This is a genomic window from Enterococcus sp. HMSC061C05 (assembly GCF_001814765.1).
Classification (GTDB): Bacteria; Bacillota; Bacilli; order Lactobacillales; family Enterococcaceae; genus Enterococcus_B; species Enterococcus_B lactis.
This window is the reverse complement of the sequence record NZ_KV817761.1, coordinates 125,290-182,960: the sequence shown is the minus strand read 5'-3', so window position 1 is coordinate 182,960 and position 57,671 is coordinate 125,290. Positions and strand designations below refer to the sequence as shown.

At 38.6% G+C, this 57,671-nt stretch carries 55 protein-coding genes and 1 pseudogene (1 of these 56 running past the window's edge); 9 read left to right on the top strand and 47 right to left on the bottom strand.

Going from position 1 to position 57,671, the window contains the following annotated elements; translation table 11 throughout:
* Positions 1–118 carry the 5' portion of an NCS2 family permease gene (locus tag HMPREF2988_RS12960; RefSeq protein WP_002310391.1) on the bottom strand. The gene continues 1,319 nt to the left of window position 1, outside the view, so the window shows 118 of its 1,437 coding nt (coding positions 1–118); it begins with the start codon at positions 116–118; its stop codon lies off the left edge, out of view.
* A gap of 292 nt (positions 119–410) precedes the next feature.
* On the opposite strand from HMPREF2988_RS12960, the gene HMPREF2988_RS12955 reads away from it, so the two are divergent.
* Positions 411–1,223 (top strand): Cof-type HAD-IIB family hydrolase, encoded by an 813-nt coding sequence (locus tag HMPREF2988_RS12955; protein ID WP_070770769.1) that lies wholly within the window; start codon positions 411–413, stop codon positions 1,221–1,223.
* A gap of 303 nt (positions 1,224–1,526) precedes the next feature.
* Here the strand turns inward: HMPREF2988_RS12955 and HMPREF2988_RS12950 are convergent, their stop codons facing one another.
* From HMPREF2988_RS12950 to HMPREF2988_RS12930, 5 genes are all read right to left on the bottom strand, one after another.
* Positions 1,527–3,680 (bottom strand): peptidoglycan D,D-transpeptidase FtsI family protein, encoded by a 2,154-nt coding sequence (locus tag HMPREF2988_RS12950; RefSeq protein ID WP_002341286.1) that lies wholly within the window; start codon positions 3,678–3,680, stop codon positions 1,527–1,529.
* A 305-nt stretch (positions 3,681–3,985) separates the two neighbouring features.
* Positions 3,986–4,834 carry a MurR/RpiR family transcriptional regulator gene (locus HMPREF2988_RS12945; RefSeq protein WP_002290869.1) on the bottom strand — a complete coding sequence of 283 codons (849 nt, stop codon included), beginning with the start codon at positions 4,832–4,834 and terminating at the stop codon, positions 3,986–3,988.
* A gap of 221 nt (positions 4,835–5,055) precedes the next feature.
* Positions 5,056–6,999 (bottom strand): threonine--tRNA ligase, encoded by a 1,944-nt coding sequence (gene thrS / locus HMPREF2988_RS12940; RefSeq protein ID WP_070770768.1) that lies wholly within the window; start codon positions 6,997–6,999, stop codon positions 5,056–5,058.
* A 336-nt stretch (positions 7,000–7,335) separates the two neighbouring features.
* Positions 7,336–7,515, bottom strand: a complete 180-nt coding sequence (locus HMPREF2988_RS12935; RefSeq protein WP_002287649.1) for a 2-hydroxymuconate tautomerase — start codon at positions 7,513–7,515, stop codon at positions 7,336–7,338.
* A gap of 46 nt (positions 7,516–7,561) precedes the next feature.
* A complete protein-coding gene (locus tag HMPREF2988_RS12930) occupies positions 7,562–9,385 on the bottom strand; it encodes a heavy metal translocating P-type ATPase (protein ID WP_070770767.1) in 1,824 nt (607 codons plus the stop codon).
* A 277-nt stretch (positions 9,386–9,662) separates the two neighbouring features.
* Here HMPREF2988_RS12930 and helD point away from each other — a divergent pair, with 277 nt between their 5' ends.
* Positions 9,663–11,942 (top strand): RNA polymerase recycling motor HelD, encoded by a 2,280-nt coding sequence (gene helD, locus HMPREF2988_RS12925; protein ID WP_002342240.1) that lies wholly within the window; start codon positions 9,663–9,665, stop codon positions 11,940–11,942.
* An 82-nt stretch (positions 11,943–12,024) separates the two neighbouring features.
* Here the strand turns inward: helD and HMPREF2988_RS12920 are convergent, their stop codons facing one another.
* The 21 genes from HMPREF2988_RS12920 to HMPREF2988_RS12820 form a co-directional block, all read right to left on the bottom strand.
* The gene (locus HMPREF2988_RS12920; protein ID WP_002290861.1) at positions 12,025–12,672 is read right to left on the bottom strand and encodes a hypothetical protein; all 648 of its coding nucleotides are present in this window, start codon (positions 12,670–12,672) and stop codon (positions 12,025–12,027) included.
* A gap of 180 nt (positions 12,673–12,852) precedes the next feature.
* Positions 12,853–13,572, bottom strand: a complete 720-nt coding sequence (locus HMPREF2988_RS12915; RefSeq protein WP_002290860.1) for a YebC/PmpR family DNA-binding transcriptional regulator — start codon at positions 13,570–13,572, stop codon at positions 12,853–12,855.
* A 130-nt stretch (positions 13,573–13,702) separates the two neighbouring features.
* On the bottom strand, positions 13,703–14,854 hold the full coding sequence (locus HMPREF2988_RS12910) for a nucleotidyltransferase (protein ID WP_002314174.1): 1,152 nt from the start codon (positions 14,852–14,854) through the stop codon (positions 13,703–13,705).
* Between the two features lie 219 nt (positions 14,855–15,073).
* Entirely contained in the window at positions 15,074–15,814 is a 741-nt protein-coding gene (locus HMPREF2988_RS12905) for a class I SAM-dependent DNA methyltransferase (RefSeq protein WP_047927211.1), read from the bottom strand.
* A gap of 1 nt (position 15,815) precedes the next feature.
* Positions 15,816–16,175, bottom strand: coding sequence for a ribosome silencing factor (rsfS, locus tag HMPREF2988_RS12900; RefSeq protein WP_079997869.1), 360 nt, complete (start codon positions 16,173–16,175; stop codon positions 15,816–15,818).
* Between the two features lie 21 nt (positions 16,176–16,196).
* Positions 16,197–16,790, bottom strand: a complete 594-nt coding sequence (yqeK, locus tag HMPREF2988_RS12895) for a bis(5'-nucleosyl)-tetraphosphatase (symmetrical) YqeK (protein WP_002314176.1) — start codon at positions 16,788–16,790, stop codon at positions 16,197–16,199.
* Positions 16,774–17,424 carry a nicotinate-nucleotide adenylyltransferase gene (locus tag HMPREF2988_RS12890; protein WP_002316969.1) on the bottom strand — a complete coding sequence of 217 codons (651 nt, stop codon included), beginning with the start codon at positions 17,422–17,424 and terminating at the stop codon, positions 16,774–16,776. Before HMPREF2988_RS12890 ends, yqeK begins: the two co-directional genes overlap by 17 nt.
* A 9-nt stretch (positions 17,425–17,433) precedes the next feature.
* A complete protein-coding gene (gene yhbY / locus HMPREF2988_RS12885) occupies positions 17,434–17,745 on the bottom strand; it encodes a ribosome assembly RNA-binding protein YhbY (RefSeq protein ID WP_070770766.1) in 312 nt (103 codons plus the stop codon).
* Between the two features lie 15 nt (positions 17,746–17,760).
* On the bottom strand, positions 17,761–18,870 hold the full coding sequence (yqeH, locus tag HMPREF2988_RS12880; RefSeq protein ID WP_070770765.1) for a ribosome biogenesis GTPase YqeH: 1,110 nt from the start codon (positions 18,868–18,870) through the stop codon (positions 17,761–17,763).
* Positions 18,867–19,394 (bottom strand): YqeG family HAD IIIA-type phosphatase, encoded by a 528-nt coding sequence (locus HMPREF2988_RS12875; protein ID WP_002310373.1) that lies wholly within the window; start codon positions 19,392–19,394, stop codon positions 18,867–18,869. The genes yqeH and HMPREF2988_RS12875 overlap by 4 nt, the downstream gene beginning before the upstream one ends.
* A gap of 227 nt (positions 19,395–19,621) precedes the next feature.
* Positions 19,622–20,407, bottom strand: a complete 786-nt coding sequence (locus HMPREF2988_RS12870; protein ID WP_002310372.1) for an acetyl-CoA carboxylase carboxyl transferase subunit alpha — start codon at positions 20,405–20,407, stop codon at positions 19,622–19,624.
* Positions 20,400–21,269, bottom strand: coding sequence for an acetyl-CoA carboxylase, carboxyltransferase subunit beta (accD, locus tag HMPREF2988_RS12865; RefSeq protein WP_002310370.1), 870 nt, complete (start codon positions 21,267–21,269; stop codon positions 20,400–20,402). Before accD ends, HMPREF2988_RS12870 begins: the two co-directional genes overlap by 8 nt.
* Positions 21,270–22,649 (bottom strand): acetyl-CoA carboxylase biotin carboxylase subunit, encoded by a 1,380-nt coding sequence (locus tag HMPREF2988_RS12860; RefSeq protein ID WP_070770764.1) that lies wholly within the window; start codon positions 22,647–22,649, stop codon positions 21,270–21,272.
* A gap of 7 nt (positions 22,650–22,656) precedes the next feature.
* Positions 22,657–23,076, bottom strand: a complete 420-nt coding sequence (gene fabZ / locus HMPREF2988_RS12855; RefSeq protein ID WP_070770763.1) for a 3-hydroxyacyl-ACP dehydratase FabZ — start codon at positions 23,074–23,076, stop codon at positions 22,657–22,659.
* Positions 23,077–23,100: 24 nt separating this feature from the next.
* Positions 23,101–23,577, bottom strand: a complete 477-nt coding sequence (gene accB / locus HMPREF2988_RS12850) for an acetyl-CoA carboxylase biotin carboxyl carrier protein (RefSeq protein WP_002341278.1) — start codon at positions 23,575–23,577, stop codon at positions 23,101–23,103.
* A 2-nt stretch (positions 23,578–23,579) separates the two neighbouring features.
* Positions 23,580–24,815, bottom strand: coding sequence for a beta-ketoacyl-ACP synthase II (fabF, locus tag HMPREF2988_RS12845; protein ID WP_002344091.1), 1,236 nt, complete (start codon positions 24,813–24,815; stop codon positions 23,580–23,582).
* Between the two features lie 18 nt (positions 24,816–24,833).
* Positions 24,834–25,571 (bottom strand): 3-oxoacyl-[acyl-carrier-protein] reductase, encoded by a 738-nt coding sequence (fabG, locus tag HMPREF2988_RS12840; protein WP_070770762.1) that lies wholly within the window; start codon positions 25,569–25,571, stop codon positions 24,834–24,836.
* Between the two features lie 11 nt (positions 25,572–25,582).
* A complete protein-coding gene (gene fabD, locus HMPREF2988_RS12835; protein WP_002341275.1) occupies positions 25,583–26,500 on the bottom strand; it encodes an ACP S-malonyltransferase in 918 nt (305 codons plus the stop codon).
* Positions 26,501–26,606: 106 nt separating this feature from the next.
* Complete coding sequence (locus tag HMPREF2988_RS12830) at positions 26,607–26,831, bottom strand: acyl carrier protein (protein WP_002287614.1); 225 nt, start codon at positions 26,829–26,831, stop codon at positions 26,607–26,609.
* A gap of 53 nt (positions 26,832–26,884) precedes the next feature.
* A complete protein-coding gene (locus HMPREF2988_RS12825; protein ID WP_024635879.1) occupies positions 26,885–27,847 on the bottom strand; it encodes a beta-ketoacyl-ACP synthase III in 963 nt (320 codons plus the stop codon).
* A gap of 9 nt (positions 27,848–27,856) precedes the next feature.
* Complete coding sequence (locus tag HMPREF2988_RS12820) at positions 27,857–28,297, bottom strand: fatty acid biosynthesis transcriptional regulator FabT (protein ID WP_002310362.1); 441 nt, start codon at positions 28,295–28,297, stop codon at positions 27,857–27,859.
* Positions 28,298–28,602: 305 nt separating this feature from the next.
* Here HMPREF2988_RS12820 and HMPREF2988_RS12815 point away from each other — a divergent pair, with 305 nt between their 5' ends.
* Entirely contained in the window at positions 28,603–29,568 is a 966-nt protein-coding gene (locus HMPREF2988_RS12815; protein WP_070770761.1) for a GIY-YIG nuclease family protein, read from the top strand.
* 56 nt (positions 29,569–29,624) lie between these two features.
* Here the strand turns inward: HMPREF2988_RS12815 and HMPREF2988_RS12810 are convergent, their stop codons facing one another.
* The 6 genes from HMPREF2988_RS12810 to HMPREF2988_RS12785 form a co-directional block, all read right to left on the bottom strand.
* Positions 29,625–29,855 carry a YkuJ family protein gene (locus tag HMPREF2988_RS12810; RefSeq protein WP_002287607.1) on the bottom strand — a complete coding sequence of 77 codons (231 nt, stop codon included), beginning with the start codon at positions 29,853–29,855 and terminating at the stop codon, positions 29,625–29,627.
* 85 nt (positions 29,856–29,940) lie between these two features.
* Positions 29,941–30,828, bottom strand: coding sequence for an NAD(P)-dependent oxidoreductase (locus HMPREF2988_RS12805; RefSeq protein ID WP_002341272.1), 888 nt, complete (start codon positions 30,826–30,828; stop codon positions 29,941–29,943).
* 88 nt (positions 30,829–30,916) lie between these two features.
* The gene (locus HMPREF2988_RS12800; RefSeq protein ID WP_002341271.1) at positions 30,917–32,140 is read right to left on the bottom strand and encodes a glycosyltransferase family 4 protein; all 1,224 of its coding nucleotides are present in this window, start codon (positions 32,138–32,140) and stop codon (positions 30,917–30,919) included.
* Between the two features lie 16 nt (positions 32,141–32,156).
* Positions 32,157–33,203 carry an LTA glycolipid anchor biosynthesis glycosyltransferase, IagA/BgsA family gene (locus HMPREF2988_RS12795; RefSeq protein ID WP_002315289.1) on the bottom strand — a complete coding sequence of 349 codons (1,047 nt, stop codon included), beginning with the start codon at positions 33,201–33,203 and terminating at the stop codon, positions 32,157–32,159.
* 170 nt (positions 33,204–33,373) lie between these two features.
* The gene (gene ptsP, locus HMPREF2988_RS12790) at positions 33,374–35,101 is read right to left on the bottom strand and encodes a phosphoenolpyruvate--protein phosphotransferase (RefSeq protein WP_002341270.1); all 1,728 of its coding nucleotides are present in this window, start codon (positions 35,099–35,101) and stop codon (positions 33,374–33,376) included.
* Positions 35,101–35,367, bottom strand: coding sequence for a phosphocarrier protein HPr (locus tag HMPREF2988_RS12785; RefSeq protein ID WP_002287602.1), 267 nt, complete (start codon positions 35,365–35,367; stop codon positions 35,101–35,103). The genes ptsP and HMPREF2988_RS12785 overlap by 1 nt, the downstream gene beginning before the upstream one ends.
* 476 nt (positions 35,368–35,843) lie before the next feature.
* On the opposite strand from HMPREF2988_RS12785, the gene HMPREF2988_RS12780 reads away from it, so the two are divergent.
* The gene (locus HMPREF2988_RS12780) at positions 35,844–38,078 is read left to right on the top strand and encodes an ATP-dependent Clp protease ATP-binding subunit (RefSeq protein WP_002315291.1); all 2,235 of its coding nucleotides are present in this window, start codon (positions 35,844–35,846) and stop codon (positions 38,076–38,078) included.
* Between the two features lie 283 nt (positions 38,079–38,361).
* Positions 38,362–38,682, top strand: a complete 321-nt coding sequence (locus HMPREF2988_RS12775) for a DUF1827 family protein (protein ID WP_002315292.1) — start codon at positions 38,362–38,364, stop codon at positions 38,680–38,682.
* Positions 38,683–38,722: 40 nt separating this feature from the next.
* On the opposite strand, the gene HMPREF2988_RS12770 is transcribed toward HMPREF2988_RS12775, so the two are convergent.
* The 4 genes from HMPREF2988_RS12770 to HMPREF2988_RS12755 form a co-directional block, all read right to left on the bottom strand.
* Positions 38,723–38,974 carry a hypothetical protein gene (locus HMPREF2988_RS12770; protein ID WP_002315293.1) on the bottom strand — a complete coding sequence of 84 codons (252 nt, stop codon included), beginning with the start codon at positions 38,972–38,974 and terminating at the stop codon, positions 38,723–38,725.
* A 290-nt stretch (positions 38,975–39,264) separates the two neighbouring features.
* On the bottom strand, positions 39,265–40,845 hold the full coding sequence (locus tag HMPREF2988_RS12765) for a peptide chain release factor 3 (RefSeq protein WP_070770760.1): 1,581 nt from the start codon (positions 40,843–40,845) through the stop codon (positions 39,265–39,267).
* 396 nt (positions 40,846–41,241) lie between these two features.
* Positions 41,242–42,618 carry a hemolysin family protein gene (locus HMPREF2988_RS12760; protein ID WP_070770759.1) on the bottom strand — a complete coding sequence of 459 codons (1,377 nt, stop codon included), beginning with the start codon at positions 42,616–42,618 and terminating at the stop codon, positions 41,242–41,244.
* Positions 42,619–42,745: 127 nt separating this feature from the next.
* A complete protein-coding gene (locus HMPREF2988_RS12755) occupies positions 42,746–43,864 on the bottom strand; it encodes an AI-2E family transporter (protein ID WP_002315297.1) in 1,119 nt (372 codons plus the stop codon).
* 141 nt (positions 43,865–44,005) lie between these two features.
* Here HMPREF2988_RS12755 and HMPREF2988_RS12750 point away from each other — a divergent pair, with 141 nt between their 5' ends.
* A complete protein-coding gene (locus HMPREF2988_RS12750; RefSeq protein WP_002315298.1) occupies positions 44,006–44,440 on the top strand; it encodes a GNAT family N-acetyltransferase in 435 nt (144 codons plus the stop codon).
* An 81-nt stretch (positions 44,441–44,521) separates the two neighbouring features.
* Here HMPREF2988_RS12750 and HMPREF2988_RS12745 read toward each other — a convergent pair whose 3' ends face one another.
* The 3 genes from HMPREF2988_RS12745 to recX all read right to left on the bottom strand — a co-directional run bounded on the left by HMPREF2988_RS12745 (position 44,522) and on the right by recX (position 47,117).
* The gene (locus tag HMPREF2988_RS12745; RefSeq protein ID WP_002310342.1) at positions 44,522–45,055 is read right to left on the bottom strand and encodes a nucleoside tri-diphosphate phosphatase; all 534 of its coding nucleotides are present in this window, start codon (positions 45,053–45,055) and stop codon (positions 44,522–44,524) included.
* Positions 45,056–45,148: 93 nt separating this feature from the next.
* On the bottom strand, positions 45,149–46,327 hold the full coding sequence (mutY, locus tag HMPREF2988_RS12740) for an A/G-specific adenine glycosylase (RefSeq protein WP_002315299.1): 1,179 nt from the start codon (positions 46,325–46,327) through the stop codon (positions 45,149–45,151).
* Positions 46,320–47,117: a recombination regulator RecX gene (gene recX, locus HMPREF2988_RS12735; RefSeq protein ID WP_070770758.1), complete on the bottom strand. Its 798-nt coding sequence runs from the start codon at positions 47,115–47,117 to the stop codon at positions 46,320–46,322. Before recX ends, mutY begins: the two co-directional genes overlap by 8 nt.
* A gap of 106 nt (positions 47,118–47,223) precedes the next feature.
* On the opposite strand from recX, the gene rlmD reads away from it, so the two are divergent.
* Positions 47,224–48,606: a 23S rRNA (uracil(1939)-C(5))-methyltransferase RlmD gene (rlmD, locus tag HMPREF2988_RS12730; RefSeq protein WP_002343015.1), complete on the top strand. Its 1,383-nt coding sequence runs from the start codon at positions 47,224–47,226 to the stop codon at positions 48,604–48,606.
* 170 nt (positions 48,607–48,776) lie between these two features.
* On the opposite strand, the gene HMPREF2988_RS12725 is transcribed toward rlmD, so the two are convergent.
* The gene (locus HMPREF2988_RS12725; RefSeq protein ID WP_002315302.1) at positions 48,777–49,355 is read right to left on the bottom strand and encodes a lytic polysaccharide monooxygenase auxiliary activity family 9 protein; all 579 of its coding nucleotides are present in this window, start codon (positions 49,353–49,355) and stop codon (positions 48,777–48,779) included.
* 157 nt (positions 49,356–49,512) lie between these two features.
* Complete coding sequence (locus tag HMPREF2988_RS12720) at positions 49,513–51,060, bottom strand: fibronectin type III domain-containing protein (protein ID WP_024634798.1); 1,548 nt, start codon at positions 51,058–51,060, stop codon at positions 49,513–49,515.
* Between the two features lie 276 nt (positions 51,061–51,336).
* Here HMPREF2988_RS12720 and HMPREF2988_RS12715 point away from each other — a divergent pair, with 276 nt between their 5' ends.
* Positions 51,337–51,807: a TspO/MBR family protein gene (locus tag HMPREF2988_RS12715; RefSeq protein WP_002310332.1), complete on the top strand. Its 471-nt coding sequence runs from the start codon at positions 51,337–51,339 to the stop codon at positions 51,805–51,807.
* A 117-nt stretch (positions 51,808–51,924) separates the two neighbouring features.
* On the opposite strand, the gene HMPREF2988_RS12710 is transcribed toward HMPREF2988_RS12715, so the two are convergent.
* From HMPREF2988_RS12710 to HMPREF2988_RS13990, 5 genes and pseudogenes are all read right to left on the bottom strand, one after another.
* Positions 51,925–53,151 carry an LCP family glycopolymer transferase gene (locus HMPREF2988_RS12710; protein ID WP_024635874.1) on the bottom strand — a complete coding sequence of 409 codons (1,227 nt, stop codon included), beginning with the start codon at positions 53,149–53,151 and terminating at the stop codon, positions 51,925–51,927.
* Between the two features lie 357 nt (positions 53,152–53,508).
* Positions 53,509–54,999 carry a Mur ligase family protein gene (locus HMPREF2988_RS12705; protein ID WP_070770757.1) on the bottom strand — a complete coding sequence of 497 codons (1,491 nt, stop codon included), beginning with the start codon at positions 54,997–54,999 and terminating at the stop codon, positions 53,509–53,511.
* Positions 55,000–55,036: 37 nt separating this feature from the next.
* Positions 55,037–55,276: a hypothetical protein gene (locus HMPREF2988_RS12700; protein WP_038398791.1), complete on the bottom strand. Its 240-nt coding sequence runs from the start codon at positions 55,274–55,276 to the stop codon at positions 55,037–55,039.
* A 5-nt stretch (positions 55,277–55,281) separates the two neighbouring features.
* A pseudogene (locus tag HMPREF2988_RS12695) lies at positions 55,282–56,962 on the bottom strand (hypothetical protein).
* 108 nt (positions 56,963–57,070) lie between these two features.
* Complete coding sequence (locus tag HMPREF2988_RS13990) at positions 57,071–57,262, bottom strand: LPXTG cell wall anchor domain-containing protein (protein ID WP_002315308.1); 192 nt, start codon at positions 57,260–57,262, stop codon at positions 57,071–57,073.
* Between HMPREF2988_RS13990 and HMPREF2988_RS13985 the strand changes: the two genes are divergently transcribed.
* A partial coding sequence (locus tag HMPREF2988_RS13985) for a hypothetical protein (RefSeq protein WP_373887768.1) occupies positions 57,242–57,671 on the top strand: 430 nt, incomplete at its 3' end. The two genes, HMPREF2988_RS13990 and HMPREF2988_RS13985, sit on opposite strands and share 21 nt — an antisense overlap.

Sequence of the window (57,671 nt, the reverse complement as noted above, 5' to 3'; positions counted from 1 at the left end):
ATAAAATCGTCGGATTTACGAATAAGATATAACTCATGGCAAAGAATGTCGTTACTCCCGCCATTATTTCAGTTGATACATTTGTATTGTTTTTCTTTAAACCGAAAAACTTTTCCATAAAAAGTTCCACTCCCTGAATTTTTTTCTGATGGAAAACTATAATAATAATAAATATGCAAAATATGGCAAATCCATCGAACAATTTCAAATTATATAGACGTTTCATTCGTTTTTCAACGTTTTTTTAACAAAAAAACCGAAAACAATACTTAATGTTCGTGTTTAGCTCGTATTCATTTATTTACATAGCCATAACTGTATTTTTTGTTAGGAATAACTGATTGCTCTTGTTAATTACCTAAAATATGCTAGACTAAAACAAATGCTAGTTGAGGAAGGAAGGACCTTTATTGAATAAAAAATTAATTGCCATCGATCTGGACGGAACCACCCTCAATCAAGATTCGATGATTACCTCTAAAACAAAAGAGACCCTGAAAAAAGCAATCAATGCTGGTCATCATGTCAGTATCGCTACTGGACGCCCATTTCGAATGAGCCATCAATTTTACCAACAATTAGAGTTAACAACACCGATGGTTAATTTTAACGGCGCACTGGTGCATATCCCTAATCAACATTGGGATGGCGAAAGAGAAACATTGATTAATCGTGAAATTGCTTTTGAAATCTTATCGCAAAAAAAACAATTGAATCTAGACTTTATCGCTGCTGAAAATCGGGATACTTTTTTTATCGACAGCTTTGACTTCTTTGATGAAAAAATTTTTGCTTCTTCACGTCCTGGAGAGAAAAACTTGCTTTCTCCTAAAAATCTGACGACAAATCCTACATCTTTGCTTGTCCGAACAGACAAGCGTTTTGCAGAAGCTGTATCTGCTGAATTAACACGTCAATTTGGCAGTTATGTGGATGTTCGTACATGGGGCGGTCCCACGGCGATCTTAGAGATTGTTTCAAAAGGAATCCAAAAAGCAAAAGGTGTGAAAGAGATTGCTAACTACCTATCGATTGATCAACAAGACGTGATTGCTTTTGGTGATGAGCATAACGATTTGGAACTGCTGGATTATGCAGGATGGGGAGTGGCTATGGCTAATGGTACTGATCAGCTCAAAGGCATCGCAAATGATGTCACTCCTTTGAGCAATCAAGAAGACGGTTTAGCTGTTTATCTGGAAAAATTACTTAAACTACAATAGAGAATTAGATTCCACTAAAAAAGGTTGTGACAATTTTTGTCACAACCTTTTTTGCCGAGTAAACGGTGCTCAATCAGCTGTCCTTCGGTATTAGCTCAAAAACGGCAAAATATGAGAAGCTATTTTGCCGTTTTGTTTCTCTAATACTCAGGTCAGGGCGCTAATTTCACAACCTCTTCCTTAAACGGTGTTCAAAAGCCAGTTTCTCGGTATGAAGTCAATTTTAAGCAAAAATGTGAGAAGCTATTTTCACAAAATTTTTCTTACTACTCGAAACTAAGCGGCTTTTTCACGACCTCTTTTTTATTTTGCCATGAACATATCATAATACGCGTCCATTATTTCTTTAGCAATCGTCAAGTTCATGTGGTCTTGTTCATCTAATAAGTTCGGCAAGACAACACTGATTGCGATTTCCGGATTGTCTGTTGGTCCGTATGCCACAATATTACTATTGACTGTCGTAATATCTGGGTGACCTTCCGCAACCGTTTCTGCAGTCCCTGTTTTTGCAGAAAGGTCCATTTTCGCACTGGCTAATGGTTTAGCTGTTGTGTAAGGGTCGGTACCATGAACAACCTGATGGAATCCTTCACGGAGGATTGCCATATTTTCTGCAGATATATTGACCGTATTTTCTACTGTCGTGCCAATTTCTTTTTTCACTTCACCCAAATTCCCATTTTCGTCATTGCCATAGATTGCTTTGACTAGGTGAGGCTGTACTCGTTTCCCGCCATTAGCGACTGTTGAAGCATATTGAGCTAATTGGATCGGTGTATATGTGTCAAACTGTCCAAATGCCAAATCGGTAAAGTTACCTGGAGTATACCATTCTTTGCCATTATCCGCATTGAACTTCTTCATATACTCAACAGAGCGTGAAATCCCAGGAGATTCATTCGGCAAATCGATCCCAGTCGTTGTACCAAGACCAAACTCTTTGAAAGAATCTCTCAATTGTTGATAAGCTTTAGCTTCTTCGTCTAAACTAGGTAGTCCCATTCCAGGAGTATAGTCTAGCCCTAGCATCTTTAATGCCACTTTGATCATATACGTATTAGAAGACAATTCCAATGCTTTGACTGCATCAAGAGCAACTTGTCCGTTTCGGTTAAAGACAGAGCTTTTTTCTGAAGCACCTTGTAGACGAATCGGTTCATCAATCAACACTTGATTTCCGCTGATCGCGTTACTTGCCCAACCTGCTGTCAAAGTACCGGCCTTGACTACAGACCCTGGAGCAAAAGCGCTAGTGATTGTGCCCAAAGCATTCTCGGTGATTTCCTTGGAACCTTGCTCATGACTGAAACCAGTCATGGCTAACACTTCTCCTGTCTGAGGATTCATGGCTACTGCATAAGCACCAGGCGAGTACTGTGCTTTACCGTTATTGATCAATGTTTGATAATTTCTTTTTAAGATTTCTTCTACTTTCGATTGGAATTCTGCATTCATCGATAACATTAAATTAGAACCTTTTTCCCCAGAGAAGATTTCTTTTTGATTCGAAACATTGCCTTCATTATCAAGAGAAACTTCATATTGGGTTTTGGTTCCTTGTAGGACATCTTCATATTGTTTTTCCAAATAACTTTGTCCCACACGATCATTTCGAGAATACCCTTTTGCTAAATACTTCTCTGCTTCATCTGCCGGAAGACCTTGTTTTTCAGTCGTCACACTACCTAAAATACTTTTCAGTGAATCTGCTGCGTTATATTCGCGTGTCCAGTCTGTGCCTGTCGAAACTCCTGGAAGCTCAGAAGCACGTTCCGCCACAACAGCTAATTCTTGGTCAGTAACACCAGAGTTCTTGATATAGACCGTGTTTAATTCATATGCACTGTTCATCCGTTTAAAGATGGTAGCGATCTTTAATTGTTCCTCGTTTAAGTTGATCTCATCATCTGTTACTTTATTGACCATCGCGCTGTATTGTTCGCTGTTTCCTAATTGCTTTTCTTTTGCCGAAAGTCTTTTTGTGGCTTCCTTCAAATGTTCCGGATCAGCCAGCCAAAAATCTTTTTTATCTCTATCTGTCAGATTTTCATCTGCCGGCACATCAATCAGCGAGTTCAGCTTCGTTGCGATTTCAAGTAGGTCTTTAGCCGTCACTTGTGTGCCCCTCGTATAGGTGATTGCCTGATTCGCTTTATTTGTGACTAACGCTTTTCCTGTGGAATCGTAGATCATTCCACGAGGGGTACTTTCTTGGACTGTAATCGTAGAAGTAGATTTCACTCGCGCTTCCATCTCTTCACCATTCACGATCTGCAAATAGCCCAATCGAGCAATCAACGCAACAAATAACGTAAATATAATGAAAAAAAGAAAATTTAAGCGAAAAGGAACATGCGACCGGCGAAACGTTTTGTTTTTAGGCTCTTGTGCCCCTTTTCTTATTTTTTCTATCCAAGAAGTATTTACTATTTTTTTCATAAAATCTTTCATCATTTCCTATCCTTCCGCCTATTTACATTCATGCTTCATTGTACCCAAAAACTTCTTAATAAAAAAGAAAAAATGAGCGGAGCAAGAAATTCTTTACCTAATTTCAAGATAAAATCAACTTTTTGTTTCACAGCAAACCTCTGAAGTTGCATATCCAACTATTTTTTTCATTAAAAACTAAACTTATTTTTGAAAATTATGCTTTCTAAAGTCGTGAAACACTTTAATAGAACATTTCTTTGTGGAAAACTATAAGTTGTTATTCTAAAAAAACTTATATCAAAAATAGTAAGGTAAATTTAGTTTTTTTATTTTGAATCCATAAAATAGTCTTGGATTGCTTCTCTTGTTTTTTTCACTTTTTCACTAAGTGATTCGTTTTTAGCCATATAAAAATAAAAAATGATATCAATCGTAGCGAATTGGGCCAAAAGTGAATTGGTTGCCGCACTTCGATTGGTGATTTCTTTTGGTCTTGATGTTTGTACGAGTACATCGGCTATCTTGCTAAGTGGGTTATTTCCAAATTGCGTCAACGCAATGATCTCGATATTCATATTTTTTGCTAGCTCAGCTAATGCAACTACATCTGCGCTTCTCCCTGAGTTCGAAACAAGCCAAAGTACTTTCTTCTTCTCATTGCTGACAAGTTGTGGGAGCAAGACATGGATATCTTTTTCAAAAATGATTGGCTTACCGACACGAGACCATTTTTGCAGAATGTCTTCTACCACTAAAGAAGAGGCACCAACACCATATAAAAAAACAGACTCAGCCGATTCCAAACATTCTACGACTTTTTGGATCGTTTCTTCTTCCAGAATATCTACTGTTTCTTTTATCGCTACTTGCGCATTGTTCCCAAGTTTGTTTTTGATAGAGTAAAAGGACTCATTTGCTTCGATATCGCTAAATCCTTCATCGATTCCAGTCTGTAATTCTGTTGAAATCGTGATTTTGAAGTCTGTCAAACTTTGAAACCCGATTTTTTTTGAAAAACGTACAACTGTCGGCGCACTCAAACCTGAAGCCTCCGCTAATTCATTAGCTGTCATTGTGGGGACCTTCTCAATATTTCCAATAATGTAGTTGGCCAACTTTTTTTCTGCTGAAGAATAATCTTCCATCATACTTTCAATACGACTAATTACGCTCATAAGTTCCTCCATCCTTTTAATAATCGTCTATGTAAGTATACCATATCAGTTCCTTGTTAACGGTCGTGTACTGGATAAAAAAACAAAAAAACAATCCGCACAATAGGATAGCTCATTCCATCAATCCCACAAATTCTATTGACCATCTGTGGGATTGTAGAATATCTGTTCTCTATTGTTTGGATTGTTTTTTATTTAGTGCTTTTTTATAGATGATTTATCTATTTGTTTTCTCTGCTGTAATTTTTGACTTCTGCTTCCATAGCATCAATAAAGATATTCAAATCTTCTACAGCCGTTTCTTTGCTTCCGTAACGACGTACATTCACTGTTGCATCTTCCAATTCTTTATCACCGACAACTAATTGGTAAGGAATTTTTTGTGTTTGAGAGGCACGAATCTTATAGCCCATTTTTTCATTGCGGTCATCGACTTCTACACGTAAACCTTTCATTTGCAAGCGTTCTTTGATTTCATAAGCATAATCGCCATGTGCATCAACAGAAACAGGGATGATTGTCGCTTGTATTGGTGCTAGCCATGTTGGAAAAGCGCCTTTGTATACTTCTGTCAAATAGGCGACAAAACGTTCCATCGTAGAAACGATTCCGCGGTGGATAACCACTGGACGATGCGTATTTTCCCCATCTTCTCCAACATATGTCAAATCAAAACGTTCCGGCAATAAGAAGTCTAATTGTATAGTTGACAATGTTTCTTCTGTCCCAAGAGCTGTTTTGACTTGGACATCTAATTTTGGTCCGTAAAAGGCTGCTTCACCTTCTGCTTCAAAGTAATCTAGCTCTAATTCATCCATAGCAGCTTTCAGCATTGCTTGGGCTTTTTCCCACATTGCATCATCATCAAAATATTTATCTGTATTGTTTGGATCGCGGTAGCTTAAGCGGAAACGATAATCTGTAATATTGAAGTCAGCATATACTGCGACCATCAATTCAAGCGTACGCTTAAATTCATCTTTGATTTGGTCAGGACGAACAAATGTATGACCATCGTTCAACGTCATTTCTCGTACACGTTGTAAACCTGACAAAGCACCTGATTTTTCATAGCGGTGCATCATTCCTAATTCAGCGATACGAATTGGTAATTCACGGTAAGAATGGATGGCGTTTTTGTAGACCATCATGTGATGAGGGCAGTTCATTGGACGAAGAACAAGCATTTCGCCATCTCCCATATCCATTGGCGGGAACATGTCTTCTTGATAATGATCCCAGTGTCCAGATGTTTTGTACAACTCAACATCTCCCATAATCGGTGTATACACATGTTGGTAACCTAGACTAACTTCTTTGTCTACGATATAACGTTCGATCGTACGTCGGATTGTTGCCCCTTTTGGAAGCCAGAATGGCAAACCAGAACCAACTTCTGGAGAAACCATAAACAAGTCAAGTTCTTTCCCTAGTTTACGATGATCTCTTTCTTTTGCTTCTTCACGCAGACGGATATATTCTTTCAAAGCTTTTTTATCAAAAAAGGCTGTTCCGTAAACTCGTTGCATCATTTGATTGTTTGAGTTTCCACGCCAGTAAGCACCTGCCACTGATAATAATTTGAATACTTGTATACGACCAGTAGACGGAACATGTGGTCCACGGCACAAATCGATGAATTCACCTTGTTGATAGGCAGTAATCACTTCTTCTTCTGGCAATTCACTAATCAGTTCTACTTTGTACGGGTCACTTGCAAAAATTTCTAATGCTTCTTGTTTCGAAAGAACACGGCGTTCGATTGGCAGATTTTCTTTGACGATTTTCATCATCTCTGCTTCGATTGCGGGAAGATCTTCTGCAGTTACTTGATTTTGTCCATTGTCTGTATCATAGTAAAACCCTGAATCAATAGCTGGCCCAACACCAAAGTGGATATTTGGATAGAGGCGGCGCATGGCTTGAGCCATCAAATGAGCTGCTGAATGTCGGACTAATCCAAGTGCATCTTCATGGTCTGGTGTGACGATCTCAATACTTGCATCTTCCTCGATTGGACGAGTCAAATCAATAAGTTTGCCGTTCACTTTACCAGCTAAAGCTTTTTTTGCTAAGCTTTTTGAAATACTTTCAGCGATTGCCAATGTTGTTGTTCCAGTCTCAAATTCTTTGACTGCACCATCTGGAAAAGTAATTTTTATCATAATAGTTTCCTCCTTGAAATGTTTTGATTGATCAGATCATCAAGCTGAAAAACAAAAAAATCCTAGCATCTCTTGAAAAGAGATACTAGGACGAAAAGTTCGTGGTTCCACCTAATGTTCAAACGCACATGCGTTCCTCAAACGTTGTAACGGTCCGACCGCCCTTGCTTCAACAAGGGTTTCGAAAGTGGTCATCCTTTGGTTTTCTCCTGGAAAAGTTTCAGCCTAGCTTTTCCTCTCTTATCGAAGACTCTCAAATTCAGTTGGCTTTCTCATCAATCAATTATGTGTTTATTTAACCACTAATAAATAGAAAAATCAAGTGTGAAACCAAACTTATTTTTTCCATTCCCCATTTACACCGTATGTTCCTTTTTTCATCTCGTTGATGATGACATGGATGTGTTCTTTTGGTGCTTGCGTGTTTTTATGAACAGCTTCCGTGATATCTTTCATCATATTTTCTAATTGTTCCGGACTGCGACCTTCTACTAATTCGACATGTACGAATGGCATAATGTTCTCTCCTCTTTCTGATCGTTCTTTTTTCATCTCGATTCTATCATACTATGTTTGTCTTGGGTACTGAATCCGGAAAAATGGCTGGGTCTTTTTTTGCTCTCAGCGCACTCAGGATAGAGACCGTATCCACGACTTCTTGCAAAACAGCTCCGAATAACGCAGGAATCAGACCCGTACTTGCTATTAACATCAAAAAAATACAAATAAAGATGCCAATCAGTACAGATTGTTTCGCTATTCTCATCGTATCTTTTGAGATCACTACTGCTTTTGCTACACGCAAAAGATCATCTTTCAAGATGACCGCATCTGCACTTTCACTAGCAGCTGTAGAACCATGAGCGCCCATTGCAATGCCGATATCTGCAGCAGCAAGTGCTGGTGCGTCATTCACACCGTCTCCTATCATCGCCACAGGTCGTTGATCTTTAGGGATACGTTCTAAAATAGTCAATTTGTCTTGAGGCAAGCAATGAGCATGTACAGAATCTAATTTGACTTCCTCTGCAATCGCTTGAGCAATGGCTGATCCATCTCCGGTAATCATCATCAAATTTTTCACACCAAGATTTCTTAGCTCTTTGATTGTCCTTGCTGCTTCTGAGCGAATCTGATCCGAAAATAGGATGGTTCCTGCAAAGGATTGATCAATGGCTACATAGATTGCTGTTTCAGAAGTCTCGATTTCTTCCACTGAAACAAAAGAAGCGCGTCCAATCTTTACGTCATGATTATTGACTACTGCTTGGATTCCTTGACCTGTCACTTCTTTCAGTTGACTAACAGGATACAGTTGGCTGTTTTTCACGTTGTTCACTAACGAACGAGCTAAGATATGGCTAGATTCCTGTTCTGCACTTGCTGCATACATAAGTAGCTCTTCTTTTTTCATTCCATTGACTGGTTGAATCGCCTCTACTTCTAATATTCCTTTGGTAAGCGTTCCTGTTTTATCAAAAGCAATCGTTTTTGTACGTGCGAGCTTTTCAATCGTTGTTCCAGTTTTAACAACAATCCCGTTTTTACTTGAACGGCTCATCCCAGCAACTAAAGCGATCGGCGCAGCTAAAATCAATGGACAAGGCGATGCTACGACCAATACTTCTGCAAAACGCAAAGGATCTTTTGAGAACCACCAAGAAATACCGCCAATCAAATATGCGATCAATGTAAAGGGAACCGCATAACGATCAGCTAAACGGACGAATCGGGCAGGTTTTTCTTTTGATTCTTCGACTAATTTAATGATCATTTGATATTGGCTATCTGCAGCACGTTTTTCAGCAATCATTTGGATTGATCCGTCTCCATTTAAAGACCCAGACATGATCTGATCTCCAGGTTTCTTTGTTTCTGGACGAGACTCTCCTGTCAAAGAAGATTCATCGACTGATGATTCTCCTTTGATCACTCGACCATCAACTGGTACAAGCTCGCCAGGCTTGACTAGCAGCTGATCATCCACATTTATTTCATCAATTACTATATCCTGCCATCTTCCTTCTTTGAATCGATGGGCGATTCTTGGGGTGTTGTCTAATAAAGATTGCAATTCTTTACCTGCTCGTTTATTCGCGTAATCTTCTAGACTATCTCCACCTGTAAGCATGATCAATATCATCAAACTAGCCCAATATTCTTTGACGGCTAATGTTGCAAGGATTGCGGTAATCGCTAATATATCTACACCATATTTTCCTGAACGCAATGTTTTGATCATTTCCAAAAACATCAAGAAGGCGAGAATCCCTCCAGTAAATGCAACAATCATAAAAGCAAGTCCCGGCTGATGGAAAACAAATTCACTTAACAAAGCTACTCCGCCAATAAATAAAGTAAGTAAAAATTTTTTAAAATGTGTCATAGTTTCTTCTCCTCTTTTTTGTGACTTAGAGGTTAGTCATCCATCTTCAATTGCCTCTCTTTCTCTTAAGCATAGTCCTTGCTTAACACTTTTTAAAACAATAGGCCTTAATTGAAAACAACTATCACTATCAGCGTTTCCAATAGTCGCCAGTCCGACAAACGAATCTATCGAGCAAAGAGGACTTTTTTCGATTCATCCGTTAAAAAGTACCTTTTTTCGAAAAACTGTGCTATACTTTTAATTCGTTATTTACGGCGGAAGGAGCAAACATGTGATGAATGAGAAACAACTAGAACAAACGCACGTGGATGAAACGATCGAACTAATCCAGATCGAACAAAATATGCTGGATACAAAACAACGAGAATTGACTCAAGAAATGAATCATTCGACAAAAGACACAGCTAATCACAAGATTCGAGCTGGTTCCAATGAAGCTTTTTATGAATCTGCTGTTGAATATCGCCAACATGAGCAAGAATTGCTTTTAAAATATCATACTCTTGAGGCGCAGCAAAAACGCCTACAAACGTTGTCTGTTATGAAAGACAGTCCTTACTTTGCCCGTATCGATTTTAAAGAAGACCGTGAAACAGAAACATTGTATCTAGGTATCGCTTCTTTAAGAGATCTAGCAGAAGAAACAATCGTTATTGACTGGCGCGCACCAATTGCCAACCTTTATTATGAAGGTGAGATTGGTCCCGCATTTTATGAAACTGAAACAGATAGAATAGATGTCGATCTGCAGTTGAAACGACAATTTAAAATCCAAGAAGGACGTATTTTATCTATGGTAGATACGTCGGAAGTAATCAACGATGACTTTTTGCTAGAGATATTGGACGAAGCATCAAGCAACCATATGAAAAATATCGTCTCTACGATACAAAAAGCACAAAATGCAATCATTCGGGACACAACAAGTAAAGTGATGCTGATTGAAGGAATCGCCGGAAGCGGAAAAACGTCTGCTCTGCTTCAACGTATTGCTTTTCTGTTGTATCATAATCGCAAATGGCTAGAGGCAGAAAACGTGCTTCTATTTTCACCAAACCATTTGTTTTCTGATTATATCTCGACTGTATTGCCTTCATTAGGTGAAAGCGGTGTGCCTACACAAACATTCAAAAATTATATTTCACAGCTGTTGCCAGAGTTTTCTTTATTAGACGAACAGCAACAGGAAAGTGGTTTTTTGCTAGGCGAAAAAGATCCGATACAAGTGATGAAAAGCGGATTGACCTTAGTGGATCAGATTGATCGCTATATCCAAAGCATCACAAGCTACGGTCCCTTGTTCCGTGATATGAAAATAAATGGCCGTACGATCCTATCAAAGGAATCGATTCGCCAATGGTATAAAGAAACAAATGAACAACTTCCCTTGCACCACAGACTCTCTCTATTACAAACGAAACTACTGAAAAAATTAGGCGGTCTGCAAAAAGATGAAACACGTCAGCAATGGGTCAAAGATCTCGCGGAAGAGCAGCTCCAAGAACTATATGCAACAGATCCTAATCTTGAATATACAGAACAAAAGGAGCGTTCCTTACGTAAAAAACTGGCTAACCAAATCGTACGTAAACGATTCCGTCGAATTCATCGAGGAATCATGAATTATCAATTTGTCAATATAACGAAACAATATCTCCACTTTTTACAAACTGTGCCACTTTCTCTTCTGACACGGCATAAAATCAGCGAGACCAGATGGCAAGAACATTTAGCAACTATTCGTACACATTTGCGTCAAAGAGAGTTGCCCCAAGAGGATGCTGTCCTATTCTTTTTACTGATGCGCCGAACGTATCCGGTGACGGTCACACACAAAGCTCGCTATATCTTTATTGATGAAATGCAGGATTTCGCACCATCACAAGTCGCATTGTTGCAAGCCTTGTTCCCAAAAGCAAATTTGACTTTCTGTGGAGATCTAAATCAAAATGTCTTTGGAAATGAAACGATTGTGGGATCATTGGAAGAACTTTTCGTGGACCGTGAAGTCACCCGTTTCCAATTAACGACAAGCTATCGTTCCACAAAAGAAATCACTGATTTTGCTAATCACTTTATTGCAAAAGAACATCAAGTAGAGACTACAGCAAGAAAAGGCGATTTGCCTTTGCTCATCCAAGGAACAACTGATGATGTCAAACTGAATTGGTTAGCAGATACCATTCGAACGACTCAGGGAAAAGCCCGGTATTGGCGTACAGCAATCATTGCTAAAACCCAAGAAGAATGCGAGACTCTTTATGCTCAACTGCCAGACGAGTTGAAACAACAAGTCCAGCTGATTTTAAATGAGAGTGATTTTATGAAGCGTTCCATTATTTTACTTCCGGCCTTTTTAGCAAAAGGTCTGGAGTTTGACCGAGTTTTCTTGTGGGATGTAGATGCAGATCATTTTTCTTCTCAACAAGACAAATTGATCCTTTACACCATGTGTACACGTGCGATGCATGAATTGACACTTTTTACATCCAATAATGAAAGTCCTTTGTTAAACAATATGGATATTTCATCTTATGAGAAAAAAGTATTGTAACTAAAAAGACAACTGCTATCGTTAATGTTAGCAGTTGTCTTTTTAGTTACAGCAATAATTGCAGAAAAAGTAATTCTATCATTTATTCTATATATAAATCCAAATCTGTTTCAGGATATTTTAATTTGACAAGCGAAATAATCATTTTCAGTTCTTCCATGTTTTCTGGATATTCTGGGTCAAATACCTTGCTATGACGTCCAATACCGCCATTGTCGATCAATCGGTAAATTCGGTTCCATTCAATGAACTGATCGATTGATTGGAAATTGCTGATTGGATAACCCCCACAATCCAAAATCTCTGATACACGAAATGCTAGGTATGCACTATCGACCACTTTATTTTTTTTCGTATCTATCTTCTCATTTCTTTCGATGAGAATTTTTTCAGGATGATGCTTTAAGCTCCACTCCAATAGTAGAAAGAAAGCCTCCATCCGATACTCTTCTTCAAATAACCGAAAGGCTGAATCAGAACGACGAAAAAGCAGCGGAATCAAATATTTTTGTCTATAAATCAGCATTGGTGCGCGGTCCACCATACACTCTAAATAACGGTTCAGATACCCTGTACCGACATAGTTTCCTAATCGATAGCCTTCAACGCCGAATCTTGCGTATTTTTGCGCTAATTTTGAACAATCAGTTACATTCACTGCTAACTCTTCTACTTTGCGGTAACCGCTTAAGATACGTTCAAAAGGTTCTAAAGTGATTTTTGCTTCCATATTCTTCCCCGTCCATCTTCCACATACTTCATATCATTTCATATGATACTTATGCTCTCATCATACCACAGGTTGAATTAGAATAGAAAATAAATCACACAAAAAAACAAGACAATCTGTTAGTGAGATTGTCCTGCTTTTTGAAAAAGACTGAATACTTTTCGTTAAAAAACTGATTGCTTAGTCTTCTAATGCCACATTATGGAACACATGCTGTACATCCTCTAGATCTTCTAGCGCATCAATCATTTTTTCAAATGTTTCTTGGTCTTCTGAAGATAATGTAACTTCGGTTTGAGGAATCATTTGGATCTCAGCAATTGAAAAATCAGTGATTCCTTTTTCTTTTAATGCTTCTTGGATACTATGGAAATCCGCTACTTCACCGTAAACGATGATTTGTCCATCTTCTTCCATCACATCACGAACGTCGATGTCTTTTTCCATTAGATATTCAAGGATCTCATCAGCGTCTTCTCCTGCAAATGCAAAGATCGCTGTATTGTCAAACATATAAGAAACTGCTCCAGAAACACCCATGTTCCCGCCATTTTTCCCAAATGCTGCTCGTACGTCTGCTGCTGTTCGATTCACATTGTTTGTCAATGTATCAACGATCACCATTGAGCCACTTGGTCCAAATCCTTCATAACGTAATTCAGAGTATGTTTCATCTCCTGCACCTTTTGCTTTTTCGATTGCTCGGTCAATAATATGTTTTGGTACATTATAAGTTTTAGCGCGATCAATGACGAAACGTAGTTTTTGGTTTGCATGCGGATCAGGATCACCTGATTTTGCTGCCGCGTAGATTTCAATCCCAAATTTTGCATAAATCCGGCTATTATTAGCATCTTTAGCAGTTTTCTTTGCTACGATATTTGCCCATTTACGTCCCATATTTTCACTTCGCTTTCTGATTTGATAGTTTCATAACGCAAAAACGTCCTGTTCCATTATACTTGTGAATCACGATTCTGTGAAGCTTTTTTTCTTTCTTCCTTCATTCTTCTCATTTTCAGTCAAAGGTCTATACTTGGATTGGGATTTGTCCGAAATTCTGTTCTGGAATATTGCCTCCCAATTGATAGATTTGATCACTTCTAACTAACAGTTCCGCTTCTTGTGCCTCTTTTTTTCCGATTCGGGAATAAATAGAAATCTCTTTTTTTTCTTTTAAGAATCTTCTTCCAGCATCGGTAAATCCAAGTAGTCGAAGATAGTTTTTATTTTGTTGGATAGGAATCTCTTGCTTTTTGATATTCAGCAAGACATAACAAGATAATCTTTGGATCCGCGTCCATGTATATCTCTTTGTTTTTACTTTTGACACAAAATCCGCAAAACCGTTAGCTGTTGCAGCTGCTGTCTTCATGCGAGTTTCTATTCCTTCGGTCATCTGATAGATATCTGTCAATTCCATCAAAGTAGAAGATAACAACCGATAACGCAAATACGGCCAATAGGATTCCCAAGTCTGTAACGAACAAGTGGAAAGATCTTCTTCTGTCTGAAATGGCACAAGTCCAGCGATCCTTTTTCCTTTTTCTAACGCATGGCGAATGGCTGTTGCACTGGCTATTGTTTGATCTTTGATTGTTTTTTCATGATAGCCTGCACTTTTACGCTGGATCGGATGTAACTCCATAGGGTGGATATACTTAGCATTTTCTTTTGCATAACTTAATCCTAAAATATGATTGGGTGAAGAAAAATCAAGCGCAATATCGGGATACAGACTGCGAAAAACTGCAGTCATTTTTTGCGGATAACTATACGTTTGATCAGACAGTTCGTGAAAAGACTCTTCTATCTTATCTTGATTCTGTTGAACAAATCGGCCGAAACTACCATAGTCAAACGAGGTCTCTTCTTCTGTTCCAAAACACAAACTGTCACAGTCCAATGCTTGCAAGATTTTCACTGCACCTTTGGCAAAATAATCAGCTGACTGAACCGCCCATTCGACAGGAAGCTCTACTACTAAATCCACACCATTTTGCAAAGCTTCATTCGCACGATGCCATTTATCGATGATAGCCGGTTCGCCTCGTTGCAAAAAATTCCCGCTCATTACAGCAATGACGACCTCTGCTCCTGTTGTTTTTCGTGCCATTTCAGCATGATAGCGATGTCCATTGTGAAATGGATTGTACTCTACGATAATCCCGCAGCTTTTCATGTCCGTCCTCCTTCATAGTTTATCGATAAAAAAACACTAGAAACAAGTAAGGAAAAGTCAAAAATCAGAAAAAATACCCGAACTATATAAACTATTCTCGCAAACACAATACTTCTGCGAAGAAAAGCTGCACCGCAAGAGCAATGCCTATATCGTTCGGATATATAATTTATGTTGAAGATTTATTCTTTTTCTTGTTAACTCGAGCAGGCAAAATTGCTAGTCTTTGTATGCTACGAAGAACCAGCGCTTTGATTTCTCTGATGCTGCTTCGTCTGTAAAATCAGAAAATGCTTCGACTTTCGAAAACCCACTGTTTTCCAACATTCTTAAATAGCTTTCCAATGGATAGGTACGCTCTTCATGTAGTTCATCTTCACGGATAAATCGCCCAGATCCTTCTGGTTCCTCAACGAAAAAAGTCAGAAAATGTTCGATGCTGTGTTTCTCACTTCCTGGATAGCTATCCCACAAAAAAGCAAAATTATCCCCTTGATAATGATAGCTATATTCTGGAAAAACCTCGTCTACTTGATAGGTGGAGTGCACGTCAAATAAAAATCGGCCATTTTCTTCTAACGCTTGATAGACTTCATCAAAAACTTGCTGTACCTCTTGTCTATTTTTCATGTAGCACAACGAATCAGAAAAACAAGTAATTGCTTGATATTGACCGATTTCTGATAAATCGAGCATATTGCCTTCCACAAGTTGGATCGATGCGTCTTCTTCATATGCTCGCTGGCTTGCGATCATCAACATCTCTTCTGAAAGGTCTAACCCTGTCACTTCATATCCATCTTTTGCAAAGGCAACCGCTAATGCTCCAGTACCGCACGCCAGTTCCAAAATATTTTTTGTGTCTTCTTGCAAATGACGTTTCGAAAAAGCTAACCACTGCTGGTAAAGCATTTCGTCCATCACTTCATCGTAAATGAAAGCAAATGTTTCATAAGCCATGTTAATCCAACCATTCATTAAGATCGACTAACGGCGCATCTGACCATAGTTTTTCCAAATTATAGAAGCTTCGTTCTGGCGCATGGAAAACATGTACGATCAAATCTCCAAGGTCGATCAATACCCATTTTCCGCCTTCTTTTCCTTCAATACGTTTTACTTCATATTTGTTTTCTTCTTCTTTATCAATGATTTCTTCTGTAATTGCGTTGATTTGACGTTCACTATTTGCTGAACAGATCATGAAATAATCTGCTAACAAGGAAACATTTCGAACGTCTAAAGCGATAATGTCTTCTGCCCGTTTTGAATCTGCTGCTTTAACCGCAATTTTTAATTGTTCTTTACTATCTATGATGATTTCCTCCTAATATTGAGTGGCTTATTTTTTTGCTACCCAGTAATTATATGTTTCGATTGTTTTTGGATAAATCTGTTGTTCTTGTGCAAGTAGATGGGATAGCGTATGTTTTGTTTCAAATGCTACTGCTTCATCTAGATCAACCCATGCAATTGTCCGTGCATCTTGCACCCCAGGAAAATCCCGACCTGGTTCAATATAATCTGCTACATAAATGATTTTGTCCAGGAGACTCATTTTAGCAGCGCCAGTCGTATGCACTCGTATCGCGTGAAGAATCTCTGAATCAGTGATTCCTAATTCCCGTTCTACAAATGAAGCACCAACAAGCCCATGCCAGATAGCATTATTATAATTCAATAATTCTGGATCAAAACCGTCTCTTACGATCACCATTTTGAACTCCTCATCTGGTCGTTCTTTCGCATAATCGTGTGTCAATGCAGCGATACTAGCTTTTTCAGGAGAAGCACCGTATTTTTTGGCAAGAGCAACAGCTGTTTCTTCTACTCCAAGCACATGCTTGAAACGTTGTTCGCTCATTCTCATCTGTATTTTTTGCATCAGGTTTTCTCTAGAATAAGCAGTATATTCATTACTATAGTCCATCTTCATACAACCCTTCATTTTGGATATAATCAATTACTTTATCTGGAACAAGATAGCGGATAGAACAGCCTTCTTTGATCTTTTGACGTATTTTTGTGGAACTGATGTCGATTTCAGGTACATCTACCCAAATCACAGGATATGGCGTATCTGTTGTGTAACCTGGTCGACGTATGCCCACAAAATTGACCATCGAAGTCAACTCATCGATTTTATACCATTTTGGCAAATATTCTACCATATCCCCGCCGATAATAAAGTAATAATCTGTATCCGGATTGTTTTGTGTCAATTCCTTCATCGTATCATAGGTGTAGCTTTTCCCACCACGAGCTAATTCAATCGTTTCAATCTGCAAAAAAGGGTTGTCTTCCACCGCTAATTCCAACATGTTGAGTCGGTGTTTTGCATCAATCGTCTCTTTCTCATCAACATGAGGCGGCTGATAAGAAGGCATTAAAAATACGCGGTCAAGACCTAAATTCCGGCCAGCTTGTTCAGCCATCACTAAATGAGCAAGGTGAACGGGATTGAACGTTCCACCTAGGATCCCTACTTGCTTTTTCTTCTCTAAGAATTGAGGCATTTCTTTAGGAAATAGTTGTGAATGAACAAATGTCTTAGCTTGCGTATTCATCATGGTCACTCCTTATATTGCTTTTACTTCATTTGATAACCTTTGATACTTTTCTTTTGTAGAAGGTTTGTATAATACGATCACTCGTCCAATGATTTGGACGATTTCACAGTCGATTTCTTTTTCTAATACTTGAGCTGCTTCTTCTGCAACCTCATCTGTATTTTGAAGTAGAGATACTTTGATCAGTTCTCTTTTTTCTAAAGCTTCTTCAATTTGGACGATCATTGCTAAATTAATTCCACCTTTACCGATTTGAAAAATCGGCTGAAGATGATGCGCTTTGCTACGTAAAAAACGCTTTTGTTTTCCTCTTAAACTCATAATTTTCCTTCTTCCTTAAATCAATGCTTTGCGTTTCAATACATCTACACCCTTTGGCGCCCAGCCCGCAATTACTGCTGGCGCTGTTACAGTGATCCAGCCTAGACCGGCAAAAACGATGTCTGTTTTTTCTTTCACAGAAAACTCAAAACGAACAAGCTCCGGAAATACCTCGACTTCATCAGGACGAGGAGGCTGTAATAATCCACCTACATGTTTTTGATAAAATTCGTCTGCTTTTTCCAGTTTCGTTCGATGAATATTTACATCATTTGACACATAAGCAATAAATGAAGCACGATTGCCGCTGATAAAATCAAATCTGGCAAGTCCACCCAAGAAAAGTGTTTGCCCTTCATTCAGCTGATAAACTTTAGGTTTGATTTCTTTTAACGGGGCAATGATCCGCAAATCTTTTTTACCTAAGTAGTGCGCCATTTGATGACGATGGATGATCCCCGGTGTATCAATCAAAAAATGTCCATCATCTAAAGGAATCTCGATTTTATCCAAGGTCGTTCCGGGAAACTGTGAGGTTGTGATCACATCTTGTACTCCCGCTGTATTTTTGATGATTTGATTGATAAGCGTTGATTTCCCTACGTTTGTTACTCCGACGATATAGACATCCCGTCCATCGCGGTATTCTTCAATTTTTTCTAATAGTTCCGTCATCTCATGAGATTTCTTAGCACTAGTTAGTAATACATCTACTGGACGAATCCCTGCTTCGTGAGCACGTTCCTTCATCCATTGTGTTAATTTAGGTTTTTTCAATGATTTCGGTAATATATCCACTTTGTTTCCCACTAAAAGTACTGGATTATCACCGACAAAACGGTGTAGTCCTGGAATCAGTGAACCATTGAAGTCAAAAATATCCACCACATTGACAATCAATGCATCTTTTTGCCCTAATTCATTCAGTAAGCGTAAAAAGTCGTCATCCGTCAATGAGACATCTTGGATCTCATTATAATGGCGTAATCTGAAACAACGCTGGCAATAGACTTCCCCGGAAGCTAACCCTTTTTCCAAAGCCGTTTGCGGCGTGTATCCTAATTCACCGGGTTTGCTTGTTTGTATAACGGCACCACAGCCGATACATTGTAATTCTTCTGTCATTCGATTCCACCTCGCCAGCCCATATCAGGGTATTTTGCTAATAGATAGGCCATAATTCTTTTTTCCCAAAAACGATTAAATTGTGTCTTCCAACTATCTGTTGCGATGATGGGTTTTACAAGGATGCTACGTATCCCTGCACGGTTGGCTCCACGTATATCAGTCATGATCTGATCGCCTACCATTACTATCTCATCATCTGCTAAATCCAATTGTTTCTTTGCTATGTTGATCCCTCTTGCTAAAGGTTTCATTGCTCGTGCAACATACAAAAGATCAAATTTTTCAATCGCTCGCGCGACACGTTTTGAATTATTGTTTGAAACAACAACAACAGGGATTCCTGCATTTTTCATTTCTAAAATCCAAGTAAGCAACTCTTCTGTTCCATCTGGATTATTCCATGCAATCAACGTATTGTCTAAATCTGTCAATACTGCTTTAATGCCTAGATTCTTTAATTGGGCAGGTGTAATCTGATAGATGGCTTCTACCATCCATGTTGGTTTGTAATTTGAAAACATGTTGTCTCCTCATCTGCAAAAAATGAAGGAGCACATAAAGTACTCCTCAACCCCGTATTATACTGCATATCAGCAAAAAAAACTACCTCTATACTCGTTCCTCTTTCAGAAAAAGCATTTCTTTACAAAATGACCAAAAATAAAGATTGATCACATAAAAATTTAGAAACAAAAAACAACTAAGCGAGCAAGAATCATTCTTTACTCTTTGCTTAGTTGTTAAACACCTAATATTGTCGGAACCTCTTGTATCGTTTTTCCAATAGTTCGTGCTGGTCGAATCGAACAAGTTCCGTTAATTTTTCAATCAACGCTTTTTTCATGATGTGAGCGACTTTTTGCCGTGGCAACTGCTCGCCGTTGAACGTTTCAGGAATCACTCGATCCACGATCCCTAGCTCACGTAGTTCTGGTGCAGTAATTTTCATCAACTCGGCTGCTTCTGCAGCGCGACTGCCGTCTTTCCATAAAATCGAAGCAAACCCTTCTGGGGAAAGCACAGCATAGATCGTTTCTTCTAACATCCAGACTTCATCCGCTAAACCTAGAGCAAGGGCACCGCCACTTCCACCTTCACCAATGATGACGGCGATGATTGGTACTTTTAAATCAGACATTTCGAGCAGATTTTTGGCAATTGCTTCTCCCTCGCCACGCTCTTCTGCTCCTATACCGCAATAGGCACCTGCTGTATTGATCAATGTAATCACCGGTCTATTGAACTTTTCCGCTTGCTTCATCAGTCGTAAAGCTTTGCGATAGCCTTCAGGATGAGGAGAACCAAAATTTCTGCGGATATTTTCCTGAAGATCCCTTCCTTTTTGAATACCTATCACTGTTACTGGTTTGCCATCTAATCGAGCGATGCCACCAACAATCGCTTCGTCATCTGCAAATAAACGGTCACCATGGCATTCCTCGAAAGAATCGAAGATCTCTTCAAAAAAGTCCAAGCTAGTCCATCGTTCTTTAGCTCTTGCTAACTGAACGACATCATGTGCTGTTTTATCCACGATCTATCCATCCTTTCTGTGTATGCAATTCAAGAAGCGTATGGATTTTCTGCTTCAATTCCATGCGGGGAACAATCTGATCGACGAAACCATGAGACAATAAGAATTCGGCCTTTTGGAAATCTTCTGGAAGTTCCTGCTTGATCGTCTGTTCGATGACACGTCTTCCAGCAAAACCAATCAAGCTTTGGGGTTCTGCTAAAATGATATCACCTTCCATTGCAAAACTGGCAGTTACTCCTCCGGTCGTCGGGTCTGTCAAAACAGTTAGATAAAAAAGGCCTTCATTACTGTGCCGTTTGACAGCAGCAGAGATTTTCGCCATCTGCATCAGAGAAAAGATGCCTTCTTGCATCCGAGCGCCTCCTGAAGCCGTGAACAAAACGACTGGAAGTTTTTCCTTTGTTGCTCGTTCGAATAACCTAGTGATTTTTTCTCCAACAATCGTGCCCATACTTCCCATGATAAAATTGGGGTCCATCACTCCAATAATGAAGGGAATTCCCTGAATGGTTGCTTTACCAGTGAGGACTGCTTCATGAAGCCCCGTTTTATCTTGCATTTTTTTTATTTTTTCCGTATATTCAGGAAATGCTAGCGGATCTTCGGTTACAAGATCCGTATCCCATTCTTCAAAACTTTTTTCATCAATGATCAAAGCTAGACGCTGCCATGCACCGATTCGAAAAGCGTATCCGCAATGGGGGCATACTTTTTCTTCACCGATGTCTTTCGTATAAAGAATATGTTTGCAATTTGGACACTTCGCCCACATGTTATCGGGAACAGATGGCGAGTTAGCAGGTTTGCTCTCTCTATTAGGATTGATCCGAATATATTTCTTTTTCTTAAACAGAGCCATCTATGCGCCTCCTATCTCCGTTTCTGGTGTCCAATTCGGTAAAAATTCTTCTTGTAAAAATGCTGTGCTGTAATCACCTGCTATTACTGCTGGATGACTAATCAAATCCATCTGAAATTCTGCGTTCGTAATGATCCCTTCTGTGATAAATTCACTTAAGGCTCGCTGCATCTTCATCAATGCTTCAAAACGTGTATTTCCATGGACAATAATTTTCGCAATCATTGAATCATAATATGGCGGAATCGTATAGCCTGGATAAACCGCACTGTCTACCCGCAACCCCATCCCACCTGCTGGAAGTAGCAAGTTTTGGATTTTCCCTGGTGAAGGAGCAAAATGAAAAGCGGGATTTTCTGCATTGATTCGGCACTCGATGGCGTGTCCTTGGAATACTACTTCTTCTTGACGCACATTCAAAGGCTCACCGGCTGCTATCTCTACCTGTTTTTTTACTAAATCGATCCCTGTGACCATTTCTGTTATGGGATGTTCCACTTGGATTCGAGTATTCATCTCCATGAAATAAAAATCGCCTGCTTCATCCATCAGAAACTCGATCGTTCCGGCATTTTCATAATTGACTGCTTTAGCTGCTCGAACAGCAGCGTCTCCTAGTGCTTCTCTTTTTGATTGTGAGATCACTACAGAAGGAGATTCTTCCAGTACTTTTTGATTGTTACGTTGCAAAGAACAATCTCGTTCACCTAAATGAATGACATTGCCAAAATGATCACCTAAAATCTGAACTTCTATATGGCGAGCAGGATAAATGATTTTTTCCAAATACATATCATCATTTCCAAATGCCGCTGCTGCTTCTTGCTGAGCTGAAGAAAAATGCTGTGGAAGTTCTTCTTTTGATTGAACTTTTCGAATGCCTTTCCCGCCACCGCCTGCAGCTGCTTTCAGCATCACTGGATAACCGATCCTGTCTGCTATTTCCAATGCTTCTTCTACAGTAGATAATACACCAGTACTTCCTGGGATGACCGGGACATTTGCTTCTTGCATCAATTGACGCGCATTGATTTTATTCCCCATTGCATCAATTGTTGCGCTTTTAGGACCAATAAATGTGATATTGCACTCTTCACACATGGAGGCAAACCGGCTATTTTCAGATAAAAATCCAAAACCTGGATGAATTGCTTCAGCTTTTGTTACGATTGCAGCGCTCAGTACTTCTTGAACATTCAGATATGAATCAACCGCTTTTGCCGGACCAATACAGATTGCTTCATCTGCTAGCTGTGTATGAAGTGCTTCGGCATCTGCCTCTGAATATATCGCTACGGTTTGGATCCCTAATTCGCGGCATGCACGAATGATACGCACAGCGATTTCGCCACGGTTAGCTATCAAGACTTTAGAAAACATATTTCACCTATCCAATCATAAAGGTTAATTCCGCTTCGGCTACTTTTTTACCGTCAACCTTAGCGATTCCTTTGCCTATTCCGGCTGAGACTTTCACTTTCAATATCTCAACTTCAAGATATAAGGTATCGCCCGGTGTAACTTTCTTACGGAATTTTGCTTTGTCTAATCCGCCGAAGTAAGCCGTTTTACCCTTGAACTGTTCAAGAGAAAGTAATGCGACTGCTCCTGCTTGCGCCATTGCTTCAACAATCAGTACCCCTGGCATAACAGGCTCTTCTGGAAAATGTCCTTGAAAAAAGGGCTCGTTGATCGTTACATTTTTCTTAGCAATGATCCGTTCTCCTTCAACCATCTCTTCCACTCGATCAATCAAAAGCATTGGATAACGATGCGGAATAATTTCTTTGATTTCTTGTATGTTCATTTATTTCCCTCTTTCCTGCTTTGCTTATTTTGGCTGGATCCTAAAGAGTGGCTGCCCATATTCAACAACTGACTCGTTTTCTACAAGGATTTCTGTGATTACTCCGTCGGCCTCACTAGTTATCTCATTCATTAGTTTCATCGCTTCAATAATGCAGATAACTTCTCCTTTGGCAACTTGATCACCTTCTTTTTTGAAAGCTGGTTTGTCTGGTGCCGGTTGCAGATAAACGATTCCCACGATTGGCGAAACAACCTCGATTCCATCAAAGACTACCGATTCTTTTTCCTTCGTTGGTTCTGGAACAGTTGTTGCTTGTTCAGGCATGGCGTTAACTGGCTCCGAAACTGGCAACGTTTCGTTTGTTTGAACCATATTCATGCCTCGACTTGTTTTATTTTTATTCATGTACAATTCAAATTGACCTTCACGCAAGTCAAATTCCGTTAGCGAAGATTGATCAAATTGACTAACTAATTCTCTAATTTCATTGATATCCAAAATTATTCCTCCCAGCGTTTCATACAAAGAACCGCATTATGTCCGCCAAACCCTAATGAATTGCTCATTGCATAAGTAAAGCTTGCAGGTTTGCTTTCGTTTTTGACAACTGTCAAATCAATCTCAGGATCTTGTTTTTCTACATTGATCGTAGGTGGGATAAATTGATGTTCCAATGCCATCAGAGTGGCTAATGCTTCGATCCCGCCGGCTGCTCCCAATAAATGTCCAGTCATTGATTTCGTACTGCTGACATAAGTATCTCTGAAATTTTCACCTAGTGCGAGTTGGATTGCTTTTGCTTCTGCCTGGTCATTAGCTGGCGTACTCGTTCCGTGCGCATTGATATATCCAACTTGCTCCGGCTGTATACCAGCTTCTTCCATCGCAAGCTTCATTGCTTTAGACGCACCAGAACCATCTGGAGTAGGGGCTGTCATATGGTAAGCATCACAATTTGAACCGTATCCAACGATTTCTCCATAGATTTTGGCACCGCGAGCTTGTGCATGCTCTAAAGATTCAAGAACTAGAACACCTGCTCCTTCCCCCATCACAAAACCATTTCGATTTTCATCAAACGGGATCGAACCACGATTAGGATCAGTTGATTCCGAAAGTGCAGTTAAAGCTGCAAATCCAGCAATCCCCATCTCACAAATCGTTGCTTCTGTTCCTCCAGCAAGAATGACATCTGAATAGCCATGTTTGATGTTACGGAATGCTTCACCGATTGAATTCGTTCCGCTAGCACAAGCTGTTACGATAGCTGTACAGATACCTTTTGCGCCTACTCGTAAAGCAATATTTCCAGCTGCCATGTTGGCAATCGCCATTGGCACGAACATTGGAGAAACTCGTTTTGCGCCTTTTTCATGCAGACGGATAACTTGATTTTCGATTGTCGGAAGACCACCGATTCCTGATCCGATGATGACACCAAACCGGTCTTGATTCATTTTTTCTTTATCTAAACCGCTTATCTCCATTGCTTCTAAAGCAGCGTAGATCCCATAGATCGAAAACATATCCATTCGTTTGCTATCTTTTTTAATAAAATATTTATCGTAAGGGAAATCTTTGACTTCACCCGCTAAGGTAATCCCTGTTTCTGAAGCATCAAATTTAGTGATTGGTGCGATGCCATTCGTACCCTCTTTTAAGCTATTCAAAAAGCTGTCTGCGTCATTTCCAATAGGTGAAGTGACTCCATAGCCAGTAATTACCACTCGATTCATTTATTTGCTCTCCTTTTCTTATCCGTGCATGACCAATCCGCCATCGACATTGATGACTTGGCCGGTGATATATGGATTTTGTGCTAAGAAAACTGCTGTTTGTGCAACATCTTCTACTTGTCCGAAACGTTGCATTGGAATTTGCTTTTCCGCTTGCTCCTTGACTTTATCTGCTAAAACTTCCGTCATATCAGTTGTGATGAATCCTGGTGCAATGGCGTTGCATGTGATACCTCTAGTCGCAGCTTCTCGTGCAACCGATTTTGTCAATCCTACGACACCAGCTTTGCTAGCTGCATAATTTGCTTGTCCGATATTTCCAATCAATCCAGATACACTAGAGAGATTGATGATGGCCCCTTCTCGCTGTTTCATCATTTTTTTCAAAACGTGCTGCGTCATATTGAAGGTACCGATCAAATTGATATCCAGACATTTTTTGAAATCTTCTGCATCCATCCGCATCACAAGTTTGTCATTTGTGATTCCGGCATTGTTTACTAAGATATGGATCGATCCAAGCTTTTCTTCTGTTTCTTTGATCATTTGTCCTGCTTTCTCATAATCAGAGATATCGCCGGAAACTCCTACGCATTTTACACCGAATGCTTCAATTTCTTCTATCTTTTCTTTTGGAATCTCTCCGCGCCCATTCAAAATAATATTTGCTCCAGCTTTTGCAAAAGCTAAGGCCATCGCTTTGCCAATTCCTCTTGTGCTACCTGTGATAAATACATTTTTCCCTTTTACATCCATAACCTTCCTCCTTATAATTTTGCTATTGTTTCATCAAATGTCTGCTTATTCTCAACACGCAGAACTGGTATCGTTTTATCAATTTTTTTCATAAATCCGCTTAATACTTTTCCGGGACCGACTTCAATGACTTGCTCGATACCGATTGTTTTTAATTTATGGATACTCTCGTAGAAACGAACAGGTTGCATGACTTGCTGTTCAAGTAGTCCCGCTATCGTCTCTTTCTTCATTATTTCCGTTGTTGTGTTGCTGATGACTGGAAAAGAAGGGTCAGAAAATTGAATATGACTTAGATCCTTCGCCAGTTTTTTTGATGCTGGTGCTAAAATAGCTGTATGGAAAGGTCCACTGACATTTAGTGGAATCATCCTTTTGATTCCTTTTTCTTTTAAGAGCAAAACAGCTTCATCTACGGCTTTTTCTTCGCCACCGATCACGATCTGCTGAGGTGTATTGTAATTAGCAGGAGACACGATGCCGTACTTGCTTGCTTCATGACAGCTTTCCTCAATCGTCTCAATCGGTGCATTCATTACTGCGACCATTTTTCCGCTTCCAGCTGGGGCAGCTTCCGTCATATAAGCGCCTCTCTTCGCTACTAGTGCAACGGCTTCAGTGAAGGATAACGCATCACTGGCTACTAATGCCGAATATTCTCCTAAACTCAGTCCTAAAGCTGCATCTGGGACGATTCCATGCTCCTTCAATAAGCGATAATACGCAATGCTGACTGTTAGAATAGCTGGCTGTGTATATTGTGTCTGATCCAAACGTTCATTTTCTGAAAAGCAGAGGTCGGCCATATCGTAGCCGAGAATCTCACTTGCTTCATCAAATGTCTGCTTTACAACGGCTTCTTCATATAAATCTTTTCCCATACCTTGATATTGTGCACCTTGGCCACTAAATAAGAATGCTGTTTTCATGTTTTTCTCCAATATATCCAGAATATATGTTTGATTCTTCTTATTCAAAAAGGCCGAGACATCCCTATTTCAGGAAATGTCCCAGCCCCCAACCTAATTTTAATGATTATGCAGTTTGTTTTTCTACGTAAGTCACTAAATCTTGAACCGTTTTGATTCCGTCTTCTGTTTCGATTTTTACATCAAATTCATCTTCAATTTCATTGATGATTTGGAATAAATCCAAGCTGTCAGCTTCTAAGTCTTCTTGGATGTCAGTAGTCAATTTGATTTCTTCAGTTTCTTTTCCTAATTCTTCTGCAATGATTTCTTGAATTTTTTCGAATACCATAATAATATATTCCTCCGATATTGTTTGCTTTTTTATTTTTATAATTTAACAGTTTACAGCTCCATGAGGATACTTCCCCACGTTAAACCTCCGCCATAGCCTGTAAATATTACTTTCTGTTGTTTTCCCAAGGTGATCTTTCCGCTAGAAACTGCTTCATCCAATAAAATAGGGATACTTGCAGCAGAGGTATTCCCGTACTTATCCATATTGGTCAGGAATTTTTCTTGCGGCATCTTTACTTTTCGGGCGATTTTCTCAATGATCCTGAGATTTGCCTGATGCAAAAGCAGATAATCAACTGGCGTGTCTTTCATGACTTCTTGGATATTGTTTGCAACATCTCGAACGGCGAAATCAAAAATATCTCTGCCGGTCATTCGCAAATAATACGAACCTTCTGAATCTTCTGAATAGAACGGGTTTTTATTTTGCTGGTAGCCAGCAGTCAGTGAGGTACTTCTGGTACCATCAGTTGCTAATTTTTCTTTCAGCAATTTTTTTTGTGGGTTTGCTTCTAAGAGAACCCCGCCTGCTCCATCACCAAATAATACAGCAGTCGTGCGATCAGACCAATCGATTAGCTTAGACAGTGTTTCACCACCAATTACCAATCCTTTAGTTGAGCCGCAGCGGATCATTTTTTCAGCCATGCTTAACGCATAAACAAATCCTGAGCATGCCGCGCTGATATCGAAAGCAATAGCATTAGCTGCTCCCAATTTTCCTTGTACTTGTGCTGCTACAGATGGTGTCGTGTAATCGGGCGACATTGTTGCTACTAAGATAAAATCCAAATCTTTAGGGTTCAGCTTTTTTTGTTGCATCAATTTTTCCGCCACTAAGATGCATAAATCAGATGTCTCCTGATTTGTTACACATCTTCGTTCACGAATACCCGTCCTTGATGAAATCCATTCATCCGAGGTATCCATCATCTTGGAAAGATCATTATTCGTAATGATCTTTTCAGGAAGGACGCTGGCTGTTGCAGTAATCATTCCAAATTGTTCCATTAAATATCCTCACTTATAGTCTTGCAAGAAGTCATGCAAGTTTTTCAGTGCATCCAGCAAGGCATGCTGTTCTTCCGTAGCCATTCCTTCTAAGATGTTCTTGACCATTTCACGATGAAAATGCTGATGGACCCGAAACAGTAACTTTCCTTTTTTCGTTAGTCCCAACTTTACAACACGACGGTCATCTTCACTGCGGATACGTTCGACATAGCCTTTTTTTACTAACTTGTTAATAGCAGTGGTCAAGGTCCCAACAGTAATTGATAGTTCTTTGGCTACTTCTGAAGTTGTTTTTTTCTTGTACATCCCGATTGCCTCGATCGTGTGCATCTCTGTGATTGACAGATCTTTGAATTGAGATTTTTTCAACTCAGACTCTTCGATTGTCAAAATATCATTGAAGACACTAACAAGATAATCATTTACTGTTTTTAAATCTGGTTCCATGTTCCACCGTCCACTAATTAGTTTGATTATCAAATCTTTTGATGTTCAAACTATATCTTAACTTTTTTCAAAATGCAACTGTAAAAGTTCATTTTTTTGCTATATGAGTTTATTTTAAGATTTTACTCATTTAAAAAAACTGATAAATCAGCATTTTTTATTTACTTTATTAGAAAAACTATTATACTGACATATTTTGATTATCAAAGTATTTCTTGTTGATAGAATGATCCAATTTCCTAAAACTTGTCCATTATTTCAAAATTTGTTATAGTCTTTTTATTCAAAGCGTGAAAGGAGACCCTATGTTAAAAGAAAAAATAAAAAATCTCCCCATGCTGCCGGGTGTCTATCTTATGAAAAACCAAGAAGGGATGGTCATCTATGTTGGTAAAGCAAAACGGCTCAAAAATAGAGTAAGCAGCTATTTTCATCAGAATAAACAGCATTCAAAAAAAGTATTACGTATGATTCATCATATAACAGATTTTGATTTCGTCTTAGTAGATACAGAATTAGATGCTTTGTTGCTTGAGTGTCAACTGATCCAACATTACCGTCCTTTTTATAACCGACAAATGAATTATTTCAGTAACTACAATTATGTACATATTTCCAATAAGGGATTTGTATTAACAGATACTCCTACGGCTCGAACATACGGGCCTTTTCGTCTCTATAAAAAAATGCCGTCTATTTTGCGTATAATGGAAGAAACGTATCAAATGCCTTGGTTGTCTGAAATCAGCTTATTAGCTTTGCGAGTCCAGCTTCCTGACTTACAGGAAATGACTTTTGAACAGAAAAAGAAGGAGATCCAAGGACTGTTTCAGGGTCGCAATAAAAAACTGCTGACTTACTTGAAAAAGAGACAACAACATTTCATCTATCAGCTGAATTTCGAAAAAGCTGGCATGCTTCAAAAAGATATCGAATTAGTTACTTATTTCATCAGACGGATCCAAGAACAAAAGCAGTTTTTAAGAACACCATCCCTCACATTCAGCATGCCACTGGCAGCGGATGAAAGTCAGAAAAAGCACTACCTTATTTGTTACGGACAGCTTGCAGAAACAATGATTGCTTCTGGGGACAATCCACCTGACTTTTATTATGAAAAAAAAGAAGCTCATTTATCTTTGAAACGCCAATTATCAAAAGAAGAAATCGATCCTGTACAAATTTTGATTAGTTACCGCAAAAAATTAGAAAAGGAACAGATCGAAATGGAACAATTAAACAAAAAAGAAGCTGAAAAGCAACTAAATTAGCTGCTTCTCGGCTTCTTTTAGGCATCTTCAACTTCAAATGTCAATTATCCTAAAATTTATTGGATTAAGTCATAGATTTCCATCGCTACGATATCGATATTATCGAATTCGTATTGCTGATGAGTATCTGTTTCAGTTAATTCAAACGTATCGGTCGCTTTATCATAAGTTACTGTACACTTTTCTACGCCTTCTTTTTCAAAACGGCGAACTTGCAGTTCATTATCTGCTGACTCGACCATAGCCTCCAGTCGTTTTATGATTGCGACTAATTGTGAATGTGTCATCGGAGGTCCTCCTTTTCTTATTTCTGTTATATTGTATCAAAAGCATAGCCTACTTGCATTGATTTTCTCTAAAAAAACTCGTTTTTTATGATTTTTTTTCTGGTATTTTCCCTTCAGGCCACCAAAGTTTGATCAACGCTTGTGTTCCGTCATTCTCAAAACCTTTATCTGCCAACTCTTCATATAGTTTCAATGCTTGGATGGTTGCTGGCAATACAAGGTTCATTTTTTCTGCTTCTTCTAATGCAATCTTTAAATCTTTGATAAAATGTTTGACAAAAAAACCAGGCGTGTAGTCTTCTTTCAAGATACGTGGGGAATAATTACTTAAAGACCAGTTAGCTGCACTTCCTCCCGAAAGTGTCTCAATCACTTTTTCTAAATCGAGACCGTTTTTTTGTGCATAGACAAGCATTTCCGTCATTCCTGTCATCGTGCCTGCGATCATGATTTGATTGGCCATTTTCGTATGCTGACCTTTCCCAGCAGAGCCATGCAATGTAAATGTCGTACCAAATTCCTTGAATAAAGGAAGTACTTGATCATAGACCGATTCTTCTCCACCTACCATGATTGTCAGTGTGCCATTCTTTGCTCCTAAGTCACCGCCTGACACCGGTGCATCTAACGCATCTGCACCTTTTTCTTTTGCTGTTTTTGCAATTTTTTCTGCCAGAGTTGGTGTACTTGTAGTCAAATCAACTAAAATACGTCCTGAGACATCTGCAGAAAAAATCCCCGATTCTCCATAGTAGATTTCTTCTACATCTTTAGGATAACCTACCATTGTGAACAGAATATTGCTTTGTTCTGCTACAGCCTTTGGTGTATCCGCCCAGACAGCTCCTTCTGTTACTAAAGGATCAGCTTTTGCTTTTGTCCGATTATAAACAGCGACTTCGTGACCTGCTTCTAGTAGATGGCGTACAACAGCACTTCCCATAACGCCTGTTCCGATAAAACCTAGTTTCATTCTTTCGACCTCCTAAAAATCAAAAATCCTTGCTTCTATGCTAGTATACGCTAGAAACAAGGATTTTTTTATAAAAAATGTTTGAATTTTATCTTTTAAATGAATTTAATTTGATTTTGATTCGTTCAATCGAATCTTCTTCTTCTTTTCTTCGCATCTCTTCTTCATGGTAAACAACCATATCTTGATAAAATTCGATCATGGCTTCGCCGAAATGAGTAGACGAAATGTCATAAAGTTTGGCTTCTAAAACCTTCGAATCTCTAGGGACTTCACTGGAAATATAATCAATAAGTGCGGGTGCAAAGTCTTCATCGGTTTCAAAAGTTTTCCCTAATGAAGGATGATCGAACAATCGGTTCAAATAAGCATTTCCTTCTACGACACAAGGCGTGCCGGCTGCCATCGCTTCGGTATAAGTAAGCCCTTGTGTCTCTGAAGTAGAAGCACTGACAAAATAATCTGCCGCTTTATAATAAAGGGCTACATCATTATTGTCCACTTCTCCTGTGAACTGCACAAATTCTTCTAACTGCAGTTCGGAAATTAATTCCTCTAACTCTTCTACATAAGGACCTTTTCCTACAATAACTAATCTGGCATTAGGGTAAGCCGAGATAACCTGAGGAAATCCGTTAACCAATGCTTGGATATTTTTCTCATAAGAAATCCTGCTTAAAGAAAGAATCATCAGATGATTTTCCTGAAGTCCTAACGACTCCCTTAACTTGTTGATGTCCTCCTGAGTGATATCAGAACGTTTGAACTTCTCAATGTCGATACCAGTAGGAATCACACGAAGCGGTGCTACTACACCATAGCTACGTAATGTATCAATAACACGTTCACTTGGACAGACTACACCTGTCGTATGATTGGCAAATAATCTGGATAAGTATTTTACATGGGATTGCCTGATCACTTTTCCTTTACCGATATAATGAAGGTAATCTTCATACATCGTATGGTAAGTATGGATCAGGGGTATTTTCAACTTCTTAGCTACCATCTTCCCGAGTATTCCTGCTCCGAATTCTGTATGGGTATGGATCAGATCTAATTCTAGTTCTTTGGCAACCAAATAAGCATACCACATGCCTCTAACAACAACTCTTCGATCCTTGAAAGAAATAAACGGTACACTTGGCATTCGAATCACATCTTTTTCCAACTTGTCCGCATTAGGATCGGTTGTCGTAAAGATATAGACTTCATGCCCATGTTTTTCTAATTCTTGTTTTAATGTTTTGATCGATGTAGCCACTCCGCTGACTTGCGGAAAGTAGGTATCGGTAAAAAAGCCGATTTTCATGTTTTTCGCCTCCAAACTAGTCCTTTGTCTGATGTACTTTTTTTAATTTGCTAGAGACTTTTTCATTCAGCACACTTTCATATACGTTTTTTAGTTCTTCACCGATTTTATTGATACTTCGTTCTTTTGCTGTTTGATAACCGGCTTGTGTCAAACTCGGTAGCTCTTCATTGGTAATCTGTTGAATCAGTTGGATAAACGCTTCGTTTGTCTTCCCCATATAGCAGTTCTTGCTATCTTCTAACCAGCCATTATACACTGGAATATCTCGAACAAGTACATTTTGCTTGCTTGCTAAAGCTTCTAAAACAACGATTCCTTCCGTCTCTTCATAAGAAGGAAAAAAGAATAGATCTGCACCTGAATATGCTCCTTCGATGATTTCCCCTCGTATATATCCAGGAAACAGAACATTCTCAGGATGGTCTTCTTTTACAATTTTCCGGATGTTTCGAGGAATCGAGTACATCGGAACATGACCAAACCAAATGAATGTATAGTCGGGCATCTTCTTAGCAATTTCTACGAAATCAATGATTCCTTTACGTTCGAAAAACAAACCGACACAAATGATTACTTTTTGATCCGGAGATAGTTTGAAATACTCTCTGAACTTTTGTTCTTTCATTGGATCAGGGCGATATTTCTCTAGGTCGATCCCATTGGAAATAGCTTGAATCGGTACACGGATACCATAGCTTTCCAACAACTGTTTTGAATAAGGTGTTGGCGTGATCAAATAGTCCGCTTTTTGGTACAATCCCACCAAATATTTTTTTACAATAGGAGAAAGCTGGTTCGATCCGATAAAGGAATTTCGGAAGTCTTCCTCTGTTGAATGCGCATGATAGACAACTTTTTTACCTTCTCTTCTGGCTTTATTGACCATATTATGACTATTGATTCCGTATGTATTGATGTGCAGGATGTCATAATCATCTTTGTCGTCTAGTGTATAAGAGATACCGACTTCCGTCAGAGCACGTTTTTGATGATCAAGCGCACGCCCGATGCCAGATTTTGCAAGCATCTTTTCACTTTCAAAATATAATAATACCTTCACCTTACGTCCCCCTTCATTTATATAGTATAACATAGCCTCCAAACTGTCACTCAAACTTAAGCCCTATTTTTGTCTAATCTTGCTGACAAAAACGTTTTCTTAAAAAAGAACAGAAAACAAAAAAGCTGGCGTAGCTCTTTTACAAGCTACACCAGTTTTTGATACGTTGTTTATTTTACATATTCATGAACAAGTTCAACGACTTCTTCCATCGTATCGCATTCTTTCAATGCACGATCAGCAAGTTCAGCCATTTTCGCTGTGTCCAAGCGTTTCATTAAACTACGTGTTTTAAGAATAGATGTCGCGCTCATTGAGAACTCATCTAGACCCATACCTACTAGCAACGGAACAGCGGTTTGATCTCCAGCCATTTCTCCACACATACCTGCCCATTTTCCTTCAGCGTGTGCTGCATCAATTACATTTTTGATTAAACGTAAGATTGATGGGTTATATGGTTGGTACAAGTAAGAAACGCGTTCATTCATACGGTCTGCTGCCATTGTGTATTGAATCAAATCGTTCGTACCTACGGAGAAGAAATCCACTTCTTTTGCAAACTTGTCTGCTAAGACTGCTGCTGCTGGAATCTCAATCATGATGCCGACTTGGATTGTATCAGATACTTCCTTGCCTTCACTGATCAATTTTTGTTTTTCTTCTTCAAAGATCGCTTTTGCTGCGCGGAATTCTTTGAGCGTAGCTACCATAGGGAACATGATACGTAAGTTACCATGAACAGATGCACGAAGTAATGCACGCATTTGTGTGCGGAACATTTCGTCACCTTGTTCAGATAAACTGATACGTAATGCACGATATCCTAAGAATGGATTCATTTCATGAGGTAATTGCAGATATGGTAGTTCTTTATCCCCGCCGATGTCCATTGTACGAACAACAACTGGTTTTCCTTCCATACCTTCTAATACAGCTTTGTAAGCTTCGTATTGGTCATCTTCTGTTGGGAAGTCCGGAGAATCCATATATAGAAATTCAGTACGGTACAGACCAACTGCTTCTCCACCATTGTTATGAACACCAACTAGATCTTTTGGTGTTCCGATGTTTGCAGCTAATTCAAAATGCTTGCCGTCAGCTGTGACAGTTTCTGCATTTTTTAGTTTTTCCCATTCTGCTTTTTGTGCTGCGTAATCCGCACCTGCTTTTTCAAATTCAGCTTTTTGTTCCTCTGTAGGATCGATGATCACATCGCCTTCGATCCCGTTAACAGCCAACATATCGCCTTCTTTGACTTTAGCAGTGATTTCTTTTGTCCCAACGATCGCTGGGATTTCTAAAGAACGTGCCATGATAGCAGAATGTGAAGTACGTCCACCAATATCTGTTACAAACGCTTTTACAAAATTGCGATCTAATTGTGCTGTATCACTTGGAGTCAAGTCATGTGCAACAACGACCACTTCTTCGTTGATCATTGATGGATTTGGTAAAGTAACGCCTAATAAGTGCGCTAAAATACGTTTAGCAACGTCACGAATATCTGCAGCACGCTCTTGCATGTAAGCATTGTCTTCCATTGCTTCGAACATACCGATATACATATCCGTTACTTCTTTTAGCGCTGATTCAGCATTTACGCTGTTGTCTTTAATGTTTTGCTTGATTTGACCTACCATTTCTGGATCTGAAAGAACCATCAAATGGGCATCAAATACTTGCGCTTCTGCTTCACCTAAGCTTTGCGCTGCTTTTTCACGAATTTGCTGCAATTCTTCAGTAGATTTAGCTAATGCAGCATCCAAACGAGCTTCTTCAGCCGCAGTATCTTCTACTGTTGCCTTACTGAATGTTAAATCCGGTTGAACTAGCAGGTAAGCTTTTGCAACGGCTACACCGTCACTAGCGGCAATCCCTTTTAGCATTTCAACCATTATTCAGATAAGCCTTCTTTCTTCATTGTTTCAACGATTGCTGCCATTGCGTCAGCTTCGTCAGCACCTTCTGCAGTGATAGTAACATCAGAACCTTGACCTACACCTAAAGACATAACGCCCATGATTGATTTCAAGTTTACTGATTTACCTTTATACTCTAAGTTTACATCAGAGTTAAATTTGCTTGCTGTTTGTACTAATAATGTAGCTGGACGTGCGTGGATCCCAGTTTCTGCTACTACGTGAAATTCTTTCTTTTCCATATTAATCGGTCTCCTTTAAGTGAGTGTTGTTTTTATGTGAGGGTTTTCTTTTTTAGTAATTCAGAGAATCCTAACAAGTGTCACCCTTTCATCTGTAAAGATTAACATTTTTTTTCGTTAGATACAACAGTTTTCATTCAATTTCAGATAAAAGTATTCAAATTATTCCGGATTCTTTTTCATCCTTTTCTTCACATTTTATAACAAACGTGTTTATTTTCTTTTTCTTGTCGCTCTCTCTTCTCCTGACGTTCATCATTCTTTCCTTTGACCTTCTTTGTTTTTATATGAAACGAATTACTTGCTTCCCTTTCGATTTTTAGTATAATAAGAATCAAAGGTCAGGAATGGTCAATAGACATTTTACCTTTACTACCTCATAAATCCCTAAAAAATAGGGGTTATTCTTTTACCTCATGAAAAACGAGATGTAAAATATGGATGTACCCATTTTTGTGAAAGGACGTGAATGATTCATGCTTTGTCAAAACTGCGGCAAGAATGAGGCAACGATTCACTTGTATGCCACTGTCAATGGTCAGCGGACACAACTTGATTATTGTCAGAGCTGTTATCAAAAAATCAAAAATCAGCAAAATGGAGGTCTAACTAGTATGGCCCAAAACGACCCATTTGGATTTGGCAGTTTGGACGATCTTTTCCGTTCCATGTCTCGCCAAATGCAACAGCAAGGAAACTATGAGCAAACACCGCCAACACAATTTGGTGGAAACAACAACTTCAATGGTGGACAACCACCTCAAGGAAATACGGAAGGTTTACTAGGAGAATACGGAATCAACATCACTGAACAAGCTCGACAAGGGGATATCGACCCTGTGATCGGTCGTGATGATGAAATCAAACGTGTCATCGAAATTTTAAATCGCCGAACTAAGAACAACCCTGTCTTGATTGGTGAACCTGGTGTTGGTAAAACAGCAGTTGTTGAAGGGTTAGCACAAAAAATCGTAGATGGCGATGTCCCACAAAAATTAATGGACAAAGAAGTCATTCGTTTAGATGTCGTATCCTTAGTCCAAGGTACTGGTATACGAGGTCAATTTGAAGAACGTATGCAAAAATTGATTGAAGAAATTCGTCAAGCAGAAAATGTGATCCTATTTATAGATGAAGTGCATGAAATCGTCGGCGCTGGTTCCGCAGGCGACGGAAACATGGATGCTGGTAATATTTTAAAACCTGCTTTAGCTCGAGGAGAATTGCAGATGGTTGGTGCTACTACCTTAAACGAGTACCGCATCATCGAAAAAGATGCTGCCTTAGAGCGTCGTATGCAACCGGTACGAGTAGATGAACCAACTGTCGAAGAAACGATCAGTATCTTGAAAGGACTGCAAAAACGTTATGAAGACTATCATCATGTAAAATATACTGATGAAGCCATCGAAGCAGCCGCAACTTTATCCAATCGTTACGTCCAAGATCGCTTCTTGCCGGATAAAGCCATCGATTTGCTAGATGAAACAGGTTCTAAGAAAAATTTAACGATCCAAATCGTTGATCCTAAAACGATCGAGAAAAAACTACAAGAAGCGGAAGAACAAAAAGTTCTTGCTTCTCGAGAAGAAGATTTCGAAAAAGCGGCTTATTACCGTGACCAGATCAACAAACTTCAAAAAATGAAAGAACGCCAGCTCACTGAAGAAGAAACACCTGTCATCACCGAAAAAGATATGGAAAAAATCGTTGAACAACGAACAGGTATTCCGGTGGGTGAATTAAAAGAAAAAGAACAGACACAATTGAAAAACTTAGCAGATGACTTGAAGGCTCATGTCATTGGCCAAGATAACGCTGTAGACCGTGTAGCGAAAGCAATTCGCCGAAACCGTGTTGGATTGAACAAACAGAATCGTCCAATTGGCTCCTTCTTATTTGTCGGACCAACCGGTGTAGGTAAAACAGAACTTGCCAAACAGCTTGCCTATGAATTATTCGGTTCACAAGATTCAATGATTCGTTTCGATATGTCTGAATATATGGAAAAACACAGTGTCTCTAAATTGATTGGTTCTCCTCCAGGTTATGTTGGATACGAAGAAGCTGGTCAATTAACAGAAAAAGTTCGGAGAAATCCTTACAGTCTTGTCTTATTAGATGAAGTTGAAAAAGCTCATCCAGATGTTTTGCACATGTTCTTGCAAATCTTAGATGATGGCCGATTGACGGACGCACAAGGAAGAACCGTCAGCTTTAAAGATACGATCATCATTATGACAAGTAATGCCGGTACTGGTAAAGTAGAAGCAAATGTTGGCTTTGGTGCGGCACGTGAAGGTGTTACTCGTTCGGTATTGAATCAATTGAATAATTACTTTACACCAGAGTTTCTAAATCGTTTTGACGGAATCATCGAATTCAGTGCTTTGTCAAAAGAAAACTTGATGACCATCGTTACACTGATGCTAGACGATGTCAATCAAATGCTGGCAGCACAGCAACTTCATATCGAAGTTCCTACGAATGTCAAAGAAAAATTAGTTGACTTAGGTTATGATCCATCCATGGGTGCTCGTCCCCTTCGACGAACAATCCAAGAACAAATCGAAGATGGCATCGCTGAATTTTACCTTGACCACCCTTCTATTCACGAGCTGAAAGCAAAATTGGATAAGGATGGAAAAATCATCGTGACTTCTAAACCAGAACGTTTAGCAAAAGAATCAACCGAAGAAACGGCTGAGTAAACCTAGTATGTATATAGAGGCTGGGACAGAAGCGTTTAACTCCAAGAAATAAGAAGGAATTCAGGAAAATTGCTTTTCAAATTTTTGTGAATTTCAGCTTATTTCCGAAGGAGTTGCTTCTGCTTCCGCCGTTTATACGTGTTTAGAGCGTGAGACAAAAGTGTTCTTTACTTTTGTCCCACGCTCTCTTTTTTCAGAAAAGTCAAAATACTGTTCATTTTATAAAAAAGAAATTATAATAAGAGAAACAAGCAATTAAAAATACATAAAAGAGGTGAGCGCCATGAAATTGGTAAATGTAACAAACAGCCATTCCCGTCTTGTATTGAACCAGCTTGAAAACACTGATGCCCATCTGGTCAAAGTCTACACAGCCGGAAATACCACTATTGTCTACACTGAAGCCCCTGAACATAATGAAATTTTGTTAATCAATGATAAACGTAAAATCCAGCCGAAAGAAATCGAAGAAGCTAAAAATTATTTCTTGGATAAAATCAAAGATGCTGTTTACCACGAGGATGAAATCAAAGTAATCGAATTGGCCGGGCTTGTTGAAATCTCTATTCCAAAACATGAATTAGGCGCGACGTTAGCCGTTTAATCAACTTTTTGAACATAATTAAAGAAGCAAATGAGACGATTCACGCCTCATTTGTTTCTTTTGCTTTCTGGCTCTTTATTTTTTTACGCTTCTTTTGTGTCTTTCTCTTTTCATTTTTTGATCTACTCGTATCTTTATTTTTTACTTTTTCTTCTTTCTGGATGATTGATCGCACTTCTTGTGCAATCTGCTCGTTTTTGTCCCAGTCTTTTACATCCAACAATCGACATAATCGTAACATTTCTGCTTTTTTCTGTTTTTTTCTTTGACGCCTTTGCCATTCTGTTTCCATTTCACAAACCCTCCTCTCTTTAATAGTATGTACGCAAAGTAATTTTTATATTTTTTTAGATTAGATATTTTTTATAGTTTTAAACGATAAAAAGAACCGTAACGGAAAATCCGTCACGGCTATCAACAAAGTATAAGAATTTATTTTCAAAATTTTTATTTGCACTTGAAACTGAGTGGCAGACTCATGGTTTCTTGGTAAACGGTATTCAACCAAACCCAAAACAGGAGAAGCTGTTTTTGTTTGGCTTTCCCTATTACTTGATGCAACGCAATTTTTTTACAACATCTTTACATTAAACTTTTCAGTTTGACATCTGGATATTTATCCGCAAACCACCGTTCCGCAAATTGGTTTTCAAATAAGAACAACGGCTGATCAAAACGATCCCGCGCTAAGATATTACGGCTTGAACTCATCTTCTCATCCAAATCTTCCGGATCAATCCAGCGAGCAATTTTGTGCCCCATCGGAGACATGATGACTTCTGCATTGTACTCATTTAACATACGATATTGGAATACTTCGAATTGCAGCTGACCAACAGCCCCAATGATATATTCTTCCGTTAGATATGTTTTATAAAGCTGAATCGCTCCTTCTTGAACCAATTGATAGATTCCTTTATGGAAGGATTTTTGTTTCATGACATTTTTAGCAGTCACTTTCATGAACAGCTCTGGAGTAAATGAAGGAAGTTCTTCATAAGCAACTTTTAGTTTGCCTTCGAACAATGTATCCCCAATCTGATAATTACCAGTATCATATACACCGATAATATCACCTGCTACTGCTTTTTCGACATTCTCTCTCGAATCTGCCATAAATTGCGTAACATTGCTTAATTTCAATTTTTTATTTGTACGTTCTAACCAGACATCCATTCCTCGCTCGAATGTTCCAGAACAGATTCGGACAAAAGCGATTCGGTCACGATGGGCTGGGTTCATATTTGCTTGTATCTTGAATACGAAACCTGAAAATTCTTCTTCATAAGGGCTTACCATCTGATCATCTTGTGTTTTATGCCCATAAGGAGCTGGTGCTAATTCAACGAAAGTTTCTAAAAAAGTCTGTACACCGAAATTAGTTAATGCAGAACCAAAAAATACTGGTGTCTGATCGCCACGAGCAATTTTTTCTTGATTAAATGCATCTCCAGCTTCTTTGAGTAGTTCTACTTCTTCTAAGACTTGTTCATATAAGGAATTTTCAGTTAAAGGATGATTATCAGGAAGCAGACCATCTTCATCCAATTCTACTAAACGTTCTCCTTGATAATTTTCCGGACGATAAAACTCTACACGATTATGGTAAATATCATAAAGACCTTCTAAACCTTTTCCCATACCAATTGGCCAATTCATCGGATAAGACTCGATATCTAACAACTCTTCTAATTCTTCTAACAGTTCTAATGGTTCGCGACCATCACGATCTAGTTTGTTGATAAAAGTAAAAATCGGGATGCCACGTTTTTTAACCACTTGAAACAATTTCTTTGTCTGTGCTTCGATCCCTTTGGCACTGTCGATTACCATGACCGCACTATCCACGGCCATCAAAGTACGGTAAGTATCTTCAGAAAAATCTTCATGTCCTGGAGTGTCCAAGATATTTACTCGTTTTCCTTGATAATCAAACTGCATAACAGAACTAGTGACAGATATTCCACGTTGTTTCTCGATTTCCATCCAGTCTGATTTGGCAAAATTACCTGTTTTCTTTCCTTTTACAGTTCCGGCTTGACGAATAGCTCCACCAAACAATAGTAATTGTTCTGTAATCGTTGTTTTCCCCGCATCCGGATGGGAAATGATCGCAAATGTTCTGCGATTGTCCACTTGCTGCTTTAATTCTGGATTATTCATAACCTAACTCCATTTCTTCCATTCAATTATTTATCTTTTTCTAGACAGATTTTCTGTTCTCTTAAGGAAAGACAATTTCATATAGGGCTGTGACAAAAGCCGTGTCGCCGTCCCTTTTTCCGAGTAAACGGTGTTTAAAAGCTTGAATCGGTAATAATCCCCACCAACCCAAAAACAGGAGAAGCTGTTTTTGCTTGGCTGTTATTATTACTTGATACAGGACAGCTTTTTTACAACCTCTGTTAACTACTACAACTGAATCAGTATAGCATGGATTCAGCGAATGAAAAAGCCACCAAATCATAAGAGTCAAATATTTTTGTCAGCTGACTAAAGAAAAGACATGTTGCTTGTTTATTCAAGCAACACGTCTTTCTTTTACAACCAAGTTTCCAATTATCTTCTTGGTTCGTCATCTTCGAATTCTTTTCTGAAGTATCGGCGTTCTTCTTCAGGTTCCGCTTCTGTTTCTTCCGGATCATGAAAAATGACACGGATTTTAAGGATTCGAGAACCTTCCATTTCTTCAGAAACCAGCGTAATATTATCGACATCAAACGATAACTTTTCGCCTTCATCCGGAATCATGCCTAATGCTGTAATCAAATAACCAGCCATCGTGTCTACATCACTCATATGCAAATCACTGTCAAAAGCTTCATTGAATTCATCAATCAGCATTCGTCCTTGGATCATATATTCGTGTTCATCGATTTTTTCATAAAGATTCTCAACTTCATCTGACTCATCATCGATTTCTCCGACGATTTCTTCTAAAAGATCTTCTAATGTTGCTAAACCAACGACACCGCCATATTCATCCAATAAAATAGCCATTTGATTCTGTGTCTTTTTCATTTCATATAATAGATCATCAATAAAGACCGTTTCAGGAACGAATAAAGGCTCCTGCATGATTTTTTTGATATCTAAATGATCAAAGCCAAATTTATGGGCTGCTTTTAGTAAATTCTTTGTATGAAGGATTCCAACTACCTTATCTTTGTCCTCATTATAGACAGGAATTCTTGAATAGTTTTCCGATAAAACTTCATTCACATTTTCTTCCACAGTGTCATTGATATCAATCATAAATGCATCCGTTCGTGGGACCATTACTTCTCGGGCAACTTTCGTATCAAGAGAAAAAACCCCTTGGAGCATTTCCAATTCTTCGTTGTTCAATACGCCTTCGTTTTCAAGCATATAACGCATTTCATCTCTGGTCATTTTTGAATCTTCATCATCAAAGGTCATCGGTGTGATACGTGCCAACAAACTTGTGGAAGCAGAAAGCAACCAGACAAAGGGCTTAGCTACTACGCCGATCAAGCGTATCAGCCCTGAAGTGAACTTTGCGACTTCTTCTGATTTATTTAAAGCAATACGTTTAGGGTACAATTCTCCAAAAACAATCGATACATAGGTCAAAATAGCCAGCACAATGATATTTGCAATATTTTTTGCTGCTGTACCGCCACCTAATACCGGAGCTAACCGTTCCGATAAAGTATTCGCTAGTGACGCACCAGACAAAATGTTGACCAAAGTGATTCCTACTTGGATTGTCGATAGGAAATTATTTGGATTCTGCAATATTTTTAAAAGCTTTTGAGATTTCACATCTCCTTCATCAGCTTTTTGCTCGATTCGATTCTTATTGATCGAAACAACAGCAATTTCGGAAGCTGCTAAAAAAGCATTGATCAATGTCAAAACGATCAATAATAAAATCTGCGCTAACAGCGACTGACTCTCAGGGTCAGCATTCATAATCGCATTCTCTCCTTATAAAATTAATTTTTAGTTTACGATAGAAAAAAACGTGGCACTATAGCCACGTTAAAATGGTATCACAAAGCAATTTTCTTTGCAATAAAAACAAGTGTACTAAAACTATCTACGAGGTCGTAGCAATTTTTTTCTTGTTTTCATTTTGTTTATCTTCCTTGATGATTTTGATTATATAGGAAATGATTGTCTTGCAGATTGCATAAAAAGGAACACCTAAGAAGATACCAAGCAATCCGGCAATGTTTCCTGCTACTAGAAGGACGATAATGATCGTTAATGGATGGATCTTCAGTGATTTCCCAATTACATTCGGATAAATGATGTTTCCATCTAACTGTTGGACGATTAGTACAACTAAACAACAAAGTAATGCTTTTATCGGATCGTTGAAGATCGTCACTAAAAATGCAGGTGCTAGCCCTAGATAAGGTCCTAAATATGGTATCAGGTTCGTCAATCCTGCAATGACCCCAAACAAGAAAGCATAATCTACACCGATGATCATATATCCTAAAAATGTAAAAGTGCCGACGAATAGACATTCAATTGCTTGTCCACTAATATAATTAGCTAATGTTTTATTCAGCTGTCCCAATAATTCCACAATTTGATTTCTTCTTTTCTCTGGGAAAAACTGTTGGATGTTTGGCACTAGTTTTTCGCCATCTTTCAACATATAGAACAAGATGAAGGGTGCCGTAATGATCACTACGGTTGCCGAAGCAATCGTTCCAACGATCGAACCTAAACTGTTGGAAACGCCACTAAGGAATTGTTGGATGATCGTCCCGTAAGAAATATCTAATTGTTCAAAATATTTATTGATATCAACTTCCTTGAACACAGGCAATTCGGCAACCTCTTTTAACCAATTTTCGACCTGTTTGATAAAATCAGGCATATTGGATGCTAATGAGGAAATTTGCTGTACTAGACTTGGAATGACACTGAGTAAAATCCAAATAATTGCTGCAACTAAAAGGAGCAGCACAATTGCGACAGCCCATATTCTTTTGATTTTTGCTTTCATCAGCAGCTTGACGATAGGATTCAGCAAATAGTAAAGAAAGCCTGCAATCAGTACGGGTGCAAATAACGTGGAAAAAAATGTCCCGATCGGTTCAAAAATAAAATTTATTTCTGATGAAATCATGATTAGTGCAGCTATGATCAATAATTCAAGCGACCAAAACATTAGTTTAGACTGTCTAAGTTTTTCAAACAATAGATTTCCTCCTTTCTTTCTTCCTAGTATATATTATATTCGCTAAAAATTCTTTTATTCTTTTTTTATTTTTGAAAACTTTCCATACTTTTTATTTATTTTATTTTCCAGTATACTATACGAAAGGAAGGTGGCTAGACCATGAAAGTTGTACAAACAAAAGATACAATGAGCGATATTTACTTAGATGCTGTAAGAATCAGACATCAAGTCTTTGTAGTCGAACAAGGTGTCCCTTTGTCTCGAGAAATAGATAAAGATGAAGCACATTGCATCCATTTCGTCTTGTACTCAGATAAAAAAGAACCGCAAGGAACTGTACGTCTTTTGCCTTTAGAAAACGGAAAAATGAAATTACAGCGAATGGCGATTCTTTCTGAATACAGACACCAAGGCTTAGGTAAGCTATTGATTGAAGAAGCAGAAACCTTTGCTAAGAATCAAGGCTATAATACGATTTTATTAGGAGCGCAGTCTACAGCGGAAGCTTTTTACGAAAAGCTTGGTTACATAGCTTACGGTGAGCCTTTTGAAGACGCTGGCATGCCTCACATTTATATGAAAAAGACTTTATAAAAAATTTTTCGAAAAAAAAAAAACAAAAAAACAGCAAGCTTTTGAGAAAGATTTCTCACTGGCTTACTGTTTTTTTTGCGTTTACTTACGCGACAATTGCTTGTAACGGTCATACCAAATATCAATATAGCCTTCTGAGAACGGGCCATCTCCATTATTGATCCAGTCAACCAGAATCTTCACATTTTCTTTTAGGATGAAGTCAATATCGTTCGGGTAATTCATCATTTTGCTGTGCATCTCGTACTCATCGACATCCAATAGTCGTTTCTCGCCGTCAGGAAACACCTTGATATCCAAGTCATAGTCGATATATTTCAAGGCCTCATCGTCCAGCAAAAAAGGTGAAGCTAGATTACAATAATAGGAAACCCCCTTTTCTCTGATCATTGCTATTACATTGAACCAGTATTTTTTATGAAAATACACAATCGCTGGTTCGCGCGTTACCCATCGGCGTCCGTCAGATTCAGTGACTAATGTGTGATCATTCACGCCGATCATAGAGTGTTCGCTTGTTTTCAATACCATGGTATCTCGCCACGTTCGATGCAATCTGCCGTCGTGCTTGTAACTTTGGATCGTCACAAACTCTCCTTCTTTTGGAACTCCCATAGCAACCCTTCCTTAAGCAGCATTTTGTGCTTTGTGTTTGGGTGTTCATTACACCGACATCATAATTATTATATCAATAAAAATGAGCTTTGCCTAGAAAGGATTCCTATTGTTTCGATTTTTCTCCAACTGTTCCACTAGTTTCATTTGTACCTTCGGAAAAACGACCGAATCAAATGCAGCAGGCTTCAACCACTTCGAAGTTTTGTTCTCGGTAAATTCCTGTTCTGCTTCCTCGGTTGCCCGTCCGTAAAAAAGGAGGACATGCCATTTCAGATGACTAAAGACATGAGTAACTTCTCCTAAATGACGTGTCTGCCAAATAAAAAGTTCCTGCTTTTCGAAGGGAAGCTCTTTTCCGTCTTCTGCTACTAGATCATCAAACAAATCGACTTCCCGTTTTGCTTCCCATCCTTTTTTCAATCGCTCGTACTCCTCTTGTGTCACTTCCACCATTGGAAATGTCCACATATTCGCTAGCAGTTTTTGGCTATCTCTTTCTTCAAAATAATACGCTCCAGAATGATTTTGAAGAGCCGCACTGATATAATAAACGTCTTTTGGCTTTGCTTTTTTTGTTTTTACAGGAAAGCTCGTTTGGATCCCTCGTTTGTTGGCTAAACAAAAGGCTTGGATCGGACAAGCTTCACACTTTGGAGAAGTTGGTGTACAGATAGCTGAGCCTAGATCCATCATTGCTTGGTTGAATTCACCTGGATACGTTTCATCAATGATTTTCCGCATCGCTTCATCAAAGATTTTCCTGCTGGAAGCTTTGGCGATATCTGCTTCAATGCAAAACAATCTGCTGACTACTCGCATCACGTTACCGTCAACTGCAGGTTCTGGAAGTCCAAATGCTATACTTGCTATCGCTCCTGTCGTATAGGGGCCTATCCCTTTCAATGAGCTGATTTCTTCAGGCGTTTGCGGCATTTTTCCGTCAAATTCAGACATGATCTGTTTAGCAGCTGCTTGGATGTTTCGGGCTCTTGAGTAATAACCAAGCCCCTCCCAAGCTTTTAAAAGCTTTTCTTCTGGAGCAGTTGCCAATTCTTCAATTGTAGGAAACCATTCCATGAAGCGATAGAAATAATCGATCACTGTATCTACTCTGGTCTGCTGGAGCATGATTTCAGAGATCCAGATACGATAAGGATCCCGATTGTAGCGCCATGGCAGGTTTCTTTTTTCTTGTTCATACCATTGAATGAACTGATCTTGAAATTCTTTTGTTTCTTCGTCTGTCCATTTTTCCCATTCTTTATTCACTTTCCTCTTCCTTTTCCGTAATGAATCGCTGGATCATATCCAAATCAAATCCTTTTTGATATAAGCTTTGCTTTACTTTTAGGTTTCTTTTTTTAGGTTCAAATCTTGAATTTCTTCGCCATAGTTTATCCCCTTGTTTGACTAAATAATCATATTCTGTTTCCTGGTCTACTTCTTGCGGAAGATCAGCCATCGCTTGTTGGATCACTTCTTGAGAAAAACCTTTTGTCATCAGAGTTTGTTGGATTTTCCGCAATAATTCTTTTTGGCTTTTCCCATGATTTTTTCCAAATATTTTTTCAGCCGTTTGACGTGCATTTTGAACTTGGTCTTCAACTGTATACTGGTCGAGCGCCTGTTCAATAGTCTCTGGTTTTAATCCTTTTTGCTGCATTTGCTGTGACAATTTTTTTGGACCTTTGTCACTTAAGCGCATATTCGTGCGCACATAACTTTCCCCATAGACCAAATCATTGACAAGATCCAATTCTTTTAAGCGGGCTACGATTTTATTTCGATCTTCTTGAAGGATTTCCTTTTCTTTTAAGTATGTTCGGATTTCTTTTTCCGACCGTAACTGATAGCTTAAGTAATTCATTGCTAGCTGAAATCCGAAATCAGCTCCACTGCTCTTCTTGATCTCTTGGATAGTTTCTTCGTCTAATTCCCGTCCTTTTAACAAACGATAGCGTACTAATACATCTTCAGATACTTGTAAAGCTTCTCCTTCAGATAAATCTACGCGATAGAAAGGGCCTTTGCCTTTACTGATTCTCGTAACGGTTAACATAAACATCCTCCTCGAACATATATTCTCTATCATACCATAGAAAATCCCCGTAATCAGGTATTATATGTTAGAATAAACCACAGAAAAAAGAAAAAGGGAGATACTTATGGCAGAAACAATTGTCAAAAATGGACAAACGGTTCCTTTGAAAATCAAGCGTTTAGGCATAAATGGCGAAGGAATTGGTTATTTCAAACGATTGATTATATTTGTTCCGTATGCACTACCAAAAGAAGAAGTACTAGTCAAAATCACGAAAGCAACTCCTCGTTATGCAGAAGGAGAATTAATAAAAGTCAAAAAACCAAGCAAAGATCGCGTAGTGGCGCCATGTCCTGTTTATTATGAATGCGGTGGCTGTCAATTACAACACTTAGCCTATCAAGCACAATTGGATTTTAAAAAGGATCTACTCTTGCAAGCATTGGAAAAATTCAAACCAGCAGGCTTTCGATCCTACCAGTTGTTACCGACGATTGGGATGGATGATCCATGGCATTATAGAAACAAAGCACAATTTCAATTACGAAAAAATAAACAAACGCAAAAGGCCGAAGCTGGTTTATATGAAGCAAACTCGCATCAGTTAGTTCCTATAACAGACTGTTTGGTACAAGAACCCCGAACACAAAAAGTGATGAATACTGTTGTTCAACTATTGAATAAATTTGATGCACCCATCTATGATGAACGGACAAACAGTGGTATTTTCCGCACGATCATGGTCAGAATCGGTGTCAAAACTGGAGAGCTGCAAGTCGTTTTTATTACTCGCAGTAAAAAATTCCCACAAAAAAACGCAATGATTCGTGAAATCAATGAACGCCTGCCCGAAGTTGTTTCGATCATGCAAAATGTCCAAGCACAAAAAACATCCCTCGTGATGGGGGATGAAACGATCCACGTATGGGGAAAAGAAGCCATTGAAGAACAAATCAATGAAGTGACTTTCGATCTTTCTCCTCGCGCCTTCTTTCAGTTGAATCCTCAGCAGACCGAACTGCTTTATGGTGAAGGAATCAAAGCATTAGATGCCCAGCCTGATGAAACAATCGTAGATGCTTATTGCGGAGTTGGTACGATTGGTTTAAGTGTAGCAAAAAAGGTCAAAGAAGTCCGAGGAATGGATACCGTTCCTCAAGCAATCGCTGATGCAAAAAGAAATGCGGAAAGATTAGGGTATCACAATACTCGATATGAAGTCGGTACAGCCGAACAAGTTCTACCTAAATGGTTGAATGAAGGTTTTCAGCCAGATGGTATCATCGTAGATCCGCCACGTACGGGTTTGGATAACGCATTGATTCAATCGTTACTGAAATTTCCGCCAAAAAAACTTGTTTATATCTCCTGTAACGTTTCTACACTTGCCAGAGATCTGGTCCATTTAAGTAAAAAGTTCAATGTTGAATATTTACAGTCTGTTGATATGTTTCCTCAGACTGCACGTTGTGAAGTCGTCGTGAAGATGACGAGACTTGCTGATTAAATGAGAGAAGGCGTGAGCCTGCCGTTCAGCTCCGAGTCACAAGGAACAATTTCAAAAAAGCTTTTCATGTTTGATGACTATTGTCACTTGTGACCGAGGAGTTGGCAGGCGAACACTGCTTATTCAAAAAAAGGGTTGTGACACGTTTTTTGTCACAGCCCTTTTGATTATTATTGGATATTCACGTCAATCACTTGATAGAATGCATTTGTCGTATCACTGATATTCCATACTGCTAAAATCACATTGTATCCTTTGCGGTCTTGAGGAAGTGTGATTGTTTGGTTGACTGTTTTTGGTGGTACGGTTGCTTTGTCGTCTATTTTTGTGATCAATTCAAAATCGCTAAATTTCAAAGGTTGATCAGGGTTCCAATTTGGCTTGGTAATGTAGTAATCCCAAGTACTTGTCCGATGTTGCGCTGTTAAATTCCAAGTAATATTCAATGTTCCTGGATTGACCATATTTTTATGCCATCTGTTAGATGTTTGTTCGTCTAAAGGTTCAAATCCGCTGACTCCTGCACTGGCGATTTTTCCATCAATGAATGTATTTTTGGTAGCTTCGATACTTTGCGGTTCCCATTGTGCTCTTCCGACATTTTGGTTTAGATTCCCTGCTGCTGATGTTCCTAGGTATGCACGACTTCCAGGAGAAGTAATATAACCGTGTGCGAAACCTGGAATGCTGAAACCGAACAACCCTAAACTAACTAACCCGATAAACAATAATGTACTAATCTTTTTCATGTAGAAACCTCCTTCATTTGATACACACATTGTAAACGCTTTATTATATTAGCGCAAACATTATGCTTTTATAATTTTATATTAAAATAAAAAGAAACAGGAGCTAAATAAAACTCCTGTTTACATTTTTTATTTATTTTTCATATATACCTATGAATCAAGAAATCTGTCTCCAAGGTCCCCATTCTCCAGATTCACTTGGATTATTGTTTTGAGTCCAGTACTTAGCTTCATAGATGATGCCTTCGTATACAACACGATCGCCAGCCATATAAACTTTTTCAGGATCCCATACTGGATATTCACTTTCATTGTCCGCTAATGTTGTAAACGTCAATGTTGTTTTATCCGAAATATTACCAGAACGGTCTTCTGCTGTAAGTTCCACTGTATAAGTTGTATTCTCTTTTAAATTCTCAAAAGTATACCGGGTATCTATTGTGCTTCTTTCAACTACTTCTTCGTTTCCAATCAATCGAAGGTTATACTTTTCAATAAAATCATTATCTGTCGCAGGCGACCAACTTAGCGCAGCACGCCTAGAGGTCACCAATTCTGCTTTAAAATTTTCTGGAATAGTTGGTTTTTCTTTGTCTTCTGGAAGAGGTGTGTCATCTGTAAAACGTTGTGCCACATTTAAAAATTCATACCGATTATTGACTTGTCCTTGTCCTCCATCGACCTTTGAATCTCGATTCATTGACCAGTAGGAAACCATCCCAATATTTCGTTCTTTTGCATGCTGAACGACTCGATTGAACATCGTTGCTGTAAAGTATGGATGAGCTTCGCTTTCAAATCCGATTGATGGAGTGGTTCCTAATTTAGCATATGCTTGTTCTGTCGTCAAAGTCGTTCCCATAAATCTTTGATAATACTCTTTTAACTGCACCATTGTATTATCCACAGCATCAAGCGACCCTTGGGCATAATCTGGTACACTGCTTCCGTAACACATCGTCATTAGATTGATATTTGTCAAATCCACTCCTGCCTCCAGATAAGCTTGTAACACTGCTAATCCGGTCGAAATCAGGCCAGTATCCATGACTGGCAAGGTCAACGTTACTTCTACACCAGTTGCTTCTTGAACTTTCTTTACCGCTTTTGCATTTGCCAAATTCTCTTCATATCCCATCGCAGCGGCTTCGACATCATAGTCTACACGTGTCAATCCATAGCCTTGGATAACTTCCATATAGGCATCATATAAAAGTGCTTGATTTTGAGTGACCTCCCAAAATGCTCCTGAATTCAGTCCGCCAAACGAAACAGCTACATCTCCGCCATTTTGACGTAATTCCCGGATAGATTTTTTGATTCCTTCATACTGCCATTCGTCATTATCAATCTCACTTAGACCATTAAAACCACCCCAAGCCCAATCAATTCGACCATTTCTAATACCTCTCGCCTGTAAAAAACCTAATTTAAAAAATTTCTGTCCTGTTTGTTGAGCAACAGCTGCTAAGTTCAATGCCCCATTATTAGATAGTTCTTCATCAGAAGAATAAGCAGTTATATCCACATAAGGAGCAACTACTTGTTTTGGCCACTCAATTCCTTGTCCTACTCCAAAATCGGGATTAGTCACTACTGTTTGTTCGATTGCAGATGATTCTTGTACTTGAATCAGCAATGCAGGAGAAAAAAGCATCGTGCTGAGTGCCGCCCCAGTAAGTACTTTGCGTAAACCTCTTTTCATATTTATCAACCTTCCTATGTATAATTTTTTACTTCAGCCAAGCTTTTATGTAATCGATTACAATATAGATTGTAACAGAAGTTAATAAGAAAATAACGAATTGTAAAAAACATGAGAATTATTTAATACGATCTTTTTCAAATTCATGATTCATATAAACAAATTTTTAACTTTTTTAAATAACAATATTTCTCCATTATTCTTACTTCACAAACTAAATACAGGTATTGCTGTGATTCTTCATGTAAAATATTATTATAGAAAGGAGTTAATAGAATGAAGATGATAAAAGATATTCGTTTTTGGGTTTGTGTTATAGGAATTGTCATATTAGGCTTTTTATCAGGATTGCTTAGCGGAAATCCTGGAGAATATTACTATTCTTTACAACTTCCGCCATTTGCACCACCTAGTTGGATATTTGGACCAATGTGGACCTTATTGTATATTTTGATGGGTATTTCTCTTTATTTGTTGCTTAATCACAACAACAAAAAACAGCGAAACAACCTTGTAGGTCTTTTTGTGATTCAGTTCATTTTTAATTTCATATGGACTGCTCTATTTTTTAATTTAAGAAATATCTTCGTTGCAGCAATCGATATTACACTTTTGGTTATTTTCTTGTCAGTGCTTATGTATCAATTATGGCTACATCATCGCCTAGTCATGTGGCTCATGATTCCTTATTATTTATGGGTTCTATTCGCAACTCTACTGAATTATTCGATTTATTTTTTAAACTAAGTGCTAATAAATGAAAACTTGTTAAAAAGTATATTTAACACATAGAAAGAGTGCCACCTAAGTTAGATTTTATTGTCTAATTTAGGTGGCACTCTTTATTAACCAAACTATTTTTTTCTAGTACCCACTTGTTGTTCCATACTCATTATTCTGGTCATAACCATAACCATTTTGTTCCTGTCCAGCATAAGGATCATAACTTTGAGTATCTTGACTTGGTGTATAGTACTGACTTGTATCTTCTGTTTGCTGATAATAGGTATTCGGATCTTGGTACTGATCATAGGTGTTTTCTGAATAGGAAGAATAATCAGTGTATCCTTCACTATTCGATCCATCACCGGTTGTCGAATCGGCATCTTCCGAATCATCAAAGAACATCATTGAAGCATTCTCATTTTTCAAATTAGGTAATGTGTCACTTGTTTTGATATTTAATTGTTTCTTCAGTTCATTTTGAATCGAAAGAAGATCGTTTTGTCCTAAAATCTGATAGTAGACTTCATTGATCATTTGACCCTCACCTTGCAACTGGTCTTGTTTGATCGTTTCGAATGCTGCCGTGTAATTCGTTGCTACATCAAGCATGTCATCCCAATTCAAGTCCGTTGTCACATTGTTTTCGACTGCTTTTAAAATTTTTCTATAATTGCTTACGCCATCTAAACTTAAAACTTTATTGACGATTTTCGTCACTACTTCCCGCTGACGACGTTGTCGCCCGATATCTCCTTCTGGATCTTCGTGTCGCATTCGGGAATAGGCTAATCCTTTTTCTCCATCCAATGTTTGTTCACCTACTGGTACATGGACACCATCCAACGTAAAGTCGATTTTATTATTCACTTTGATGCCGCCGACCGCATTGATCAAATCTTCCATACCGTCCAAATTGATGGTTACATAATGATCAATAGGAATATCAAGCAGTTGTTCAATTGAATCCATGGCCATTTCGACGCCGCCAAATGCATAGGCATGATTTAATTTATCTACCGTTCCATACCCTACGATATTCGTATAAATATCTCGGTCCAAACTGATAATCGTTGATTTTTTTTGTTTCGGATTAACGGTTACTACCATCATCGTATCAGAACGCCCTTGTTCTGTTCTTCCTAATCCACCGGTATCTAAACCTAATAGCAAAACCGAAAACGGTTCTTTGTCATCAATACTTACTTTCTCAGAACGTTTGGAAGATATTCGATTAGAGTTTTTAGATATTTTGTTTACTGTTTGGCTCGCTTCTCCCATAAATCTGATACCGTATGCTGATAATCCGGCTATCAGCAAAACGAGTATACCTAATAAGGTTAATAGAACTTTTTGCCATCGCTTCATAGTACACCTCTGTCTCACATTTTCTAAAATATTGTCTCATACAACTGTTCAATCAGCAAATTCACTTTTTAATCATAAGAAAACTTTAAAAAATAATTCTTGTATAATAACCGTTCTTTTAAAAATTTTCTCAAAATTCTTAACTATCATACCACACCACGAAAAAGTTCGAAAGCCCGAATATACGCAGTTTACAACCGTTTTATCTTTTTTTATGCATTTTTTGCTAGAAAAATTGAACAACCAGGTATTTCACAAAAATAGGAGTGTGACATCGACCTGCCACACTCCTTTCCCGTCATTTTAACGATTCCTCTTTACTCTGTTCAGACTAACATGGCGTTTCCCTAATACCTTCTATAAAGTCTGACTTTTCATATTATGCTTGTTTCCGATCTGACGCACATATTTGCCGATTTCATGAAAATCACTTCCAGTAACTGATCCTTTTGCTAAAACTAAACTGTCTTCTATTAGTTTTGTTTCCAGATCATTGCATAATTCCTGAAGTGAATCGAACCATTGAAGCCGATCATCTGTTTTCTGTCCTTCTTCAAAAAGCAATTTAAAATGTTCCCCATAACCATAAATATGCGTGGCAGCCGATTGGTTTAACTCCTCTTGTACAAAGCGGTGGATTTGCTTTGTTGAATCGCCTAAATCAGCGATTTGTCCAAGTATCAAGACTTTATTTCCTTTATAAAATGGTTGTATCCCATCAAAGTAATTGATTGCATTTTTCATGGAAGGCAATGAAGCGTTATGCGTATCATCAATAAAGGTGAAGTCTGTCCCTGTTTCTGATGTATAAATCGTACGTTCCAATATCTTAGGTAGTGGTTTGAATGTCTCAAATTTTTTTATATATGGAGAGATCTCTTTTTTCAGTTCTTTTGCTACAATCAACGCAGCCAATGAATTAGCGATCATCCCTTCTGAAGAAACTGCAAGTTTCAATAAAATATCTTCTCCGAAAAAAGAAACTAGGACTTCGCAATATTCTCTTTTTTGTGAGATTTGTTTCACAAAAACATCTCTTGAAGCATCATGTAATGAATAGACCACTATTTTGCTGGTTCTTTTCTCAGCAGCGCTTACTAAAATTGAAAATTCTTCTTTTCCTATATCTCCATTGATGATGGCGATTCCATCTTGTTTCAGGCCTTCGAAAATTTTTGCTTTATGCACTGCTACTCCTTTTGTATCTTTTAAAGAACTAAGATGTGCTTCTCCAATCGAAGTCACAATAGCAATATCTGGTTGTATCAAATTAGACATCGACCCTGTATCATATGAATTCAAAGCATTGACAGAAACTTCAAGATTCAAGACATCAGGATTAGAAAGTAATTTACTCATGTATAATGGAACAGCAAACCGAACGTTGTGGTTTCCCCTGTTTTCCAAAACTTTCTCTTCTTGAAGCAAATGAGTGATCATCATTCGCGTAGAAGTCTTCCCTGCTGACCCGGTAATCGCAACAACCGGATTTACAAAACAGGACCGCAATTTCGCGGATAATTCCAATAAAAATTTCCAACTGTCTTCTACGATGAACTGTGGTGTCGTCACTGACGGATCCATGATTGGTTTTTCAGTAACGATCACACCAAACCAATTTTCTTTTCCGATGATTTGTTCATTTCCATCTCGCCATTTCACGACCTTTCGATTGACGTAACTCCTTCTTTCTGGCGAAACACAAACAAACATCGTATCAGAATAATCCATGTTTCGTTTTAAGTGGCCTGAGAAATATTCAACGTCTTGGATATTTCTATCTAAATCTCCATATTTCTTTAAATAATGGCCATCCATATCAACTAATAATGAATGTATAGAAGTCATAATTCTCCTCCTGTTTTTCTTGTTTTTTCTATATGGCTTACCACCTGCCTCTTCTTGGCCTTGCTTGGTTTACATATCTGGAGGCATTCGGTTCGATCCTTTTCGGAGAATCATCTTGATCCACTTCCCAAGGATACAACCCTTCTTCATTTTTCTTATATTGACTTAAATCTGATTCTTTCAGATTATTTTTTTGATCATTTTTCCGACGTATTTTAAGCCCTAAATAGAAAACACCAAATGCAGCTAATGCAGCAAAGCGAATGAATCCAACCATTCTTCTCACTCCTTCTTTTGATCATACATTCGATAGTTAATCAATCCTGATAAAAAGTGCTCTGCATCATCGATCCTCATACGAAAACGATCATGACGTGCAAAAAAGCCATATTTTATTGTTTCTGGTTCTTTGAAGAATTGAGCAAATTCAGGGAACATGACCCCAGTAGTAATCTCATGTCTCACCCTTTTTTTCATTACTGTATTTATTCTTTCTTTTACCTTATAGAAGTCAGTTTCTTCAGCAAAAATCGTTTTTCTCCACGTGCTGAACTCCAATTTTCTCATCATTTTTGAAGCAGCGACAAGCAATTCCAGCATCGTAGGATAAGCAGTATCTCTTTTATCAATAAAGTCGATATTATCTAACGCATTTTTTATACCGAAGCGATAATATTCTTCTGTCTGGCTATGTTTCAGCATTTCATTGGTCGCATAACTTAACCAATGATCATGATACTTTTGATAGTCGTTCGCTACGAACTGGTCCATCAAACCTTGACATATAGCAAAAACTTCTTTATTGCCTAAAATCTCATATGCTCGAAGCAAAGAGAATAAAATTTCACCATCATAATAAATGATCCGAAATTTTTCTTTCGTTTCTAGTTGTGCATTAAGTACATGAATCGTTCGATGCTCATTTGTTAAAAATTTAGCGGAAACAGTTTCTATCAGACGATTTAGGATTGGAACGTATTGTTCATCACCTGTTTGTTGGATGTATTTTGAAAAAGCTAAGATTGCTGTAGCCTGTGCTCCTAGCTTATATTCAATCTCTGTGTTTAAATAATCCTTGATAAAAAAATAACCGTCAGTCTCCGAAGTCAGATTTTCAATCCCCCAAGATAAACCTTTTTCAACATCTAAGAGCATTTTTTCATCTGAAAAGTATTCTGCTGCTTCGGCTAACGCATATAAAGACGAAAAGTGTCTCACGGAATTGTAACCTTTAAGCAGTTGATTATAACAAGGATAATATCCGTAAATAAATTTCCCTGTAGCAGTTAGCTGGTTTTGTAGATACATACTTCCTTTTTCGATCACTAAATTTGTTATTTCTGATAAATTTTCATATGAAACTTCCCGTAAGTAATTTCCATTACCGTAATCTTTCAAAGGATAAATATGACCGTCTTCAAAATAAAAAGATTTTGTTTTAAAATAATAGAACGCAGAACGCTCCAAGTAGCTGAGATCTGTCTCTTCACGACCATACTTGCGTTTCACATAACTGCGGTAATTTTGAGCGTCGATTCTTAAATCAGGAAGATTCTTCCCAACTTTATGTGTTTTACTAGGTTTGATGATCGCATTTGCTACCAGTTCTTCTTTTAAAAAACTTCTTTTTTCTCAACCCATCGATTCTCACATTGAAATCAATGTAATTATTTCTTCTGATTTTTTTTAAGCGCTGTATAAACTGTTCATAGTTGGTTTTTTCTTCTTCAATAGCAATATCAATTCTTAAATAAGTCGTCTGATCCAGCTTATTGACATGGTAAGCTGTCAAAAAATTCCGCCAAATCATATCAAAATTACTGCCGTAGAATTCAAAGATCTTTCCTCTATTCGTAAAATCTCCTGTAGAGACGATCAACAATTGTTTTGATACATTTGTTTCAATTGTTTCTATCATTTCTTTGATTGCTGGCAAATAGCTTTCTTTTGTCTTAACTAGCACTCAATCACCTCATATTAAAAAGAAGTTGCGGCAAACAAAATCTGAACATCCGTTTTTATCAAAAAATCATAGATACGGAACTGCTTGCCGCAACGGCTTCTTTCTTAATTATTCATTGTTATCTGTTTTTTTATTTTTTTTGATTTTCCAAATTCCTAAACCAGATAGTGTAGACAGAGCTGCTCCTAACCAAGAAAGTGAACTATGAAGTGTCTCAGCAGTTTTTGGCAAGGATTTCGGTGTAGAACCACCTGTAGTACTTGGTTTTGGTGTATTTGAATGACCATGTCTTATTGGCATCTGGCCTGGATCTCGATCATGAGAATGTATGTCTCCCATTGGATGATTAACATCAGCGTCAGCATCGGCGTCAGCATCCGCATCGGCGTCAGCGTCGGCGTCAGCATCGGCATCGGCATCCGCGTCGGCATCTGCATCTGCATCGGCATCCGCGTCAGCATCCGCATCCGCATCCGCGTCAGCATCCGCATCGGCATCCGCGTCAGCGTCCGCATCTGCATCGGCATCCGCGTCAGCATCAGCATCGGCATCGGCATCTGCGTCGGCATCCGCGTCCGCATCAGCGTCAGCATCGGCATCCGCGTCAGCATCAGCATCCGCATCCGCGTCAGCATCGGCATCAGCGTCGGCATCTGCATCAGCGTCGGCATCAGCATCCGCGTCAGCATCGGCATCCGCATCGGCATCA

Coding starts and splice junctions, on each gene's coding strand:
- HMPREF2988_RS12875 (WP_002310373.1), bottom strand. CDS start 19,394: ATGTTTTCAAATTACAAACCAACATGGATGGTAGAAGCCATCTATCAG.
- HMPREF2988_RS12950 (WP_002341286.1), bottom strand. CDS start 3,680: ATGATGAAAGATTTTATGAAAAAAATAGTAAATACTTCTTGGATAGAA.
- HMPREF2988_RS12910 (WP_002314174.1), bottom strand. CDS start 14,854: ATGAAAAGCTGCGGGATTATCGTAGAGTACAATCCATTTCACAATGGA.
- fabF (WP_002344091.1), bottom strand. CDS start 24,815: ATGAATCGAGTGGTAATTACTGGCTATGGAGTCACTTCACCTATTGGA.
- HMPREF2988_RS12935 (WP_002287649.1), bottom strand. CDS start 7,515: ATGCCATTCGTACATGTCGAATTAGTAGAAGGTCGCAGTCCGGAACAA.
- rlmD (WP_002343015.1), top strand. CDS start 47,224: ATGGCAGAAACAATTGTCAAAAATGGACAAACGGTTCCTTTGAAAATC.
- yqeH (WP_070770765.1), bottom strand. CDS start 18,870: ATGACAGAAGAATTACAATGTATCGGCTGTGGTGCCGTTATACAAACA.
- HMPREF2988_RS12780 (WP_002315291.1), top strand. CDS start 35,844: ATGCTTTGTCAAAACTGCGGCAAGAATGAGGCAACGATTCACTTGTAT.
- fabZ (WP_070770763.1), bottom strand. CDS start 23,076: ATGAACATACAAGAAATCAAAGAAATTATTCCGCATCGTTATCCAATG.
- fabD (WP_002341275.1), bottom strand. CDS start 26,500: ATGAAAACAGCATTCTTATTTAGTGGCCAAGGTGCACAATATCAAGGT.
- accD (WP_002310370.1), bottom strand. CDS start 21,269: ATGGCTCTGTTTAAGAAAAAGAAATATATTCGGATCAATCCTAATAGA.
- HMPREF2988_RS12810 (WP_002287607.1), bottom strand. CDS start 29,855: ATGACACATTCACAATTAGTCGCAATCATAAAACGACTGGAGGCTATG.
- HMPREF2988_RS12745 (WP_002310342.1), bottom strand. CDS start 45,055: ATGGGAGTTCCAAAAGAAGGAGAGTTTGTGACGATCCAAAGTTACAAG.
- HMPREF2988_RS12750 (WP_002315298.1), top strand. CDS start 44,006: ATGAAAGTTGTACAAACAAAAGATACAATGAGCGATATTTACTTAGAT.
- HMPREF2988_RS12945 (WP_002290869.1), bottom strand. CDS start 4,834: ATGAGCGTAATTAGTCGTATTGAAAGTATGATGGAAGATTATTCTTCA.
- recX (WP_070770758.1), bottom strand. CDS start 47,117: ATGTTAACCGTTACGAGAATCAGTAAAGGCAAAGGCCCTTTCTATCGC.
- helD (WP_002342240.1), top strand. CDS start 9,663: ATGAATGAGAAACAACTAGAACAAACGCACGTGGATGAAACGATCGAA.
- HMPREF2988_RS13990 (WP_002315308.1), bottom strand. CDS start 57,262: ATGCCAATAAGACATGGTCATTCAAATACACCAAAACCAAGTACTACA.
- HMPREF2988_RS12770 (WP_002315293.1), bottom strand. CDS start 38,974: ATGGAAACAGAATGGCAAAGGCGTCAAAGAAAAAAACAGAAAAAAGCA.
- HMPREF2988_RS12830 (WP_002287614.1), bottom strand. CDS start 26,831: ATGGTATTCGAAAAAATTCAAGAAATCATTGCAGAAGAATTAGGAAAA.
- thrS (WP_070770768.1), bottom strand. CDS start 6,999: ATGATAAAAATTACTTTTCCAGATGGTGCAGTCAAAGAATTTGAGACT.
- HMPREF2988_RS12815 (WP_070770761.1), top strand. CDS start 28,603: ATGTTAAAAGAAAAAATAAAAAATCTCCCCATGCTGCCGGGTGTCTAT.
- HMPREF2988_RS12700 (WP_038398791.1), bottom strand. CDS start 55,276: ATGGTTGGATTCATTCGCTTTGCTGCATTAGCTGCATTTGGTGTTTTC.
- HMPREF2988_RS12775 (WP_002315292.1), top strand. CDS start 38,362: ATGAAATTGGTAAATGTAACAAACAGCCATTCCCGTCTTGTATTGAAC.
- HMPREF2988_RS12930 (WP_070770767.1), bottom strand. CDS start 9,385: ATGACACATTTTAAAAAATTTTTACTTACTTTATTTATTGGCGGAGTA.
- yqeK (WP_002314176.1), bottom strand. CDS start 16,790: ATGAAGATGGACTATAGTAATGAATATACTGCTTATTCTAGAGAAAAC.
- HMPREF2988_RS12705 (WP_070770757.1), bottom strand. CDS start 54,999: ATGACTTCTATACATTCATTATTAGTTGATATGGATGGCCATTATTTA.
- HMPREF2988_RS12715 (WP_002310332.1), top strand. CDS start 51,337: ATGAAGATGATAAAAGATATTCGTTTTTGGGTTTGTGTTATAGGAATT.
- HMPREF2988_RS12860 (WP_070770764.1), bottom strand. CDS start 22,649: ATGTTTTCTAAAGTCTTGATAGCTAACCGTGGCGAAATCGCTGTGCGT.
- HMPREF2988_RS12915 (WP_002290860.1), bottom strand. CDS start 13,572: ATGGGACGTAAATGGGCAAATATCGTAGCAAAGAAAACTGCTAAAGAT.
- HMPREF2988_RS12765 (WP_070770760.1), bottom strand. CDS start 40,845: ATGAATAATCCAGAATTAAAGCAGCAAGTGGACAATCGCAGAACATTT.
- HMPREF2988_RS12825 (WP_024635879.1), bottom strand. CDS start 27,847: ATGGAACAATTTGGAATGATTACTGCAACAGCCAGCGTCCTTCCTGAA.
- HMPREF2988_RS12785 (WP_002287602.1), bottom strand. CDS start 35,367: ATGGAAAAGAAAGAATTTCACGTAGTAGCAGAAACTGGGATCCACGCA.
- HMPREF2988_RS12710 (WP_024635874.1), bottom strand. CDS start 53,151: ATGAAGCGATGGCAAAAAGTTCTATTAACCTTATTAGGTATACTCGTT.
- HMPREF2988_RS12820 (WP_002310362.1), bottom strand. CDS start 28,297: ATGGAACCAGATTTAAAAACAGTAAATGATTATCTTGTTAGTGTCTTC.
- HMPREF2988_RS12905 (WP_047927211.1), bottom strand. CDS start 15,814: ATGGCTTATGAAACATTTGCTTTCATTTACGATGAAGTGATGGACGAA.
- ptsP (WP_002341270.1), bottom strand. CDS start 35,101: ATGGTTGAAATGCTAAAAGGGATTGCCGCTAGTGACGGTGTAGCCGTT.
- HMPREF2988_RS12725 (WP_002315302.1), bottom strand. CDS start 49,355: ATGAAAAAGATTAGTACATTATTGTTTATCGGGTTAGTTAGTTTAGGG.
- fabG (WP_070770762.1), bottom strand. CDS start 25,571: ATGGATGTAAAAGGGAAAAATGTATTTATCACAGGTAGCACAAGAGGA.
- HMPREF2988_RS12760 (WP_070770759.1), bottom strand. CDS start 42,618: ATGAATGCTGACCCTGAGAGTCAGTCGCTGTTAGCGCAGATTTTATTA.
- HMPREF2988_RS12720 (WP_024634798.1), bottom strand. CDS start 51,060: ATGAAAAGAGGTTTACGCAAAGTACTTACTGGGGCGGCACTCAGCACG.
- yhbY (WP_070770766.1), bottom strand. CDS start 17,745: ATGAGTTTAAGAGGAAAACAAAAGCGTTTTTTACGTAGCAAAGCGCAT.
- HMPREF2988_RS12805 (WP_002341272.1), bottom strand. CDS start 30,828: ATGAAACTAGGTTTTATCGGAACAGGCGTTATGGGAAGTGCTGTTGTA.
- HMPREF2988_RS12890 (WP_002316969.1), bottom strand. CDS start 17,424: ATGATGAATACGCAAGCTAAGACATTTGTTCATTCACAACTATTTCCT.
- HMPREF2988_RS12920 (WP_002290861.1), bottom strand. CDS start 12,672: ATGGAAGCAAAAATCACTTTAGAACCTTTTGAACGTATCTTAAGCGGT.
- HMPREF2988_RS12800 (WP_002341271.1), bottom strand. CDS start 32,140: ATGAAAATCGGCTTTTTTACCGATACCTACTTTCCGCAAGTCAGCGGA.